Annotated in this window: 49 protein-coding genes and 1 pseudogene (2 of these 50 running past the window's edge); 25 read left to right on the plus strand and 25 right to left on the minus strand. The window is 62.8% G+C overall.

Features of this window, described 5'->3' with window-relative positions:
- The 3 genes from OSW16_RS14490 to OSW16_RS14500 all read left to right on the plus strand — a co-directional run.
- Positions 1-75, plus strand: partial view of a DUF1272 domain-containing protein gene (locus OSW16_RS14490; RefSeq protein WP_267816172.1) — the final stretch only. Its footprint begins 168 nt before the window's first position; 75 of the gene's 243 nt are visible here — the last part of the coding sequence; the start codon falls outside the window, past its left edge; its stop codon occupies positions 73-75.
- A gap of 225 nt (positions 76-300) precedes the next feature.
- Positions 301-915, plus strand: a complete 615-nt coding sequence (locus OSW16_RS14495; RefSeq protein ID WP_241803542.1) for a response regulator transcription factor — start codon at positions 301-303, stop codon at positions 913-915.
- Positions 916-928: 13 nt separating this feature from the next.
- The gene (locus OSW16_RS14500; protein ID WP_267816175.1) at positions 929-4,204 is read left to right on the plus strand and encodes a transporter substrate-binding domain-containing protein; all 3,276 of its coding nucleotides are present in this window, start codon (positions 929-931) and stop codon (positions 4,202-4,204) included.
- On the opposite strand, the gene OSW16_RS27120 is transcribed toward OSW16_RS14500, so the two are convergent.
- The 3 genes and pseudogenes from OSW16_RS27120 to OSW16_RS14510 form a co-directional block, all read right to left on the minus strand.
- Positions 4,179-4,751 carry a methyl-accepting chemotaxis protein gene (locus OSW16_RS27120; RefSeq protein WP_372490490.1) on the minus strand — a complete coding sequence of 191 codons (573 nt, stop codon included), beginning with the start codon at positions 4,749-4,751 and terminating at the stop codon, positions 4,179-4,181. The two genes, OSW16_RS14500 and OSW16_RS27120, sit on opposite strands and share 26 nt — an antisense overlap.
- Positions 4,752-4,763: 12 nt before the next feature.
- A pseudogene (locus OSW16_RS27125) lies at positions 4,764-5,498 on the minus strand (PAS domain-containing protein); the annotation flags it as partial.
- A 125-nt stretch (positions 5,499-5,623) separates the two neighbouring features.
- Positions 5,624-6,643 (minus strand): LacI family DNA-binding transcriptional regulator, encoded by a 1,020-nt coding sequence (locus tag OSW16_RS14510; protein WP_267816179.1) that lies wholly within the window; start codon positions 6,641-6,643, stop codon positions 5,624-5,626.
- 207 nt (positions 6,644-6,850) lie between these two features.
- Between OSW16_RS14510 and OSW16_RS14515 the strand changes: the two genes are divergently transcribed.
- From OSW16_RS14515 to OSW16_RS14525, 3 genes are all read left to right on the plus strand, one after another.
- Entirely contained in the window at positions 6,851-7,390 is a 540-nt protein-coding gene (locus OSW16_RS14515; RefSeq protein ID WP_267816181.1) for a gluconokinase, read from the plus strand.
- Between the two features lie 113 nt (positions 7,391-7,503).
- Entirely contained in the window at positions 7,504-8,856 is a 1,353-nt protein-coding gene (locus OSW16_RS14520; RefSeq protein WP_241803547.1) for a GntP family permease, read from the plus strand.
- An 84-nt stretch (positions 8,857-8,940) separates the two neighbouring features.
- Positions 8,941-9,243 (plus strand): hypothetical protein, encoded by a 303-nt coding sequence (locus OSW16_RS14525; protein ID WP_267816184.1) that lies wholly within the window; start codon positions 8,941-8,943, stop codon positions 9,241-9,243.
- Between the two features lie 74 nt (positions 9,244-9,317).
- Here the strand turns inward: OSW16_RS14525 and OSW16_RS14530 are convergent, their stop codons facing one another.
- From OSW16_RS14530 to OSW16_RS14545, 4 genes are all read right to left on the minus strand, one after another.
- Positions 9,318-10,742: a sigma-54-dependent transcriptional regulator gene (locus tag OSW16_RS14530; RefSeq protein WP_267816186.1), complete on the minus strand. Its 1,425-nt coding sequence runs from the start codon at positions 10,740-10,742 to the stop codon at positions 9,318-9,320.
- Positions 10,711-12,207 carry a sensor histidine kinase gene (locus OSW16_RS14535; protein WP_267816189.1) on the minus strand — a complete coding sequence of 499 codons (1,497 nt, stop codon included), beginning with the start codon at positions 12,205-12,207 and terminating at the stop codon, positions 10,711-10,713. Before OSW16_RS14535 ends, OSW16_RS14530 begins: the two co-directional genes overlap by 32 nt.
- A 293-nt stretch (positions 12,208-12,500) precedes the next feature.
- Positions 12,501-13,958: an ATP-binding protein gene (locus OSW16_RS14540; protein WP_267816191.1), complete on the minus strand. Its 1,458-nt coding sequence runs from the start codon at positions 13,956-13,958 to the stop codon at positions 12,501-12,503.
- Between the two features lie 109 nt (positions 13,959-14,067).
- Positions 14,068-14,661: a lytic transglycosylase domain-containing protein gene (locus tag OSW16_RS14545; protein WP_241803552.1), complete on the minus strand. Its 594-nt coding sequence runs from the start codon at positions 14,659-14,661 to the stop codon at positions 14,068-14,070.
- Between the two features lie 191 nt (positions 14,662-14,852).
- Between OSW16_RS14545 and gspG the strand changes: the two genes are divergently transcribed.
- Positions 14,853-15,278 carry a type II secretion system major pseudopilin GspG gene (gspG, locus tag OSW16_RS14550; RefSeq protein ID WP_267816193.1) on the plus strand — a complete coding sequence of 142 codons (426 nt, stop codon included), beginning with the start codon at positions 14,853-14,855 and terminating at the stop codon, positions 15,276-15,278.
- An 11-nt stretch (positions 15,279-15,289) separates the two neighbouring features.
- Complete coding sequence (locus OSW16_RS14555) at positions 15,290-16,480, plus strand: type II secretion system F family protein (protein ID WP_267816195.1); 1,191 nt, start codon at positions 15,290-15,292, stop codon at positions 16,478-16,480.
- Between the two features lie 94 nt (positions 16,481-16,574).
- Here OSW16_RS14555 and OSW16_RS14560 read toward each other — a convergent pair whose 3' ends face one another.
- Positions 16,575-17,489 (minus strand): site-specific integrase, encoded by a 915-nt coding sequence (locus OSW16_RS14560; RefSeq protein ID WP_267816197.1) that lies wholly within the window; start codon positions 17,487-17,489, stop codon positions 16,575-16,577.
- A 161-nt stretch (positions 17,490-17,650) separates the two neighbouring features.
- Here OSW16_RS14560 and OSW16_RS14565 point away from each other — a divergent pair, with 161 nt between their 5' ends.
- Positions 17,651-18,298, plus strand: a complete 648-nt coding sequence (locus OSW16_RS14565; protein WP_267816199.1) for a DUF1345 domain-containing protein — start codon at positions 17,651-17,653, stop codon at positions 18,296-18,298.
- Here the strand turns inward: OSW16_RS14565 and OSW16_RS14570 are convergent.
- Entirely contained in the window at positions 18,224-19,453 is a 1,230-nt protein-coding gene (locus OSW16_RS14570; RefSeq protein WP_267816201.1) for a pyridoxal phosphate-dependent aminotransferase, read from the minus strand. The genes OSW16_RS14565 and OSW16_RS14570 overlap by 75 nt on opposite strands.
- 292 nt (positions 19,454-19,745) lie before the next feature.
- On the opposite strand from OSW16_RS14570, the gene OSW16_RS14575 reads away from it, so the two are divergent.
- Complete coding sequence (locus tag OSW16_RS14575; RefSeq protein WP_267816204.1) at positions 19,746-20,006, plus strand: DUF1652 domain-containing protein; 261 nt, start codon at positions 19,746-19,748, stop codon at positions 20,004-20,006.
- Here OSW16_RS14575 and OSW16_RS14580 read toward each other — a convergent pair.
- From OSW16_RS14580 to OSW16_RS14620, 9 genes are all read right to left on the minus strand, one after another.
- Positions 20,003-22,090, minus strand: coding sequence for a putative bifunctional diguanylate cyclase/phosphodiesterase (locus OSW16_RS14580; RefSeq protein WP_267816206.1), 2,088 nt, complete (start codon positions 22,088-22,090; stop codon positions 20,003-20,005). The genes OSW16_RS14575 and OSW16_RS14580 overlap by 4 nt on opposite strands.
- Before the next feature lie 238 nt (positions 22,091-22,328).
- Entirely contained in the window at positions 22,329-23,816 is a 1,488-nt protein-coding gene (locus tag OSW16_RS14585; RefSeq protein WP_267816208.1) for an efflux transporter outer membrane subunit, read from the minus strand.
- Positions 23,813-26,920 carry an efflux RND transporter permease subunit gene (locus OSW16_RS14590; protein ID WP_267816210.1) on the minus strand — a complete coding sequence of 1,036 codons (3,108 nt, stop codon included), beginning with the start codon at positions 26,918-26,920 and terminating at the stop codon, positions 23,813-23,815. Before OSW16_RS14590 ends, OSW16_RS14585 begins: the two co-directional genes overlap by 4 nt.
- Positions 26,917-30,015 carry an MdtB/MuxB family multidrug efflux RND transporter permease subunit gene (locus tag OSW16_RS14595; protein WP_267816212.1) on the minus strand — a complete coding sequence of 1,033 codons (3,099 nt, stop codon included), beginning with the start codon at positions 30,013-30,015 and terminating at the stop codon, positions 26,917-26,919. The genes OSW16_RS14590 and OSW16_RS14595 overlap by 4 nt, the downstream gene beginning before the upstream one ends.
- Entirely contained in the window at positions 30,012-31,304 is a 1,293-nt protein-coding gene (locus OSW16_RS14600; RefSeq protein ID WP_267816214.1) for an MdtA/MuxA family multidrug efflux RND transporter periplasmic adaptor subunit, read from the minus strand. The genes OSW16_RS14595 and OSW16_RS14600 overlap by 4 nt, the downstream gene beginning before the upstream one ends.
- A gap of 309 nt (positions 31,305-31,613) precedes the next feature.
- Positions 31,614-32,114 (minus strand): thiol peroxidase, encoded by a 501-nt coding sequence (gene tpx, locus OSW16_RS14605; RefSeq protein WP_267816216.1) that lies wholly within the window; start codon positions 32,112-32,114, stop codon positions 31,614-31,616.
- A gap of 168 nt (positions 32,115-32,282) precedes the next feature.
- A complete protein-coding gene (locus OSW16_RS14610) occupies positions 32,283-33,560 on the minus strand; it encodes a serine/threonine transporter (RefSeq protein WP_267816218.1) in 1,278 nt (425 codons plus the stop codon).
- A 252-nt stretch (positions 33,561-33,812) separates the two neighbouring features.
- Complete coding sequence (locus OSW16_RS14615; RefSeq protein WP_267816220.1) at positions 33,813-35,009, minus strand: aromatic amino acid transaminase; 1,197 nt, start codon at positions 35,007-35,009, stop codon at positions 33,813-33,815.
- 130 nt (positions 35,010-35,139) lie between these two features.
- On the minus strand, positions 35,140-36,165 hold the full coding sequence (locus OSW16_RS14620; RefSeq protein ID WP_267816222.1) for an Ldh family oxidoreductase: 1,026 nt from the start codon (positions 36,163-36,165) through the stop codon (positions 35,140-35,142).
- Positions 36,166-36,307: 142 nt separating this feature from the next.
- On the opposite strand from OSW16_RS14620, the gene OSW16_RS14625 reads away from it, so the two are divergent.
- The 11 genes from OSW16_RS14625 to OSW16_RS14675 all read left to right on the plus strand — a co-directional run bounded on the left by OSW16_RS14625 (position 36,308) and on the right by OSW16_RS14675 (position 49,015).
- Entirely contained in the window at positions 36,308-37,171 is an 864-nt protein-coding gene (locus tag OSW16_RS14625; RefSeq protein ID WP_241803567.1) for a MurR/RpiR family transcriptional regulator, read from the plus strand.
- 21 nt (positions 37,172-37,192) lie between these two features.
- On the plus strand, positions 37,193-37,945 hold the full coding sequence (locus tag OSW16_RS14630; RefSeq protein WP_267816224.1) for a transporter substrate-binding domain-containing protein: 753 nt from the start codon (positions 37,193-37,195) through the stop codon (positions 37,943-37,945).
- A gap of 198 nt (positions 37,946-38,143) precedes the next feature.
- Positions 38,144-38,863, plus strand: coding sequence for an ABC transporter permease (locus tag OSW16_RS14635; RefSeq protein WP_267816226.1), 720 nt, complete (start codon positions 38,144-38,146; stop codon positions 38,861-38,863).
- The gene (locus OSW16_RS14640; RefSeq protein ID WP_267816228.1) at positions 38,860-39,570 is read left to right on the plus strand and encodes an ABC transporter permease; all 711 of its coding nucleotides are present in this window, start codon (positions 38,860-38,862) and stop codon (positions 39,568-39,570) included. Before OSW16_RS14635 ends, OSW16_RS14640 begins: the two co-directional genes overlap by 4 nt.
- 15 nt (positions 39,571-39,585) lie before the next feature.
- A complete protein-coding gene (locus OSW16_RS14645; RefSeq protein WP_267816230.1) occupies positions 39,586-40,830 on the plus strand; it encodes an NAD(P)/FAD-dependent oxidoreductase in 1,245 nt (414 codons plus the stop codon).
- Positions 40,831-40,852: 22 nt separating this feature from the next.
- Entirely contained in the window at positions 40,853-41,635 is a 783-nt protein-coding gene (locus tag OSW16_RS14650) for an amino acid ABC transporter ATP-binding protein (RefSeq protein ID WP_324288779.1), read from the plus strand.
- Between the two features lie 414 nt (positions 41,636-42,049).
- Positions 42,050-42,859: a gamma-glutamyl-gamma-aminobutyrate hydrolase family protein gene (locus OSW16_RS14655; RefSeq protein WP_267816232.1), complete on the plus strand. Its 810-nt coding sequence runs from the start codon at positions 42,050-42,052 to the stop codon at positions 42,857-42,859.
- 393 nt (positions 42,860-43,252) lie between these two features.
- Positions 43,253-44,164 carry a 5-dehydro-4-deoxyglucarate dehydratase gene (gene kdgD / locus OSW16_RS14660; RefSeq protein ID WP_241803573.1) on the plus strand — a complete coding sequence of 304 codons (912 nt, stop codon included), beginning with the start codon at positions 43,253-43,255 and terminating at the stop codon, positions 44,162-44,164.
- 103 nt (positions 44,165-44,267) lie between these two features.
- The gene (locus OSW16_RS14665; protein WP_241803574.1) at positions 44,268-45,629 is read left to right on the plus strand and encodes an MFS transporter; all 1,362 of its coding nucleotides are present in this window, start codon (positions 44,268-44,270) and stop codon (positions 45,627-45,629) included.
- 77 nt (positions 45,630-45,706) lie between these two features.
- Entirely contained in the window at positions 45,707-47,260 is a 1,554-nt protein-coding gene (garD, locus tag OSW16_RS14670; RefSeq protein ID WP_267816236.1) for a galactarate dehydratase, read from the plus strand.
- Between the two features lie 174 nt (positions 47,261-47,434).
- Positions 47,435-49,015, plus strand: coding sequence for an aldehyde dehydrogenase (NADP(+)) (locus tag OSW16_RS14675; RefSeq protein WP_267816238.1), 1,581 nt, complete (start codon positions 47,435-47,437; stop codon positions 49,013-49,015).
- A gap of 332 nt (positions 49,016-49,347) precedes the next feature.
- On the opposite strand, the gene OSW16_RS14680 is transcribed toward OSW16_RS14675, so the two are convergent.
- Complete coding sequence (locus OSW16_RS14680) at positions 49,348-50,097, minus strand: FadR/GntR family transcriptional regulator (RefSeq protein ID WP_267816240.1); 750 nt, start codon at positions 50,095-50,097, stop codon at positions 49,348-49,350.
- 222 nt (positions 50,098-50,319) lie between these two features.
- Here OSW16_RS14680 and OSW16_RS14685 point away from each other — a divergent pair, with 222 nt between their 5' ends.
- Positions 50,320-50,970, plus strand: coding sequence for a DUF998 domain-containing protein (locus OSW16_RS14685; protein WP_267816242.1), 651 nt, complete (start codon positions 50,320-50,322; stop codon positions 50,968-50,970).
- 75 nt (positions 50,971-51,045) lie between these two features.
- The gene (locus OSW16_RS14690; RefSeq protein WP_267816244.1) at positions 51,046-51,375 is read left to right on the plus strand and encodes a hypothetical protein; all 330 of its coding nucleotides are present in this window, start codon (positions 51,046-51,048) and stop codon (positions 51,373-51,375) included.
- Between the two features lie 169 nt (positions 51,376-51,544).
- Here the strand turns inward: OSW16_RS14690 and OSW16_RS14695 are convergent, their stop codons facing one another.
- The gene (locus OSW16_RS14695) at positions 51,545-52,759 is read right to left on the minus strand and encodes a YeeE/YedE family protein (protein WP_267816246.1); all 1,215 of its coding nucleotides are present in this window, start codon (positions 52,757-52,759) and stop codon (positions 51,545-51,547) included.
- Between the two features lie 167 nt (positions 52,760-52,926).
- Here OSW16_RS14695 and OSW16_RS14700 point away from each other — a divergent pair, with 167 nt between their 5' ends.
- Complete coding sequence (locus OSW16_RS14700; RefSeq protein WP_267816248.1) at positions 52,927-53,835, plus strand: LysR family transcriptional regulator; 909 nt, start codon at positions 52,927-52,929, stop codon at positions 53,833-53,835.
- Here OSW16_RS14700 and OSW16_RS14705 read toward each other — a convergent pair whose 3' ends face one another.
- The 4 genes from OSW16_RS14705 to OSW16_RS14720 all read right to left on the minus strand — a co-directional run bounded on the left by OSW16_RS14705 (position 53,836) and on the right by OSW16_RS14720 (position 56,887).
- Positions 53,836-54,354, minus strand: coding sequence for a DMT family transporter (locus OSW16_RS14705; RefSeq protein WP_267816250.1), 519 nt, complete (start codon positions 54,352-54,354; stop codon positions 53,836-53,838).
- A gap of 161 nt (positions 54,355-54,515) precedes the next feature.
- Positions 54,516-55,094: a hypothetical protein gene (locus tag OSW16_RS14710; protein ID WP_267816252.1), complete on the minus strand. Its 579-nt coding sequence runs from the start codon at positions 55,092-55,094 to the stop codon at positions 54,516-54,518.
- 75 nt (positions 55,095-55,169) lie between these two features.
- Positions 55,170-56,462 carry a PQQ-dependent sugar dehydrogenase gene (locus OSW16_RS14715; RefSeq protein ID WP_267816254.1) on the minus strand — a complete coding sequence of 431 codons (1,293 nt, stop codon included), beginning with the start codon at positions 56,460-56,462 and terminating at the stop codon, positions 55,170-55,172.
- Positions 56,459-56,887 (minus strand): DUF2231 domain-containing protein, encoded by a 429-nt coding sequence (locus OSW16_RS14720; protein ID WP_174141128.1) that lies wholly within the window; start codon positions 56,885-56,887, stop codon positions 56,459-56,461. Before OSW16_RS14720 ends, OSW16_RS14715 begins: the two co-directional genes overlap by 4 nt.
- A gap of 176 nt (positions 56,888-57,063) precedes the next feature.
- Here OSW16_RS14720 and OSW16_RS14725 point away from each other — a divergent pair, with 176 nt between their 5' ends.
- Positions 57,064-57,363, plus strand: a complete 300-nt coding sequence (locus tag OSW16_RS14725; protein ID WP_267816258.1) for a hypothetical protein — start codon at positions 57,064-57,066, stop codon at positions 57,361-57,363.
- Positions 57,364-57,402: 39 nt separating this feature from the next.
- Here the strand turns inward: OSW16_RS14725 and OSW16_RS14730 are convergent, their stop codons facing one another.
- Positions 57,403-57,671: the end of an OsmC domain/YcaO domain-containing protein gene (locus tag OSW16_RS14730; protein ID WP_267816260.1), read on the minus strand. It continues 1,918 nt past the right edge of the window; 269 of the gene's 2,187 nt are visible here — the last part of the coding sequence; the start codon falls outside the window, past its right edge; it ends in the stop codon at positions 57,403-57,405.

The raw sequence follows: 57,671 nt of genomic DNA on the forward strand, positions 1-57,671 counted from the left end.
CGGGTCGGCACCGCCTTGCGCAACAACCCGCCTGCCACAGCGCGCGTGCTCAAGCCCCACGCCCGCTGTGCCTGAGCAACCTGCAGCCCCAAGCATCGTCGAAACATACCCCGGCGATGCTTGTTCTCAGCCGATTTTGTAGGACTTTTCAACAAAGTCGTCCCCCTTACTCAACACATCTATACTCGCCATTACCAAGGAACCGGAATGGACGTATCGTGCTGCGCTGCAGAAAGATCTTGCAGACGTATTCCTGATTAGCCTTAGGAAACGGACCACATTCCGACAGGAGTTAGCCTCATGACAACCGTGCTGATCGTTGACGATCACTCTACCGTTCGATTTGCCCTGCGCATGCTGCTTGAGCGCGAGCGCTTCAAAGTTGTGGGTGAAGTCGACAACGGTAGCGAAGTGGCGCAGGTAGCACGCAACCTGCGCCCCGATGTGGTAGTGCTGGACATCGGGCTTCCCGGCCTCGACGGTATGGAAGTCATCAAACGCCTGCAGCAGCTTGAACACGCCCCCAGGATCATGGTCCTGACCGGGCAGGCCTCGGAACTGTACGTACGCCGCTGCCTGGACGCCGGTATCGGCGCTTTCGTAACCAAAGATGAAGATCTCGATGCCGTCGTCTTTGCCATGAAAGCCCTGGTCAAAGGGTACTCGACCTTCCCGCAGATGTCGGTGAACAGCAACACGCTGGATAGCGAGCAAGGGCGCCTGAGCAGCCTGTCGAATCGGGAGATGGAAGTGCTTCGGCGCCTGGCCCGTGGCGAGAACAACAAGAACATCGGCCATTGCATGAACCTCAGCGCCAAGACCATCAGCACTTACCGTGGGCGCATCATGGACAAGCTCAAGACAGAATCATTGGTAGAAATGGTCGACCTGGCCAAACGCAACAACGTCAACTAGGCGCATGATCGGCATGAGGTGCGTACTGCTGGCACTTTTGCTGGCCATTGGCATGGGTGGCTCGGTGCTCGCCACACCGGCAGAAGTGGAAACGCGGCAGTTGTTGGCGCGTTCTGTCAGCACCGCTTCACCACTGCAACTCGATAGCCAGGACCGCCACTGGTTGCAGCAGCGCAAAGTCCTGCTGCTGGGCAGCTCGCGTCCCGATTACGCACCGTTCGAGATCAATATCAGCCCGACCGACTATGAGGGCTTGAGCGCAGATTATGCCGGGCTCATCTCCGAACTTCTGGGAATACCGGTCGAGGTCAGGCGCTTTCCCAGCCGCCATGCCGCGATCGCAGCCTTGCGCGACGGCAAAATCGATTTGCTGGGCAGCTCCAACGGTTTCGAAGCGGCCGATGCCCAGTTGAGCCTGAGCCAGCCCTATGCAGACGATTTGCCAGTCATCGTGACCCGCGAAGGGCGCACCCTTAAAAACGACATGGACCTGAAAGACCTGCGCCTGGGCATGGTCGATCACTACCTGCCGAGTGAAACGGTCCGTGCGCTCTACCCCAACGCACAGTTGAGCCTCTATCGCTCGACCCTGGCTGGGCTGGCGGCGGTGGAAACGGGCGAGGTGGACGCCTATCTCGGGGATGCCATCAGCACCGACTTTCTGATTGGCAAAAGTTACCAGGGTACGGTGAAGATCGACCATTTCTGCCGTGGGCCAGCGGGCACCTTTTCCTTCGCCCTCGCCGATGACAACCCGCGCCTGCGCCGGCTGATCGACATGGCACTGGCAAGAATCACAGAAAGCGAACGCTTGAACATCCTGCGCCGCTGGACCAGTGGCAACACCAGCCTGTTGCTCGAACGCCATCTGTCAGCACTTACCGATGAGGAACAGGCGTGGATAGAGCAGAACCCCACCGTCAGCGTACTGGTCGACACCGCACTTGCGCCGCTGACCTTCAACGATGCCAAACAGCAACCCAGCGGGATTACCATCGACCTGCTCAAGCAGATCACCCTGCGCACCGGGCTGACATTCAAGCTCATCGAGCGCAACGCCGTGCAGACCATGATCGAGCAAGTGGCACGGGGCGAGGCGCAAATGATCGGGGCGCTGGGCTATGGTGGGCAGCGCCAGACGCAACTGCGCTACACCCGCCCCTATCTGGTCAGCCCGAGAGTTCTGGTCACACGCAGCCAGGCGCCCTGGCCGCCACAGTCACGAACTCTGGAAGGCCAACGTATCGCCCTGCTGCGTGGCTCACCTCTGCGAGCAGAAGTGCAACGCCAGCACCCCAAGGCGGTAGTGGTGGAAGTGAACAACCCGCTGGGCTTGATGGAAGCCGTTGCCAACGGCGATGCTGACGTCGCCTACAGTAGCCATATCAACGCCAAGTACTACATTACCCATGTGTTCAAAGACCAGCTACGCATAGCCACTGTGCTGGGTGATGACCCGGCGACGGCGGCGTTCGCCGTCGCCCCTGGCCAGCCGCAGTTGCAGGCCATTCTCGACAAAGCCCTGTTGAGCATCCCTCCCGAAGAACTCGACCAACTGATCAATCGCTGGCGAATCAGCACGGTGGTCAGCGACAGCCCATGGCGCAACTACCGGACACTGGCATTGCAGGTGCTGGTGCTCTCTGCACTGCTGCTGGCCGGCGTGGTGTTCTGGAACAGTTACCTGCGCAAGCTGATAAATCAGCGTACTGAGGCACAACGCGCGTTACAGGCGCAATTGACCCTGAGCCGCGGCCTGCTCGAACAATTGCGCCAGGCCAAGGACGATGCCGAGCGGGCCAGCCATACCAAAAGCACGTTCCTGGCGACCATGAGCCACGAGATCCGCACCCCGATGAACGCAGTCATCGGCTTGCTCGAGCTCGCGCTGGAAGATAGTCGCAAAGGCCACTGCGATGCTCAGGCCCTGCAGACCGCGCACGATTCGGCCGTGGGCCTGCTGGGTTTGATTGGCGACATCCTGGATATTTCCCGCATCGAATCTGGCCACATGACCCTGCAGCCTGAGGCCACCGACCTGGTCGAACTGGTGCGCAGCACCGTGAGGGTCTTTGATGGCAATGCCCGCGTCAAGGGGCTGAGCCTGCACTGCTCGCTACCAGAAGGGCCCGCCTGGGTGTTGGCAGACGCGCTGAGGATCAAGCAGATTTTCTCCAACCTGTTGAGCAATGCGATCAAATTCACCGACCGCGGGGAGGTTCACGTAAGCCTGGCCCTCGAGCGGCTAACCGCCTGCAACAGCGCGCGCATCCAGTTGTGCGTGCGTGACACCGGGATAGGCATTGGCTCGGCAGACCAGGCGCGCCTGTTCAGCGCCTTTGTCCAGGCTGAGGGCCCACGGGCGCGGCAGGGTGCCGGGCTGGGGCTGGTGATCAGCCGCACGCTTGCCAACCTGATGGGCGGTACCCTTGAGCTGCAAAGCGTCGAAGGCGTAGGCACCAAAGTAGCGGTCGAGCTGCAACTGCCGACGTGCGAAGCACCCGCACCGGTGGAGCCCGCGGCACCTGGCCAAGGCGCTGAAAGCGGGCCTCTGAACATTCTGGTGGTGGATGACTACCCGGCCAACCTGCTGCTGCTGGAGAAGCAGCTCAATACATTGGGCCATCGAGTGACGGTGGCCGAAAATGGCCAAACGGCCCTGGCCCTCTGGCAGGCTGAACGCTTCGACCTGGTCATCACCGACTGCAGCATGCCGATCATGGACGGCCATCAATTGGCACGCAGCATTCGCGCGCAGGAGCACGAACGGGGCCTGCCTGCCTGCACCATCCTTGGGGTCACCGCCAACGCCCAGACCCAAGAGCATGAGCGTTGCCTGGCCAGCGGCATGGACGACTGCCTGTTCAAACCGGTTGGGCTCAGTGCCCTGAAAGCCCATTTGCCGCAAGGCCAGGCCACTTCGACTGCACCACAGCCGAAGGCAAGCAGCCTCAACCTGGACGAGTTGCACCACCTGACGCAGAACGATGATCAGCTTGTCCGGCGCCTGCTTCAACAGCTTACGCAAAGCGCCAGCGAGGACCTCGCCGCGCTGCGCGGCCTGGGTAGTGAAGCGGACGGTGATGCGGTGCGCGCTGTCGTACACCGTATCAAAGGCGGCGCCAAGATGGTCAAGGTGCGCGGCGTGGTCAAGGATTGCGAAGCGATCGAACAAGCCTTGGCGCAGGGCGTGCCCACCGAGGCCCTGTGCCTGCAACTGGAAACCAGCCTGCAAACCCTGCAGCGCGAACTGTCCGACGCGCTCAGTGCAATTGCAACGTCGAATTGATCTGGCTGATTGCATCGACCACGTGGCGCGACCCCTGCTGGATCTCCATGATCACGGTGCCTGCCTCGTTAGCCAGGGCAACCCCTCGTCCCGTGCGAGTCAGGCTCGATTGCATACTGGCCACAGCCGTGAGCGAAAGGTCATGGTTCTGCCGCACCACGTCGACGATCTCCAGGGTCGCCTTGCTGGTCCGGGCCGCCAGGCTGCGCACTTCGTCCGCCACCACGGCGAAACCCCGCCCATGTTCACCGGCACGGGCCGCCTCGATTGCAGCATTCAACGCCAGCAAGTTGGTCTGATCGGCAATGCCGCGAATGGTCAGCACAATCTGCCCGATGACGTCCGATTGCTTGCTGACGGCATCGATGCTGCGCGCCGCGTCGTTGAGCTCCGCAGAAATCTGCTCGATCACTTGCACGGTTTGCTGTACCACCTCGGTACCCTTGCGCGCGCACGCGTCAGTCTGCACGGAACTGGCATGGGCCGCCTCAGCGGCGCTTTGCTGGGTGCTGACCTGCGCGGTGATGTCGCTGGCGAACTTGACCACCTTGTACAACCGCCCTTTGCTGTCGAAGATCGGGTTGTATGAGGCCTCCAGGTACACCGTCTGGCCCTGCTTGTCGACCCGCTCGAAACGATGGGAGTGATACTCACCACGGTTCAGCGACGCCCAGAAGTCGCGGTAGGCGGAGGACTCCCGTTCATGCGCCAGGCAGAACAGACCGTGATGGCGCCCCACCACCTCTTCCAGGCGGTAGCCCATCGTCTTCAGGAAATTCTCGTTAGCCTTGATCACCCGGCCCTGCGGCGTGAATTCCACCACCGCCATGGACCGACCGATGGCCTTGAGCAGGCTTTCGCTCTCGTGTTCATCCTTTATACGCTGGCTGATATCGGAAGCCACCTTGATCACACTGACCACCTGCTGACGCTCATCGAGCACCGGCATGTAGCTGGCCTCCAGCCAGACTTCACGGCCGGCCTTGTCGATACGCTCGAAGGTACCGCTGATGGGCTTGCCCTCACCCAACTCGCGCCACAGTTGCTGGTATTCGGCACTTTTGCTGTAGTCAGGGTCGCAGAACAAGCGGTGGTGCTTGCCGCGCAACTCGTCGACGCTGTAACCCATAGCCAGGCAGAACTGGGCATTGGCATCGAGAATGGTGCCATCGGGGCCAAACTCGATCATCGCCATTGAGCGGCTGATCGCCGCAAGTTTGGCCTGGGCTTGTGCCCAAGCCTGGCGAGCGCGCTGAATCTCGAGCAGATCTGACTTGCGATGAAAATCGAACATGGCGCCGGGTCCTTTATGCGCAGGGTTTTCTGAGCATAGATCGGCGCCCAACACGTGCAAGCAGACTGCTATCACTTAGTGATTAGTGTATTCGTTCAGCCCATGAACGACCGGCGCTCGTCCGCTCAGGAACTTTCCCGCACCATCAGTTCAAACCCCAGGTCCTGTTGCTCGGTAGCTACCCGCTTGCCATCGAGCAACGCCAGCAGTGCCTGTGCCGCGCCCCGACCAACGGCGGCCCGCGGTGTGCGGATGGAGGTCAGGCGCGGGACCATGTGCGCCGAGGCCGGCAGGTCATTGAACCCAACCATCGCCACGCGCCCTGGAACGTCGATACCTTGGCGCAAGGCCTGCAGCACAGCCCCTTGGGCGAGGTCGTCGTTGCAGAAGAAAATGCCATCCACATCCGGTGCCTGCGCCAGCAACTGGCTGAACAGTTCGCTGCCCAGTGCAATGGAGGAAGGCTGCGGCGACAGCACCTCCAGTTCGGTTGCGTGCACGCCCGCTTCAGTCAGCGCCTGGCGGAACCCTTCGGCACGCTGCATCACCCGTGGGTCAAGTTGCGCGGCGATGAATGCCAGGCGCCGCCGGCCCCGCTCGAGCAGGTGCCTGGCAGCAGCCCGGCCAGCCTGTTGCTGCGAGAACCCTACCGACAACATGCCTGACGGCCCCCCCAGCTCCATCATGTGTACGCAAGGCACGCCGCTGGCAGCCAACATCTGCCGGGAAGCCTCGCTACGCTCGAAACCGGTGAGCAGGATGCCGCATGGCTGGTACGCCAGGTAATTGCGAATCAGGTTCTCTTCTTCGTCGATATCGTAGTGATAGTTGCCGATCAGCACCTCGAGCCCGCGAGGGCGCATCACTTCGTGAATGGCCTCCAGCGTGTCGATGAACAGCTGGTTGGACAGCGACGGAATGAGCACGACCACCGACTGGCTGCGTGCAGAGGCCAACGCCCGGGCAGCGGGGTTGGCGATGTAGCCCAGGCTCGCTGCCGCGGCCACCACTTTTTCCACCAAAGCCGGAGCCACGGTGCTGACACCGCGCAAGGCGCGGGAAGCTGTGATAGGGGAAACCCCGGAAAGCCTGGCTACTTCTGCCAGAGTGGGTCGACCGGTAGTGCGGGAGCCTGATCGCGACATGAGTGTTGTAATTTTACTACTTGCAAGGGAGGGGAACGGCCACTAAGGTAGCGCTGTCTCAGGACGCAGGCAACGTAATCTTTGGTGGTGGCCACTACACGCCTTCTGCCAAGCGTCCATACTGCGTAACGACAAGATCAACAACATCGGGGAGCTAGTGTTTCGTCATCGACGAGACAGCGCTATCTCACCCCGCAGGAGGTACTGATGAATTCTCCCCTGTCCGCCATCGTGGTGATGGGCGTGGCCGGTTGCGGCAAAAGCTGCGTCGGCGCTGCCATTGCCGCCAGAAGTGGCGGCCGCCTGATCGAAGGCGACGCGTTCCATCCTGCCGAAAACATCCGCAAGATGAGCGCGGGCACGCCATTGAACGACGACGACCGCGCCGGTTGGCTGGTGCGCCTGGGCCAAGAGTTGCAAACCACGGTCCAGGCGGGCGAACGTCCGATCCTGACCTGCTCGGCACTCAAGCGCCGTTACCGCGACACCTTGCGCCAGGCCATGCCGGAGCTGGTCTTCGTGTTTCTCGAACTCACCCCTGCAGAAGCCGAGAAGCGCGTGCTCGCTCGCCCCGGCCATTTCATGCCGGCGAGCTTGATCGATAGCCAGTTCGCTGCCCTTGAGCCCCCCCATGGCGAGCCCCTGACCCTTCCCCTTGATGCCACGCAGCCAATCGATGCGCTGGCCGAGACGGTAGACACTTGGCTAAAGCCCTGCGGTGAGCGGGACCTGGCGCGGACCGCTTGATCCTGGCGGTTTTCCCGGCTCACCAAAGACAGCGCTGTCCCGACGCCTGAAAGCGTCGAGCGTTCAATTTCAAGCAACGCCAAAAACAACGATAAGACCGAGGCATTAAAACCATGTTCGGACTGGCTACAGATACCTTCCTGCTGCTCGACGCTCTGGTAACCATCGTCGGGCTGATCCTGCTGATCACCCATTTCAAAGTCCACCCCTTCGTCGCCCTGACCATCGCCGCCGGCTTCCTCGGCCTGACCTCCGGTATGCCGGTGGCCAAGGTCATGAAGTCGTTCCAGGATGGATTCGGTGGCGTACTGGGCTTTGTCGGCATTGTCCTCGCCTTGGGCACCATGCTCGGCAAGCTGATGGCCGACTCCGGTGGCGCCGACCAGATCGCACAAACCCTCATTCGCGCCTTCGGCAAGAAGAACGTGCATTGGGCCATGATGTTTGCCGCATTCTTGGTCGGCATCCCGCTGTTCTTCGAAATCGGCTTCGTGCTGCTGATTCCCCTGGTGTTCATCGTTGCCAGGCGCTCCGGCGTATCGCTGATCAAGATCGGCATCCCGCTGCTGGCCGGGCTTTCGGTGGTGCACGGCCTGGTGCCGCCGCACCCGGGCCCACTGTTGGCGATCGGCATTTTCAACGCCGACATCGGCAAGACCATCTTCTATGGCTTGTTGGTAGCACTGCCCACGGCGATCATCGCGGGCCCGCTGTACGGCAACTTCATCTCCCGCTACATCCCCGGCAATCCGTCACAGGAACTGATGGATCAGATCGCCAAGGAGTCGGACCAGGGTAACCTGCCGAGCTTCAGCGTCACCCTGATCACCGTGCTGCTGCCGGTTGTGCTGATGCTGCTCAAGACGTTCGCTGACGTCGTGCTGCCGGCCGAGCACATCGTGCGCCAGTGGATGGACCTGATCGGTCACCCGATCACCGCCCTGCTCGCTGCGCTGCTGCTGGCCTTCTACACCTTCGGCTCGGCCCGCGGCTTCAACCGCCAGCAGATCATGAAAATGCTCGACCAGAGCCTGGCGCCCACAGCTGCCATCGTGCTGATCGTCGGTGCAGGCGGCGGTTTCAAGCAGATGCTGGTCGATACCGGTGTCGGCAACGTGATCGGCCAGATGGCGGTACAGGCAGAAATTTCCCCGATCATGCTGGCATGGCTGGTTGCTGCGGTCATCCGTATCGCCACGGGTTCGGCGACGGTCGCCACCATCACCGGCGCAGGCATCGTTGCCCCGGTCATCGACCTGGTGCCCGGCGTCAACCGTGAACTGCTGGTGCTGGCCACCGGTGCCGGTTCGCTCATTCTGTCCCATGTCAACGACGCAGGCTTCTGGCTGGTCAAACAGTACTTCAACATGACCGTGGCTGAGACCTTCAAGACCTGGAGCATGATGGAGACCATCCTGTCGGTGGTCGGCATCATCTTCATCATGATGCTTTCAACGGTGGTGTGACCGCTTATCGGGGCAATGGCACCTTGGCGTTTTGTGTAGGGCCCAACAGAAGTACGTGCCCTACCTTCGCAAAGGAGCCTGCCCATGATGCGCACTAGCCTGTTACTCGCTGCCCTGCTCGCCTCCCCCCTGGCCCTGGCGGTCGGCGCCGGGCCGACCCATCCTGATGATCCGCACACCCCGGCACCCCAGCCGGGCGTGGACAGCACCCTCAACCCGATCGAGAACCCCGTGCCGCGCGATACCGATCCGCGAATACAGGGCAGCGACCCTGAAAGCCCGCCTGCCATGCAGAATGAAAACCGCGATTTGCCTGGTATGGAGGGCAGTGGGTCGGAAGGCACAGGTGGCCAAGGTAGCAATGGATCGGACGGCGGTCAGCGCTGATCAGTACCGTGCTCTTCGCGGGTTTCCCGCGACGAGGGCGGAATCCGCAACCCGCGATCGCCGCTCCAAATCCCCTACCACTGACGCTTTTCAGGCCGTGTCAGCCCCAGTTTTTCGATCTTGTAACGCAGCATGTCCCGCGACAGCCCCAGCAACCGCGCCGATTTGGTCACGTTCCAATCGGTGCGGTCCAGCGTCCTGCACACCAAATCCCGTTCCATGTCCGGCAAGCTGGTTCCAGGCTCAGGCTCATGGCGCGGCATCTCGTATACGGTGGCAGTCGGCTGTGTGAGCGGCTCATCGACCAAGCTCAGGCACAGGTTCAACTGGTGCGCTTGCACCACTTCATTGGGTGCCAGCAACACCGTCTGCTCCAGCATGTTGCGCAACTCGCGCACGTTGCCCGGCCAGCTGTAACTGAGCATCAAATTCTCAGCCTCGGGGCTGAAGCGCAGATTGGGTTTGCCGTAACGACGCCCGTGATGGGCGAGGAAATGCCGCGCCAACAGCAGGATGTCCTGCCCCCGCGCGTGCAGCCGCGGTACTTTCAGGGCGATGATGCGCAGCCGGAAGAACAGGTCCCGGCGAAACTTGCCCTGCTGCACCATCTGTTCGAGGTTGCAGTTGGTGGCACTGATCACCCGCAGGTCAACCTTGCGTTCCTTGACCGCACCTATGCGGCGAATGCTGCGATCCTCCAGCAGTTTCAGCAGCTTGGCCTGTAGCACCAGGTCCATCTCGCCGATCTCATCGAGAAACAGCGTGCCGCCATCTGCGGCCTCCACCAGCCCTACACGACGTTCCTTGGCGTCAGTGAAGGCGCCCTTCTCATGACCGAACAACTCCGCCTCAAGCAGGTTGGCCGGGATCGAGGCACAGTTGAATTCGATGAACGGCCCCTTGCTGCGTGAGCCATCGAAATGCAGGGCACGCGCAACCAGTTCCTTACCGGTACCGGTCTCGCCTTCGACCAGCACCGGCGGCAGGTCGTCATTAGCCATGCGCCGTTCCGCATCGAGCACCTGGCGCAGCGTGTGCTTGAGGGTGAGCATCACCGGCGAGTCACCAATCAGCGCCTGCAGCCCGGACTTCTGCGCCTCGCGCTCCTGGTAGAACGACAGCGTGCGCTCCATGCGCTCGGTGGCCAAGGCCTTTTCCAGCGTCAGCTTGAGCTCGGCGAGCACCACAGGCTTGGTCAGGTAATGGAACGCCCCCTCTTTCATCGCCTGCACGGCGTCCTCGACGTTACCGTAGCCCGTCATCATGATGACCTTGAGTTCCGGCATCTGCGCCACCAACGTGCGCAGCAGGTCATGCCCATTCATACCGGGCAGCGAGTTGTCGGTGAGTACCGCGTCGGGCTGAAACCGCTTGAGCTGCTCCAGCGCGAGCTCCGCACTGTTACACACCGTCACCTCGAAGCCCTTCAGGTTCAAATAGGTGCGAATGTTGTTGGCAAGGATTTCATCATCCTCGACTACCAGGATGCTGTGCTCCATGTTCCCCTCCCGCTGCGATATTGAAAGTGAGGCTGACGCGGGTTCCTTCCTCTTCACGGCTGCTCAGGCTGACCGAGCCGCCAAAACGCTCCATGATGCGCTGAACCAGTGCCAGGCCTACACCGAGGCCGCCCTGCTTGGTGGTGAAAAACGGTTTGAAGACCATGCGTTGCTGCTGCGTGCTCATGCCCTTGCCCGTGTCACTGAGCAGCAACGCTGCACGCCGCCCGTCCTGGGTGCAGACGCTGGCCCGCAACTCGCCGCCCATTGGCATGGCTTCGATGGCATTGGAAAACAAACTGTTGAGGATCTGCGTCAATTGCAGAGGCTGGCTGGCCACCCACAGTGCCTGGGGCCCGTCGAAGGAAAAGTGGATGCCGTTACGCTCGATCTGCTGGGCGAACGCCAGGCGGGTATCCTTGATGGCGGCTACCAGGTCCACGGCCTCGGGCATATCGCTGGTCGGGCGCAGTGACACCAGCAGCTCGCGCACCCAGCGCGACATGCGATCCACCTGGCTGATGATGTCGACGATGTTCTGCTGCGCCTGCGGATTGGCGATTTCCTGTGCCAGCTCGGCACTGGAGCGGATATTGGCCAATGGGTTGCGCAGGCTGTGGGCCACCGCCGAGGACATTTCGCCAAGGGCGACATAGGTTTCACTCGCCACCAGCCGATCCTGTTGCTGATGCAGCATTGAGGCTGCGCGACGCACGATCCAGAACAGGCCAAAGTAGATCAAGGCCCCGCCCACCAGGGTCGAGGCCCAGATCAGCACATAACCGCGCTGAATACGTCGAATCAGGTCCTGTGGCTCTTTGTAGATCTCGACCATAGACAGCACCTGCTGACCCTGGCTGTCGAACAAGGGGATGTAGTTTTCGATGAACAGGTAGTTGGGCTCACGCTCGAACTTCTGCTCCTCGCGGTGATCCTCCACTTTGTGGTAGCTGGCAGAGACCGCCTTGCGCGAGCGGAAGGCGTGGTCCAGGTCGCCATCAGCCTCGATGCGCTTGCCCACCAGTTCAGGGTTGGTGGACCAGACGATGGTGCGATCACGGGCATAGACATTGGCCAGCAGCGTATCCGGAAGGTGCTCGACATGATCGAGAAACTCGACCCGGGTCGCCATGGCCAGCTGCGGGCTGACTTGCAGATGCTGGTGGTCCAGGCGCGGATCGAGCAGTTCACCCAGGGTGGTGCCGGGTGGCAATTGCGAATGGCGCACTTCGGCCTGGGCCATGGCCTGGATGAACTGGGCGGTGAGCATGGCATCGCGCTCCACGCTATCGCGGACCACGAAGCGGGTCGAGACATAGCCCAGGCCAACTGCCACCGAGGTGATGATCAGCAGGCTGATCACGGAAAACCAGCGCAGCAGGTTGAATTCGCGGAGCGGCGCAGCCAGGCCACTGCCGGGCTGGGCGACGGGTTTGTCGGGAACATCGGTTTCCAGCGTCTGCATCGCGTCGTTCCCGAGCAAGGATTCCGTTCAGAAGGCTGTCACCAGCATCTCTACCGTGCGTAGCTAATTGATATCACTTCGCCACACCTGCAGCAGCCACCATTTATCGCGTAGGTCTTCCTGCAAAAAATCAGCCACAGGCAAAAGATAAATAAAAACCCTTGATAGTCAGGCACTTAGATACGGTACTTGATTTGGCTTCTAGAATGATTCCCCACTTTTGGGTGATCTTACCCAAAAGACATAAATAGCTTACAGATCATGAACTTAACATTAGTTACTGATGTTATTTATTAGGTCTTGGCAAGCCGAAAGTGAAGTGAAACCTGAGTGCCATGGCCTTCGCGGCTACTCAACCGAACCGACCCACCGAACCGCTCCATGATCCGTCTGACCAGTACCAGCCCGACCCCGAGCCCGCCTTGTTTGGTTGTGAAGAAGGGCTTGAACGCCATGCGCTGCTGCTTTTCATTCATGCCTTTTCCGGTGTCGGCCAGGCGCAGGGTAACGCTGCGCCTGTCCTGCTTCACCACCTCGACACGCAGCTGTCCGCCCTGCTCCATCGACTCCAGAGCGTTGGCGATCAGGCTGTTGAAAATCTGCCCGAGCAATTCCGGCTGCCCCAGCACCTGTACTGCCGGAAGCGGCTTCAAGTCCAGGGTCACACCACTGCGTGCCAGCGGCAGGGCGAAGGTTTGCAAGCTGTCTTGCAGAACTGCAGGCAGGTCCACCGGTATGGTCTTGTCATCCAGCGGTCGCAGCGACTGCAGCAACTGGCGGATCCACTGGGACATGCGGTCGACCTGGCTGATGATCTCGTTGATGTTGCGCTGCGCCGGCCCCTCGTCGAACACCTGAGCCAGCTCGGCGCTGGAGCGGATACTGGCCAGCGGGTTACGAAGGCTGTGGGCCACGGCCGAGGACACCTCGCCAAGCGCAACGTAGGTTTCATTGCTAATCAGCCGTTTCTGCTGTACCGCCATCAACCGGGCGGCGCGGCGCATGATGCCGTACAGGCCGATGTAGACCACCCCGGCGCCCACGGTGATGGCCAGCCAGATGAGCACAAGGCCATGTTCGATGCGCACGATCAGGTCATGGGGTTCCTTGTATATCTCCACCATCGCCACCACGTGCTCGCCTTCTGCATCGAACAGTGGAATGTAGTTCTCGATGAACAACTGCTCAGGCGGGGTGACGAACTTCTGTTCGGAGCGGGCCTCTTCGAAGCCGTGGTAACTGGCCGAAACCCGCATTTTGTGCTCGAACGCCCGATCCAGGTCGTCATCGCCCTGAATCAGCTTGCCGGTCAGCGCCGGATTGCTCGACCAGATCACGGTGCGGTCCGGGGCGTAGATGTTGGCCAGCAGCATGTCTGGCAAGTGCGCGATGTGGTCGAGGAATTCGCCGCGGGCCTTACGCCGCGCCACGGGGTCTACGCCTGGCAAAGGATCCAGGTCTGTACGCGGGTCCAGCAGCTCACCCATGGTGCGCACATTGGGGATCGCCACATGTCGCACTTCAGCGTCAGCGATCGAAGTAATGAACTGTGCGGTGAGCAGCGCGTCACGCTCGACGCTTTCGTGGATGATGAAACGGCTGGAGATCAACCCCAGGCCTGCGGCCACGGAGAGGATGATGGCCAAGCTGACCCAGGCGTACCAACGCAAAAGGTTGAACGGCTTGCGCGGTGTGCCGGCGTCAGGGCTGGCGGGTGACTCGAGTGGGTCGGAACGGGAGGCGATGTCCATGGCGGCTACCACTGCTGAGCACCTTTGAAAGGTTATAGCCCAGAGTTGGGGAATCCATGACATTGATTTGCGCAAGGCCGATGCAAGGCTGCCTGCCAGCAGGTGCCCATCACAACGGCGAGTCCACTGCCAGCCCCTGTAACTTGCGGTATTCGCGCAGCACATTGGGCACATACCGCCGGGTTTCGGCGAAGGGCGGCACCGCTCCACGTCGGCGCACAGCATCCGGGCCAGCATTGTAGGCGGCGACGGCCAGGGTGATGTCGTTGTCGAACAGGTTCAGCATGCGTTTGAGGTAGCGGGCCCCACCCTGCACGTTGTCCTCCGGGTCAAGCACATCCTCGACCCCCATTTCCTTCGCCGTACCCGGCATCAACTGCATGAGCCCTACTGCCCCGGCCGCCGAGCGGGCCTTCGGGTTGTACCCTGATTCTGCCTTGATCAACGCATGCAGCAGTGCCTGTGGAACGTTGTGCATGCGCGCCGCCGCCGCCACCAAGTCAGCGTAGGGGCGCCCGGTGATCAATTGCGCATTGGCCGGGCCAGCCTGAGCAACGGGTTCGCGAATCACCCGTTCATAGTTGCGCCCGGGCCGGTGGACGTTGGTCAGCACGTAACCGCCCTTGCCATCGATGGCAATGTACACATCAGCCTGTGCGCTGGCCCCTGCCAGCCAGATCAATCCCAGGATAATCCCACGCATGTCGGTCGCCTCCCCGCCGTGCCCCCCGATATGGGGGAAATACCCCGGAAAACCCGGGCTTTTCTGCTACGACGCAAGCAATGTGCCGCTTGCCATGGCGCATGGCGCAAGGCCCCGAGGCAGACGTGCACGGCTGTTGCATGGCGCATGAAAACCCGAAAGGGCATGTCCCCATGCAGGAGGGCTTCACCATGCAGCGCAAACCCAAACGCCAATGTGGCTTCACCCTGCTCGAACTGCTGGTAGTGCTGGTGGTGCTGGGCTTGTTGGCCGGTATCGTCGCGCCCAAATACTTCAGCCAGTTGGGCCGTTCCGAGGCCAAGGTGGCACGGGCGCAGATCGAAGGGCTGGGCAAGGCCCTGGACCTGTATCGCCTGGAAGTCGGCCACTACCCCAACAGTGAGCAAGGCCTGCAGGCGCTGGTTGCCGCCCCCAGTGGCGAGGCCCGCTGGTCAGGCCCTTACCTGCAGAAAGCGATTCCACAGGACCCGTGGGGCCGTGCCTACATCTACCGCCAGCCAGGCGAAAACGGCGGCGAGTACGACTTGCTGTCCATGGGCAAGGATGGCCAGCCCGGTGGCGACGGTGAAAACGCCGAAATTACCAGTTGGCAATGAGGAGCAAGGCCATGCGCTATAGCCTGAAGGCCCTGGGTAGAGAGGGCGTGGTTCAATTGAACATCGATGCCGAGGATGCCGAACAGGCTCGGCGCAAGGTGCAAGACCAGGGGCTGCGTGTGGTCAGCGTGCGCAGCCAGGGTAGCGTGCTGGGGCACCTGCCATGGCGCCGCCAGGCCGCATTCGACCTGTTACTCTTCAGTCAGGAGCTGACCACGCTGCTACATGCCGGCCTGCCCTTGATCGATGCCCTGGAAAGCCTTGCGGAAAAAGCCCCCACCGCGGCAAGCCGTAAAGTGCTGGCGGCGCTGGTTGGCCAGCTGTACGAAGGCCGCTCGCTGTCCCAGGCCCTGGGCCAGCAGCCGCGGGTATTCCCGCCGTTGTACGTGGCGTTGGTCCAGTCCAGCGAGCGCACCGGGGCGCTGGGTGACGCCCTGCACCGTTATATCGGATACCGACAGCGCCTGGATCTGGTCCGGCAAAAACTGGTTGGGGCTTCGGTCTACCCGCTGCTGCTGCTGCTGGTGGGCGGTGGCGTGGTGCTGTTCCTGCTCGGCTACGTGGTGCCACGCTTCAGCCTGGTGTTCGAGGGCATGGGCAGCGAACTGCCCTGGCTCTCGCGCATGCTGATGCAGATCGGCCTGTTCCTGCATGCTCAGCAGCTGCCCCTGGCCCTGGCCACAGCAAGTGGCATCGGCGCGCTGGTGCTGCTGCGCAATAACCCCCTGCTGCGGCGTTGGACGTCACGCCAGGTTCGGCGAATGCCAGCCCTGCATCAGCGCCTGATGATGTATGAATTGGCGCGCTTCTATCGCTCGCTGGGCATTCTGCTGCAAGGCGGCATACCCATCCTGACGGCCATGGGCATGGCCCGTGGGCTGTTGGGCAGCGCTGCAGCGCAAGGTTTGGAGCGGGCCTGCTGCGGGGTGGGTGAAGGGCTGCCGTTGTCGCAAGCGCTGGAAGCCGGGCAGTTGGTCACGCCTGTGTCACTACGCCTGCTGCGAGCGGGCGAGCAATCCGGCAATCTGGGCGAGATGCTTGAACGCTGCGCAGATTTCCATGACCAGGAGATAGGCCGCTGGGTGGAGTGGTTCGTGAAGCTGTTCGAACCGCTGCTGATGACCTTCATCGGGTTGCTTATCGGGGTGATCGTTATTCTGATGTACATGCCAATCTTCGAGCTGGCGTCGAGCATCCACTAGCCGGCACCGCCTGCCACGACACCGGCTTGCCGACGCACCAGGGCAAGGCCGGTGCCCTCTGGCACGGTGCGGGCCTGAGGGGTGGCCCGGGCGCTCAATAGTCGAACCGGTCCACCGCCCGCCGCCGCTCGTTGTCATCGCGCCGGTCATAGCTGGCAGTGGTCTGGATGTTGGCGTGATGCGCCAGCTTCTGCGCAATCGACAGGTCGTGTTCTTCGATCACCCGGGTGATGAACGCCCGGCGAAAATCATGCGGCATGATCTTCACCCCCACCTGCGCCCCGCGCTGACGGGCAATGTAGTAGATCGCATGCTTGGTGATGCGCGCGCGGGTAATGTGGTTGCCACGGCGGATGCGATTGAACAGGAAGGGATCGTCCGACGCGCCCTCTGGCAGCGACTGCCGGCGCAGTTCAAGCCAAGCCTGCAATTTTGCGAAAGCCCAGGGCGGCGCATACTTGATCAGTTGGCGGTTGCCTTTGCCCAACACCTGCAGGCTGCGTGCCTCGAAGTCCACCTGTTCCAGGTCGATGTCCACCGACTCCGACTTGCGCATGCCGGTGCCATACAGCAGTGCAATGATCGCCGCATCACGAACGCCCTGCGGGCGCGGGTCGGCGTCGCACACCTCCATCAGCTCGCGGATCAGGCTACGGCGAAGGTTGCGCCCCGGCGGCAGGCGGCTACCGGTGGCCGGCTTGACCTCACGGATGCGCAGCAACTGCTCATGATCGATCAGGCCCTGGCGCCAGGCTTCATTCATCACGCCACGTATTGCATTGACATAAAGCGACGAACTGTTGGGCGCATAGCCATCGGTGCGCAGCGCTGCGACCAGGCCGATCACGTGCCCTGGCTCAAGCTTGTGCCAGGGAATATCGACGAGGTTGCAGTCAGCGAAGCCCAGCCGGTCAGCAGCGTCCTGTAGGATGTAGCGCATGGTTTGCTGGCTGGAAGGCGCCAACCGGGCCAGGTACTGCAAGAGTGGATTTTGCGAGAGGTCGGACAAAACTTGAATCCTGTAGCGAAGCCCGGAGCGCCATCGAGCGCTCCAGGCGTAAAGCGGCCTGCGTCATTTCCTTGAAGTTCAGGGGCTTGGACACTGGCATGAGCTGAAATGGTATCCCATGGACTATCGTGGTAGCCATGACTCCCTGTCGATGAGGCACCATGGCACTGCACCGACTGACCCGTACCCACCCCCGCCTGAGCTTCGCTGCGCTGATCGGCATCCTTGGTGCGTGGCTGATTCCTGCCAGCGACATCGTGCAACGCATCCTCGCTGGCTGGAACCTGGGGGTCTGGCTTTACTTGCTGCTGGTGCTTTGGCTGACCTGGCGAGCCACGCCCGAGAAGGTTCGCGAGGTGGCTCAGGTCGAGGACGAAAACGCCGGGGTGGTGCTGTTCACCGTGTGCATTGCCGCCATCGCCAGCCTGGCGGCGGTCACCCTGCAACTGGTCTCAAGCCGCGGTCTGCAGGGCAGTGAGCAAGCCCTGCACTACCTCTACACCGGTTTGACCGTGGCGGGCTCCTGGCTGCTCATCGGGTGTATCTTCACGCTGCACTATGCCCGGCTGTTCTACAACAGCGCGCCGCAGGCACCCGCGTTGCGTTTCGCCGACGGTGAACGCAACCCCGACTACTGGGACTTCCACTACTTCTCGTTCACCATCAGCGTCGCCGTACAAACCTCCGACATCGGCGTAGCCAGCCGGGGTATGCGCAGGGTGGTGCTGGCACATTCACTGGTAGGCTTCGTGTTCAACACGGCAATCCTCGGCTTTACCATCAATATCGCTGCCGGCCTGCTCGGCTAGTATGCGCCGGGCGCAAGCGCCGATCCGGCCACACACCATTTGCAGTTGCTCGGCCGCCAGCACCAGCCCCATGCGCACATGCCCCGCCGCGCTGGGCCCGAAAGCATCGCCCGGCAGCAGTGAAACGCCCTCCTCTATCAAAAGCCGCTGGGCGAAGGCCTGGGCACTCAGCCCGGTTTCGCGGATATCAAGCATCACGAACATGCCCCCCGCCGGCCGGTGGGCACGTACCCCAGGGCAATCGGCCAAGGCCTTGCACACCAGGTCGCGCCGCTCGCGGTAGGCCTTGCGCATCTGTTGTACCGCGAGCAAGTCATGCTCCAACGCCACGCAAGCCCCCTGCATGACAAACTCTGGCAAGCCAAACAACATGGCCATGGCCAGGTTGGTCAGGTGGGTGGTCAGCGCCGGGGGGCCGACCACCCACCCCACGCGCCAGCCGCTCATCGCGTGCGACTTGGACACGCTGTCAATGATCACGCAGCGCTCGCGCATGCCGGGCAGTTGCGCAGGGGCAACCGCTTCGCCGTCGTACAGCAGGCCACTGTAGACCTGATCGCACACCAGCCACAGATCATGGTCGCGACACAGCTGCGCAAGCTGCAGCATGTCCTGCGGGGAGATGGCGCAGCCGGTGGGGTTGTGCGGCGTGTTCAGCAGCAGCCCGCGGGTACGCGGGGTTATCGCTTGCGCCACGGCGCGCGGGTCGAGCCGAAAGCCCTGCTCCGGGCTTACGGCCACCTGCACCGGCCGCGCCCCGCAAGCGCCAAATACACCGTGGTAGGTAACATACATGGGCTCAGCGACGATCACCTCATCCCCCGGCCCGAACAGGCATTGGCAGACGGCATACAGGGCACATTGCGCGCCAGCGAGCACCATCACTTGCTCGACACTGACCTCAGGGCCGGTGCGGCGTGCAATCGCCTGGCGCAGGGCCAGGCTGCCACGCACATCGCTGTAGTGAGTGTCGCCGCGGCGCAAGCTGCTGACCGCAGCGTCCACGATGGCCTTCGGCGTGTCGAAGTCAGGATCGCCCACCGACAGCAGGAAAATCTCGCGCCCTTCGCGACGCAGGGCCTGTGCCTGATAGTGGATGTCCCAGGCAGCAGCGGTTTCACCGGCGATGCGTTGAGTGAGCCTGGAATAGCGCATGACTGTCTCCTTGTCTGCCCAGCTCGCACCGCTCGTCCGAAAACGAAGTGTGCCGAATGGAGTTAAAAGTAGCAGAACCCTTCGCCACCTCTGGCACCGCCTGCCAACGAAAACGTTTGCCTGGCCATTTGCTGCCAAACGGCGAACACCCGCTGTTTGTGACGAGGGTCAAGGGTCAGTGCATTTGGCGTACTTTCGGCAGAACAGCGGGCCGTGGGGTGCTATCTTTAGTTTCCCGGCGGCCGCGCGCGGCTCCCCGATCACCCGCCCAGAAAAGGACAAGGAGGCTGGCATGAACAAGATGACGTTCCCCAACGCCTGCCAGGTGATGCGCTGGCACTTCCACCCCCTGGGTTTCGAGGCCAACATGGATGCGCCGCGCAGCATGATCGCGCGCCTGTTCGACCGTGCCACGGGCGAAACGCTGCTGGCGATTGCCGGCATCCCCTGCACGGCGATCATGGCGGCAGCCGATGTCGAACGCATCATTGAGGCCGTAGAAGCCGAAATGGATGCCTTCGTACCGGTTTTCGCCCTGCGTGACGCCGGCTAGGCGACCGCCTCCGGGGTTTGCTGCAATACCTGCAATGTCCCCATGAACTGCTCGGCCGGCACCGGCTGCCCCAGCAGGTAACCCTGTAGCGAATCACAGCCCAGGCGCGTCAGGAAATCCTGCTGGCCACCGGTTTCCACACCTTCGGCAACGATACGCAAGCCCAACGCCTGGCCCAACGCCACGATGGCCGAGACAATGGCTGCGTCGTCGCTGTCCTGCTCCAGGTCGCGGACAAAGCCGCGGTCAATCTTCAGCTCGTTGGCGGGTAAGCGCTTGAGGTACATCAGGCTCGAGTAGCCGGTACCAAAGTCGTCGATGGACAGGTCCACCCCCATGTCGGACAGCCGCTGCAGCACCGCCAGGCTGGCATCGGCATCATGCATGGCAGTGGTTTCGGTGATCTCGAGGGTCAGGCTGTTGGCTGGCAGGTCATTGTCGCGCAGGGCGCGGGCAACGCTGTCAACCAGGCCGGCATGACAAAACTGGATCGCGGACAGGTTGACTGCCATGCGCCAGTTTTCATGCCCTTGGTCAAGCCATTGGCGCATCTGCCGGCACGCCTCGTCCAGTACCCATTCGCCAATCGGGATGATCAGGCCGGTTTTTTCCGCCAGGCCAATGAAACGATCCGGCAGCAACAGACCGTGCTGCGGGTGCTGCCAGCGCAACAGGGCCTCTGCGCCGATCGCCTGGCAAGCCCGCGCAGCGAACTTAGGCTGGTAGTGCAGGCGGAACTGGCGTTGCTCCAAAGCCATGCGCAAGTCCTGCAGCAGCTGCAACTGTTGGCGGGCATTGCTGTTCATGGAAATGTCGAAGAAGCTGTAGCCATTCTTGCCGGCGCTCTTGGCGTGATACATGGCAGCATCCGCGTTGCGCAGCAACTCCAGCTGGTCTTGGCCATTACCCGGATACAGGGCAATGCCCACGCTCGCCGTCAATTGCAAGTCATGCTCGGCCACGCGGAACGCCCGTGATATCAGGTTGACCTGTTTGACCGCCACATCCATGGCATCTGCAGGCTCCTGCAGTGCCACCAGCAACACGAATTCATCGCCGCCAATGCGCGCCAGCGTATCCTGGCTGTGCAAGTGGCCGCGCAAGCGTGCGGCCACTGCCTTGAGCAGCAGGTCGCCCACATGGTGACCAAATGCATCATTGACCGGCTTGAAGCCGTCCAGGTCGATGAACATCAGTGCAAAACAACCGCCCTGCTCCGCCACCTTGCCGATCGCCTGCTCGATACGGTCGGAAAGCAGCGTGCGGTTGGGCAGGCCGGTCAGCGTGTCATGCAGCGCCAACTGGGTCAGTTCCTGGTTGGCGAGGGTCAGCGACCGCGCAAGCTCTGCTGTGCGTGCCTCCAGGCGCGCATCGAGTACCGAAGTCAGCAACGCCACTGCGAGCACCGCCAAGGTAGTGATGAGCACCAGATAGACCAGCCCGTCCCCTTGCAACCCGTCTGCCAGGGCGCCGCAGAAACTGCCCTTCTGGAAGTTGGCTGCGGCCATGCCGGTGTAGTGCATGCCAACGATGGCAATGCCCATCAGCACAGCCGCCAGCCCTCGGATCTGGCGCACGTAAGGGGTATGCTGGCGCAGCCGGAAAGCGATCCACAGTGCTGCCGCCGATGCGCCCACAGCGATCGCCAGCGAGGCGCCGAACAGCGTCGGGTCATAGTCGATGCCCGGTAACATGCGCAGCGCTGCCATCCCGGTGTAATGCATGCAGCTGATGCCGGCGCCCATGATAAGCGCGCCAAACCCCAGTTGCAGCCACGGCAGGCTCGGTTGGCTCACCAGCCACAAGGCAAACCCCGAGGAGAGCACGGCGATCAACAATGACAATGCTGTCAGGCCAACGTCATAGCCCAGATCGATCGGCAGGCTGAAGGCGAGCATGCCGATAAAGTGCATCGACCAGACGCCGATCCCCATCGCCAACGCCCCACCGCCCATCCAGATGAGCACCGCCCTGCCTCGGGCAGTAGCGATGCGGCCGGTAAGGTCCAGGGCGGTATAGGAGGCCAGGATGGCCACGCACAGTGAGATCAGCACCAGCGAAGAAGAGTAACTACCGGTCAGCATCGAGAGTTCCAGCGGCGGGACAAGGGGGGCCCGAAAAAGCTGACGATTGTACTCAAGCTTTGGCGAAACGCACGGGATTTCTGGACACGAAAATGGATCCAAAAATTACCCGAACAGGCCGTTAGGCCTGCCGTAGAGCGCTCGGATGAGCGAATGACATTAAAGTGCCATCTGTCGGCTTCCCACTCTCCACACGGCGCACATAAAAACAGACCAAAGGCTTGGCTCAGGCCTGCCTTCACTCCTGCTCGGCAAACGCTTGCTCGGCATCCCAGCCACCGCCCAGCGCAGCGATCAGCTGCACGCTGGCCACCAGCCGCCCCTGCAACAGGTTCAACACGCTGCGCTCGTTGCTCAGTGCCGTAGTCTGGACATTGACGACATCCAGATAACCGATCAGCCCGGCCCTGTACTGGTTGTCGGTCAGGCGCAACGATTCACGCGCAGCATCCAGAGCTTCCTGGCGCACGACCGCCTCGTCGCCGTAAACCTTTAGCTGTACCAGGTAATTCTCGACTTCCTTGAAGCCGTCGAGCACGGTCTGGCGGTACTGCGCCACGGTCTGGTCGTATACCGCGACCGTGCGATCAACCTCCGCGCTGCGCTTGCCGGCATCAAAGAGTGTCAGTGCCAGTTGCGGCCCTACCGACCAGTAACGGTTGGGCAACTGTATCCAGTCATTGAAGGTACTGCTGGAATAGCCACCACTCATGCTCAGGCTCAAGTCCGGGAAATACGCGGCCCGTGCCACGCCGATGCTGGCGTTGGCGGCCATCACATTGCGTTCGGCCGAAGCGATGTCCGGGCGACGTTCCAGCAGTTGTGACGGCAGGCTCACCGGAATCTGCGGCAACGCCGGGATGCTGTTGCTGTCGGCGAGGGCAAACTCCGCTGGGGCCTTGCCCAGCAACACGGCAATGGCGTTTTCGAACTGTGCACGTTGCCAGGCCAGGTCTATCAGGTCAGCTTGGGTGGTCTTGAGCTGGGTGCGGGCCTGGGCCACGGCGTCAGGGCCGGAGACGCCTGCGCGGTACTGGTTTTCAGTCATGCGCAACGACCGCTCATACGTCGCGACGGTGGCTTCCAGGAGGCGCTTTTGCTCATCGATCACGCGCAACTGCAGGTAGTTCTGTACCAGTTCAGACTGCTGGCTTAGGCGGATTGCGGCAAGGTCGGCGAAGCTTGCTTGGGCACTGGCTTCGTTGGCGTTCATGGTCTCACGCAACTTGCCCCACAGGTCGATTTCCCAGCTCACGCCAAGCTGCGCGTTGTAAGTGTTGCGAATTCCGCTGCTGTTGTTGGACAGGCTGGAGCTCGAACTGCCGGTACCCTGGGCCGAGCGATTCTTGCTGGTTGTCAGGTCCAGGCTTGGGAACAACGACGCACGGCTGCTGCGCACCAGCGCTTGGGCCTGGCGATACTGGGCTTCGGCCTGAGCCACACTCTGGTTGCTGCGGTTGAGCTCCTCGACCAAGGCGTTGAGCCCGGGGTCACCATAGATTTCCCACCACGCGCCACGGGCGATGGCATCGGACGGGTTGGCCTGGGTCCAGCCCTCGGCCTGCTTGAACTGCGCCGGCGTGCTCAGCTCTGGGCGATGGTAGTCCGGGCTCAGGGTACAGGCGCTCAGCAGCGCCACGCACAAACCGGCACCGACCAGGCGCGAACCACGCCCGCAGGTCAGCAGTTGCAGGGCACGGTGGAGTGGAGAATGGGCAAAGTTCATAGCGGGGTATCCAGAGCGGCATCGGTGCGCACGCCGCGCCAATGGTTGAATCGGTGGCGCAGGCGGTCGAGGTACAGGTACACCACCGGCGTCGTATACAGGGTCAAGACTTGGCTGAAGACCAGGCCGCCGATGATCGTAAGCCCCAGCGGCTGGCGCATTTCCGCGCCCTCGGCGCGGCTGAGCAGCAAGGGCAAGGCGCCCAGCATGGCCGCCAGCGTGGTCATCAGGATCGGCCGCAGGCGCAGCAGGCAGGCGCGGCGGATCGACTCTTCAGGCGTCAGGCCCTGTTGGCGTTCCAGTTGCAGCGCCAGGTCGATCATCAGAATGGCGTTCTTCTTCACCACGCCAATCAGCAGGAACAGCCCCAGCAGCGAGATCAGGCTGAACTCGCCCCCGGTGACGTAAAGCGCGAGCAAGGCCCCCACGCCAGCGGAGGGCAAGGTGGAGAGGATGGTCAGCGGGTGAATGTAGCTCTCATAGAGTATGCCCAGTACCAGATACACCAGCACCAATGCGCCAAGGATCATGAACGGCTGGCCTTGCTGGGTCTTGGCGAAGGCATCTGCGGTGCCACCCAGCTTGGCAATCACCTCTTCGGGCAGACCGAGCTTGGCCACCGCCCGCTCCACCGCGGCCATTGCCTGGTCGGCGCTGTAGCCTTCGGCAATGTCGAAGGCGATGTCTTCGGCAGCGAACTGGCCCTCATGGCTGACCCGGTCGTTCGCCAGGCTGTTCTCGTAATGGGCGATGGTCGACAATGGCACGCGCGCCCCGTCGCTGGTGATCACCTGCACCTGCTCCAGGCTGCTCGGGTCCCAGGCGTATTTCGGGTTGATCTCAAGCACCACCTGGTACTGGTTGAGGCTGTCGTAGATGGTCGAGATCTGCCGTTGACTGTAGGCGTTGTTCAGTACGGTGGTGACCATGTCCATGTCGATGCCCAGGCGCTTGGCCTGGTCGCGATCGACTACCAGGGTCACCTGCTGGGTACCAGAACCGTCGCGGGCGTCGATGGCGGTCAGTTCGGGCAGCGCGCGCATGGCTGCCACCACCTTGGGGAACCACTGGCGCAACGCTGTCAGGTCGCCGCTCTGCAAGGTGTACAGGTACTGCGACGAAGTCTGGTCACGGCCACCGCCGCCCAGCTGCAGGTCCTGATCAGCCATCAGGAACAGCCGACCGCCAGGTACCTTGGGCATTTCCTTGCGCAAACGCTCGATGACCTGCTGCGCATCGATCTTGCGCTCGCTGATCGGTTTCAGGCGCACCAGGACCATGGCGTTGTTGGTACCACTGTTGCCGCCAATGAACCCGGCAACACTCTGCACGGCCGGGTCGGCCAGCAAGGCACGGCGGTAGATTTCCATCTTCGGCTGCATCACGGTGAACGACAGCCCGTCGTCACCGCGGATGAAGCCCATCAGCTGCCCGGTGTCCTGCTGCGGGATCAACGTTTTCGGCACCACCACATACAGCACGATGTTCAGGCCGATGGTCGCCAGCAGGCTGATCAAGGTCAGGCGCTTGTGGCGAAGGGCCCAACCCAGGCTGCGATCGTAGCCTTCGACCATGCGCTTGTGCAGGTTATCGCTCCAGCGCTGCAAACGCGACTGGTCCGCGCGGTGGGGCTTGAGCCAGCGGGCACAGAGCATCGGGGTCAAGGTCAGCGACACCACCAGCGAGACGATGATCGCCGCCGCCAGCGTAATCGAGAACTCCTGGAACAGGCTGCGCACGATGCCGCCCATGAACAGGATCGAAACGAACACCGCCACCAGCGAGACGTTCATCGACAGCAAGGTAAAGCCGACTTCCTTGGCGCCGAGGAACGCCGCACGCATCGGCGGCTGGCCGTCCTCGATATGCCGCGAAATGTTCTCCAGCACCACGATGGCATCGTCCACCACCAGGCCTGTGGCGAGGATCAACGCCATCAGCGACAGGTTGTTCAGCGAAAAACCGCACAGGTACATCACCGCGAAGGTACCCACCAGCGATACCGGGACCGCCAGGCTGGGGATCAACGAGGCGCGCAGACTGCCAAGGAACAAGTAGACCACGAGGATGACCAGCCCCACGGCGATCAGCAGCGTGTGCTCGGCTTCCTTGAGGGTGGCCTTGATGACCGGCGAACGGTCCATGGCCACGTTCAACTGCACGCTGGCCGGCAGCAGCGACTGCAGGGCCGGCAACTGCGCGTGGATCTGGTCGACGGTCTCGATGATGTTGGCGCCGATCTGACGGTTGATTACCAACAGCACGGCACTCTGATCGTTGAAAAAGCCGCTGTTGTAGCGGTTCTCGACGCCGTCGGTGATGGTCGCCACGTCGGACAGGCGCAGTATCGTACCGTTCTCCTGCCGGATCACGACCGGTTCGTAATCCTTGGCTTTTTCCAGCTGATCATTGGCCCGTACCTGCCAGCTGCGCTCGCTGTCTTCGACGTAACCCATCGGCCGGCGCTGGTTGGCGTTGGCTACCGCAGTGCGCACGTCGTCCAGGGCCAGGCTGTACTGGTTGAGCAGTTGCGGCTCGACGGAAATGCGCACAGCCGGCAACGAACTGCCGCCGATCTGTACCTCCCCTACCCCACTGACCTGAGCCAGGCTCTGCGACAGTATGGTGTCAGCCAGATCGTAAAGCTGGCCCTTCTGCAACACGTCCGAGGTCAGCGACAGCACCATGATCGGCGCCTGCGACGGGTTGAGTTTCTTGTAGGTCGGCATGCTGCGCATGCCGCTGGGTAGCAGGTTGCGCGTGGCATTGATCGCCGCTTGAACCTCGCGCGCGGCACCGTCGATGTCCCGCCCTTGCTCGAAGCCGATGATCACCCGGGTCGAGCCCTGGTTGGAGCTGCTGGTCAGGGTGGTGACACCGGCGATACTGCCAAGCTTGCGCTCCAGCGGCGTGGCGACTGTTGAAGCCATCACCTCAGGGCTGGCGCCAGCCAGGTTGGCCTGCACCACGATCACCGGGAAGTCGATCTGTGGCAACGGCGAAACCGGCAGCAGGCCGAAACTGACGCCACCGAGCAGCATGATCGCCAGGCTCAGCAGCATGGTTGCCACGGGCCGGCGAATGAACGGGCCGGACAGGTTCATGCTTCGGCCTGCTTCGCGTCGGTGGCCGGGCGCCAGCGGCGTGCCAGGCGGTCGAAGTACAGGTAGATGACCGGCGTTGTGAACAGGGTCAGCACCTGGCTGACCAGCAAGCCGCCGACCATGACCAGGCCCAGCGGCTGGCGCAGCTCGGCGCCCGAACCTGTGGCCAGCATCAGCGGTATTGCGCCGAACAGCGCGGCCAGGGTGGTCATCAGGATCGGCCTGAAGCGCAGCAGCGCCGCCTGGTAGATGGCGTCATGCGGGCTCATGCCTTGGTTGCGCTCGGCCTCGAGGGCGAAGTCGATCATCATGATCGCGTTCTTCTTGACGATGCCGATGAGCAGGATGATGCCAATGATGGCGATCATGCCCAGGTCGTTGCCGCTGAGGATCAACGCCAGCAAGGCGCCGACCGCCGCCGACGGCAAGGTCGAAAGGATGGTGATCGGGTGAATGTAGCTCTCGTACAGCACGCCGAGCACGATATACATGGTCACCACGGCGGCAAGGATCAGCAGCAAGGTGCTCGACAGCGACGCCTGGAAGGCCTCGGCAGCCCCCTGGAAGCGGGTCTGCACCCCGATAGGCATGCCGATTTCCTGCTGTACCTGCTCGATCACCTTGACCGCTTCGCCCAGAGAAGCGCCGTGGGCCAGGTTGAACGACATCATCACAGCCGGGAACTGGCCGATGTGTGAAATCGCCAGTTGCGCCTGGCGCTGCTCGATGCGTGCCAGGGCCGACAGGCGCACCTGCCCCCCGTCACTGGCTTTGACATGGATCGACTCCAACGCCTGCGGCCCGATGCTTGCTGCATCACGCGACTGCAGCACCACCCGGTACTGGCTGGCCTGGGTATAGATGGTCGAGATCTGCCGTTGACCGAAGGCGTCATACAGGGCGTTGGTGATTTGCGACACATCGATGCCCAGGCGGCTGGCCATGTCACGGTCGATCACCAGGTACACCTGCAGCCCCTTGTCCTGCAGGTCGCTGGCCACGTCCTGCAGTTCCGGGCGCTGTTGCAGCGCAGTGACCAGCTTGGCGCTCCACTGCGCGAGCAGGTCAGCATCGGGCGAAGACAAGCTGAACTGGTACTGGGTGCGGCTGACACGATCCTCGATGCTCAAGTCTTGCACCGGCTGCATGAACAGGCGGATGCCGACCAGCTTGTCGAGCTGAGGCTGCAAGCGGCTGATCACCTCGCCGGCCGTCACGTCGCGTTCGCCATGGGGCTTGAGGTTGATCAGCAGACGCCCACTGTTGAGGGTGGCATTGTCACCGTCCACACCGATGTAGGACGACAGGCTCTGCACCGCCGGGTCCTGCAGGATGATCGCGCTCAGCGACTGTTGGCGTTCACTCATGGCGGTGAACGAGGTGGACTCCGGCGCTTCGGAGATACCCTGGATCACCCCGGTGTCCTGGACCGGGAAGAAGCCCTTGGGCACCACCATGTACAGGAAAACGGTCAGCGCCAGGCTGGCGACCGCCACCAGCAAGGTCAGCGGCTGGTGCCGGAGCACCCATTGCAGGCCACGGCCATAGTGTTCGATCAGCCAGTCGATCCACGCACCACTGGCGCGGTAGAAGCGGCCTTGCTCTTCTTCCTTGGGTTCACGCTTGAGCAGCCGTGCGCACATCATGGGTGTCAGGGTCAGCGAGACCACCAGGGAAATCAGGATAGCCACCGCCAGCGTGATGGCGAATTCGCGGAACAGCCGGCCCACTACATCGGCCATGAACAGCAGCGGGATGAGCACGGCAATCAGCGAAAAGGTCAGGGAGATCAGGGTGAAACCGATCTGCCGCGCGCCCTTGAGCGCAGCCTGCATGGGCGTCTCGCCCTCCTCGATGTGCCGCGAGATGTTCTCCAGCATGACGATGGCGTCATCGACCACGAAACCGGTGGCGATGGTCAAGGCCATCAGGGTCAGGTTGTTGATCGAGAAGCCGGCCAGGTACATCACGCCGAAGGTGCCGATCAATGACAGCGGCACGGCAATCGACGGGATGATGGTGGCACTGACGCGGCGCAGGAAGACAAACGTCACCATCACCACCAGGACGATGGCGATCAGCAGTTCATGCTGCACATCCTTGACCGCGGCGCGGATGGTCTGGGTGCGGTCGGTCAGCACCGCCACCTCGAGGCCGGCTGGCAGGTTGTCGGTGATCGACGGCAGCAGGTCCTTGATGCGATCGACCACCTCGATGACATTCGCACCGGGCTGGCGCTGGATGTTCAGCAGTACCGCCTGGCTCTGGTTGGCCCATGCTGCGAGGCGTTCGTTCTCGGCCCCGTCGACGATTTCGGCGACGTCCTTGAGGCGCAGCGGCGCACCGTTGTTGTACGCCAGGATCAGGTTGGCGTACTCCTCGGGCGAGCGCAGCTGGTCATTGGCATCGAGCATCGACACCCGGGTCGGGCCATCGAAGTTGCCTTTGGGCTGATTGACGTTGGAGGCACCGACCAGGGTACGCACGTCTTCAAGGTTCAGGCCATTGGCGGCCAACGCATCGACGTTGACCTTGATGCGCACGGCCTGGCGCTGGCCACCGGCGATGCTGACCATGCCCACGCCGCTGATCTGCGCCAGCTTCTGCGCTACACGGGTATCGACCAGGTCGTTGAGCTTGGGCAACGGCATGGTCTTGCTGGAAATGGCCAGGGTCAACACCGGAGTATCGGCAGGGTTGACCTTGTTGTACACCGGAGGGGCCGGCAGGTCGCTGGGCAACAGGTTGCTGGCGGCGTTGATCGCAGCCTGTACCTGTTGCTCGGCGACGTCCATGTTCATGTCCAGGCTGAAGCGCAGGGTCAGCACCGAGGCACCGCCAGAACTGGTCGATGCCATCTGGGTCAGGCCCGGCATCTGGCCGAACTGGCGCTCGAGCGGCGCCGTGACGGCACTGGTCATCACCTGCGGGCTGGCGCCCGGATACAGGGTCATGACCCGGATGGTCGGGTAATCGACCTGCGGCAAAGCCGAAACCGGCAGCAGCGTGTACGCGATCAGGCCGGCCAGCACGATGGCCAGCATGCTCAGCGTGGTGGCGACCGGGCGAAGGATGAACAGACGCGACAGGTTCATGCGCCCGCCTTGCCTGCCGCTTCGCTGGTCTGGGCCGAGCCTTTGCTGTCCTGCCCCTGCAGGTGCTGGCCAGGCGTGGCCGGTACCTGCGAGCTGTCCTCAACCACGTCGACCTTGGAGCCCTCGCGCAGACGGTCGGTGCCCTCGAGCACCAGGCGGTCACCCGCCTTCAGGCCTTCGAGGATGACACTGTTCTCACCGTCACTGGGGCCAACCTTGAGCTTGCGCACATTCACCGTGTTGTCGGCAGTGACGACATAGGCGAAGGTGCCGTCGTTGCCGAACTGGATGGCCGCCGCCGGGGCCATGACGACCTGCTTGAGGGTGTCGGCCAACAGGCGCACGTTGACGAACTGGTTGGGGAACAGCGCCATGTCCTTGTTCTCGAAGCGGCCTTTGAACTTCAGGGTACCGGTGGTGATGTCTATCTGGTTGTCGATGCTGGCCAGCACACCCGTGGACTGCAGTTTGCTGTCGCCACGGTCCCAGGCCTCGACCGGCAGGCTTGCACCGCTGCGATAGCGCTCCAGAACCGTGGTCAGCTCGGTTTCCGGCAAGGTGAACGCGACGCTGATCGGTTCGGTCTGGGTGATGACCACCAGTGCGGTGGTGTCATTGGCCGCCACCAGGTTGCCCAGGTCGAGCTGACGCAGGCCCACCCGGCCACTGATCGGCGAGCGGATCTGGGTGAATTCGAGGTTCAGGCGGGCATCGTTGACCTGAGCCTGGTTGGTTTTGACAAGCCCCTGGAACTGCGCCACCTGAGCTTGGGCCGTATCGAGTGTCTGCTTGGCGATGCTGTCCTCGGCGTACAGGCCTTTATACCGCGCCAGGTCGACCTGGGCGTTCTTGAGCTGTGCCTGGTTCTGCGCCAGCGTACCTTCGGCCTGCTGCAGCGCGATGCGGTAGGAGCGCGGGTCGATCTCGGCGAGCAAGTCGCCAGCCTTGACCTGCTGGCCCTCCTTGAAGTGGATTTTCACCAGCTCACCGGCAACGCGGCTACGTACGTTGACGGTGTTGGTGGCGGTGACCGTGCCAAGCGCCTTGTAGTAGAGCGGGAAGTCGCCCAGCCGTGCGGGTTCTACGCGCACGGGCACTGCCTCTGTGGAGCCCCCGAAACCGGGGCGCCCCATGCCGATGCCCATCCCTTTGCCCGGCCGCCCGCCGCCCGGTTCATGTTGGCCAGGCGTTGCAGCGGGCCACAACCACCAGGCCAGCAAGGCCACCAGCAGCAGGATCAGCAGGCCAACCAGCCAGCGACGAGGGGATCGGGAGACGGAAACTTGCATGGGTTGAACGAACCTTGTTCGGAATGACGACTGGGGAAGGTGAACGATAAGCACTGGCACTCTTTTAGCAAAGGCCCTTTACCAGAGGTTTACCTTTGCCTGACGTTGCCAAGAGTTTGAACTTTAAATGAAAACGGCCCGGAGTGTGTTCCGGGCCGTTACAGGGTGTTGCTTGGAAAGGCAAGGCGCTGGAGAGTTCCGCAGCCGGAGCCGGGAACATAGCCTGCCCCAGGCTCAATGCCAGGCAGCGACGGGCCGCGTCAGCATCCCTGACTAGCCCCGCTGACTGGCATCAGCCCTATACGCTCCTTACTTCAATACCGCCAGGGCCGCGTCGTAGTTCGGCTCGTCAGCGATTTCGCCAACCAGCTCGCTGTGCAGCACCTTGTCGTTTTCGTCCAGCACCACCACGGCACGGGCAGCCAGGCCAGCCAGCGGGCCGTCAGCGATGGCCACACCGTAGTTTTCGAGGAACTCGCGACCACGCAGGGTCGACAGGTTCTTCACGTTCTCCAGGCCTTCAGCGCCGCAGAAGCGCGCCTGGGCGAACGGCAGGTCGGCGGAAATGCACAGCACCACGGTGTTGGCCACATCGTTGGCCTGGGCGTTGAACTTGCGCACCGAGGTGGCGCAGGTCGGGGTGTCGACGCTTGGGAAGATGTTCAGCACCTTGCGCTTGCCGGCGAAGTCCTTCAGCGACTTGTCGGCCAGGCCTTCACCTACCAAGGAAAAGGCGGGAGCCTGGGCACCGGCCTGCGGCAGCTCGCCGTTGACCTGAACCGGGTTGCCTTTGAGAGTCACTTGAGCCATGGACGAAATCCTTATGCGGGGTTTGAAAAGGACACTGAGTTAAGCATGAAGGCGCCCGGGTGCCTATGGGGTTAAATGAAATTGTTCTATTGCCTGACAGTTTTTGTGGACAAAAAAATGTCCGGGTTGCACCAGGCAGCCCGGACATTGATCAGCGCGAAGGACGGGTCAGCCCAGCAGGCCGTACACCACGGACGTCAGCGCGACCAGGCCAACCACCACAACGAAAACGTTGGACAGCGCGCCACTGTACTTGCGCATCGATGGCACGCGGCGGATCGCGTACATCGGCATCAGGAACAGCAACACGGCGATGATCGGGCCACCCAGCGACTCGATCATGCCCAGGATGCTCGGGTTCAGGGTGGCGACGATCCAGCACACCACCAGCATCAGCGCGGCGACCACACGGTCCAGCGCCTTGGCGCCCGGGCGTGCGCCGGTCTTGGCGATGATGCCCTTCAGGCCCTCGCTGGCACCGATGTAGTGCCCCAGGAACGACTTGGCGATGGCGACGAAGGCGATCAGCGGCGCGGCGAAAGCGATCGTCGGGTTACTGAAGTGGTTGGCCAGGTAAGACAGGATCGACAGGTTCTGCGCCTTGGCTTCAGCCAATTGAGCGCTGTCGAGGGTCAGTACGCAGCTGAACACGAAGAACAGCACCATGGCCACCATCAGCAGGTGCGCGCGGGCCAGGATCTGGCCGCTGCGCTCGTCAGCGTGGTCGCCATACCGGCGCTTCTGGTCCACGGCAAAGGCCGAGATGATCGGCGAGTGGTTGAACGAGAACACCATCACCGGGATCGCCAGCCACACGGTGTGCAGGAAAGCCGAGCCCGATGGCAACTGAGAAGCGCTATCGAGGATCCCCCCGGTCCAGTGCGGAACCAGGTAAAGGCCCAGCAGCGCCAGGGCGACGATGAACGGGTACACCAGCAGGCTCATGACTTTCACCGTGGCCTGCTCACCGCAGCGTACGATGGCCAGAAGACCGAGGATCAGCACGAACGACAATAACGCCCGCGGCGGCGGGGTCATGTGCAACTGATGCTCCATGAAGCTGGCGACGGTGTTGGTCAGCGCCACGCTGTAGATGAGCAGGATCGGGAAGATGGCGAAAAAGTACAGCACGGTGATCAATGCACCGGCCTTGATGCCGAAATGCTCTTGCACCACGTCCGTGATGTCGCCGTCACCACGCCCGGACAGTACGAACCGGGTCAGGCCGCGGTGGGCGAAATAGGTCATCGGGAACGCCAGTGCGGCGAGAATCAGCAGCGGCCAGAAACCACCGAGGCCCGCATTGATCGGCAGGAACAAGGTGCCTGCGCCGATGGCGGTGCCAAACAGCCCCAGCATCCAGGTAGTGTCATGACGGGACCAGCTGCCAAGGGCAGCCGGGGTCGATTCGAAGCGTTGATCAACGCTTGGGGCCTGCTCGTTCATTCCGGGTGCAACTCCACTCGCAAGACTGCAACAGGGCTGGGAATGGCGAAACAGAGGCCTCGCACACCCCAACCAGAAAAGAGGGGCGCGATTGTGCACTGAAACCGTGCGGATGCGAAGCCCCGCCCGAGGGACGGTTGCACTTGTCTTTACAAGCGGGTTGCACTATGAGGTCACCTTGGGGCGCTGTCGCGCCACAAGGCCGCTCCTGCGGGCGCTCGCGAGGCCTTGCAGGAGCGGTATGGCGCAGTGTTACTTCTGGACGGCAGCGAACGCTTCGGCCACCCGTTGCAGGTTGGCAGGGCGCAGGCCGGACATGCACACCCGGCCGCTGTCGATCAGGTACACCCCGAACTCGTCGCGCAGGCGACGGACCTGCTCGACGCTGAAACCGGTGTAGCTGAACATGCCACGTTGGCGCAGGAAGAACTGGAAGTCCTGGCCTGGCAGCAGCACGGCCAGCGCATCGACCAGGGCCTGGCGCATATCGAGGATACGCTTGCGCATCACCTCGACTTCAGCGGCCCACTTCGCATTCAGCGCTGCATCGCCGAGCACGCCAGCCACCAGCTGAGCGCCGAAGTTGGGCGGGCTGGAGTAGTTGCGCCGTACAGTCGCCTTGAGCTGGCCAAGCACGCTTTGGGTGGTGTCTTCATCGTCGCAGACGACCGACAGGCCCCCTACCCGCTCACCGTACAGCGAGAAGATCTTCGAGAACGAGTTGCTGACCAGGCAAGGTACGCCGGCCCGGGCCATTTCGCGGATGGCGTACGCGTCTTCCACCAACCCCTCGCCGAAGCCCTGGTAGGCGATGTCGAGGAACGGGATCAACTGGCGCGCCTTGACCACTTCCACCACTTGCTGCCACTGGTGCTGGGTAAGATCGGCACCGGTGGGGTTATGGCAGCACGGATGCAGCAGCACGACACTGTTGCCTGGCAATGTCTGCAAAGTCGCCAGCATGCCATCGAAGTCCACGCCACGGCTGGCCTGGTCGAAGTACGGATAGCTGTGCACCTTGAACCCTGCACCTTCGAAGATGGCGCGGTGGTTGTCCCAGGTCGGGTTGCTGACCCAGACTTCGGAGGCCGGGAAGTAACGCTTGAGGAAATCGGCGCCGACCTTGAGCGCGCCGGAGCCGCCGACGGTCTGCACGGTCGCCACGCGCTTGCCGGTCACGGCTGGGTGGTCGGCACCGAACAGCAGCGCCTGGATCGCCTGGCGGTAACTGGCCAGGCCTTCCATCGGCAGGTACAGCGAGGCCTCGTGGGCCACGCCGGCGATGCGTTTTTCAACGGCATCCACTGCTTCGAGCTGCGGCACCACGCCGGCCTCATCGTAATAAAGGCCGATACTCAGGTTGACCTTGTCGGCGCGCGGGTCGGCCTTGAAGGTTTCCATCAACGAGAGGATCGGGTCGCCGGCATAGGCATCGACATGTTTGAACACAGCGTGCAGCTCCTTGGATCAGGACAGTTCGGAAAGGCTCAGGTGAGGATACCCGGAGTCGGCGGGCAGGAACATCACCTATTGTGCAAGGTTGTCTATGCAAGATTGCACAGCGCTCATTTGCGGCATGTCAGCCCGCCAGCGTCTTGAGCGCCTGCAGCTCAAGCTCAGTCACCGCCACCCCTTCACGCTGGGCAATTTCCCGCTCCCGGTAGCGCCGCTCGCCCGGCATGCGCGACACCCCCACGGCCTGCATCTGCTCGACCAGCGCCCGGCTGCGTTGCGCAAACCGCTCGCCTTCGGCCTTGCTCGGGTCGATGACGATGATCAGCTGCCCGGTCCACGGTGTTTTCGCCCCAGGGTGGCTCGCCCAGTCGAATTCCCAGGAGAAATGCCCCCCAGTCAGCGCCGCCGCCAGTAGCTCGACCATCATCGACAATGCAGAGCCCTTGTGCCCGCCGAAGGGCAGCAGCGCACCGCCCTCCAGAATGGCCGTGGGGTCGGTGGTCGGCTGGCCGTCGGCGTCCACGCCCATGCCCTCCGGCAACGGCTGGCCGGCCCGCGCAGCGATCTGCACGTCCCCGTGGGCCATGGCGCTGGTGGCCATGTCAAAGACGATAGGGTCATGCCCCGCGCACGGCGCGGCAAAGGCAATCGGGTTGGTGCCGAACAACGGCTTGTGGGCACCGTGTGGCACCACACAGGTCATGCTGTTGACCACGCTCAGTGCCACCAGCCCCTCATCGGCAAACGGCTCCACATCGGGCCACAGCGCTGCGAAATGGTGTGAGTTGTGAATCGCCAGTACCGCGATACCGGCGCTGCGAGCCTTTTCGACCAGCAGTGCACGCGCCGCGGCCAGGGCCGGCTGGGCAAAACCACCGCCAGCGTCGACCCGAACGAAACCTGCCGCAACGTCGACCACCTGGGGTATCGCACCGCCATTCACCCAGCCGCTGGCCAGGGTCGAGACATAGCCAGGCACACGAAACACCCCGTGACTGTGGGCACCATCGCGCTGTGCGCTGGCGCAATTGTGGGCAAGGACGTCGGCCACTGCCGCACTGCAGCCGTGACGCTGGAAGATCGCTTGCAACAACCCCCGCAGTTCGGCGAATGGCATGCGCACGGCGGGGTGGGTGGAAGGTGCAGACATCTGAAGCTCCTTTCTTGGAATTGGAATGGCGACAGCGTGGGCAGCGACAAAAACTTTCCGGCATGTGACAGCTATCTGTCAAATGTTGACGGCATGACAGAAAACATCCATCTTCTGCTCACGCCTCGCCGGGAGCAACAGCATGAGCCAACCGATCAGACAACGCCTGGAACACAGCCTGCAAGCCGCGACTGCTTCTGGCCACAAGATCGCCAGCTACATGCTCGCCAATCTCCATGAGCTGCCGTTCCAGACCTCGGCCAGCATTGCCGCCAAGCTCGGCGTCAGCGAATCCAGTGTCGGGCGTTTCTGCCGCTCCCTCGGTTATGCCCATCTCAAGGCGCTCAAGCAAGACCTTCAGAGCGACCTGGGTGATGGCCCATGGCTGGTGGGCGACCGCCTGCAGGAATACCGCCAGCAGCACGACGACAACACCCGCGCAGGCAGCCTTGAACTGGAAATTGCCGCGCTGGTACGGGTGCATGAATACAGCCGCAGCGAACCCTGGCACACAGCCGCGCAGCGCTTGGCAGACAGGCCGCGGGTATTCATCGCCGGTTTCCAGACCGAGCGTGGTGTGGCCCAGTGCATGGCCCACCTGCTGCACTACCTGCGCGACGGCGTTCAGGTGGTCGACGGCAGCGCCGGGCACTTTGGCGAGGTGCTGCTCGGGCGCCCGGAAAACAGCGCGTTGGTGGTGTTCGAGGCGCGCCGCTATTCCCGCCATGCCCTGCTGTTGTGCCAGAAGGCCCGCCAGGCGGGCATACCGGTCACGCTGGTGACCGACACCTTCTGCGACTGGGCCGACGCCAATGCCGACGAGGTCTTCCGCATCCCCACCGAATTCAACCTGTTCTGGGAGTCCACCTCGGCCATGCTGTCGTGGGTGCACCTCATGGTCAACGAGGTCTGCAAGAAGCTCGGGCCTGATGTTGAAAAACGCTTGGAAGCAACTGCCGCTCTACATAACGAATTCGTCGGCTACACGACGGGAAAACAACAATAGCAAGAGTGCAAGAGGTGCGAGATGAACAAGACCATGGCTATGGTGGGTGCATGTGCCCTACTGCTGGCGGCTAACGCCAGCGCCGAAACCCTGCGCTTCGCCACCGAGGGGGCCTACCCGCCCTTCAACTATGTGGATGCCGACAACCAATTGCATGGTTTCGACATCGACATCACCCACGCCCTGTGCGAGCAGATGAAAGTCGAATGCACCCTGGTGGCTCAGGACTGGGAAGGCATCATCCCGGCCTTGATGGCACGCAAGTACGATGCGGTGGTGGCCTCGATGATCGATACCCAGGAGCGGCGCAAGAAAATCGCCTTCACCGACCACTACTACCGTACCCCGCTGACCGTTGCCGTGGCCAAGGACAGCAAGATCAGTGATGCGCAGACCACCTTCGAAGGCTACACCGTGGGTGCCCAGTCGTCCTCGACCCAGGCGATCTACGCCGAAGATGTGTATGGCAAGGCGGGGGCTGACGTGAAGCTCTACCCCACCATGGACGAGGCCAATGCCGACCTCGCCGCCGGCCGCCTGGACGGGGTGATCGCCGACAAGTTTCCGCTGCATGAGTGGATGAACAAGAACGGTCAGGATTGCTGCAAGGTGTTGGGTGACGTAGCCGGGACCAAGGCCGATGCCGCCATCGCCGTGCGCAAGGACGATGAAGCACTGCGCCAGCGCCTGAATACCGCATTGGCGCAAATCGTCGCCAACGGTACCTACCAGAAAATCGCCAGCAAGTACTTCGACTTCGATATCTACAACTGACTGTCAGGGCCCCATCGCTGGCAAGCCGCCGCAGATTTTCCAGGCTGTGGACCATCGCTGGCACCCGGCTTACCACCGCCTCAAGGCCTGCAAGGTATCGGTGAGGCAGGCTTGCCAGCAGCCCCAAGGGCGATGCGGTATCGGTGGGAGCCGGCTTGCCGGCGATGGGGCCCGGCTAGTGAACACAAGGGATATGCCATGCTCGAACAATTGTCCTTGCTGTCCTTCGCCAGTGGTGGCTGGGGCCAGGCGCTGCTGGCCGGCGCTCTGGTGACCGTGTCACTGGCCCTCGCCTGCCTGCCCATCGGCTTGCCTCTAGGGCTTGCCGTAGCCCTGGCGGCGCGCTCACGCAAGCGCCTGGTGCGCGCCTGGTCCACCACGTTCTCCACCGTGTTCCGCGGCCTGCCCGAACTGCTGACCCTGCTGATCATCTATTACGGTTGCCAGATCGCCGCCCAACAACTGCTGGCCGCCATGGGCTATCAAGGTGAGTTCCTGATCAATACCTTCCTGGCAGCGATGATCGCTTTCAGCCTGGTGTTCGCCGCCTTTTCCAGCGAAATCTGGCTGGCCGCTTTCAAGACCCTGCCCAAGGGCCAGCTTGAAGCCTGTGCGGCCCTGGGCCTGGGCAAGCGCACCGCATTCTTCAAGGTGGTACTGCCACAACTGACGCGCATTGCCCTGCCGGGGCTCTCCAACAACTGGCTGTCGTTGCTCAAGGATACCTCGCTGGTCTCGACCATCTCGCTGGTCGACCTGATGCGCCAGACCAACCTTGCGGTCAGCGTGACCAAAGAACCGATGTTCTTCTACGGGGTCGCCTGCCTGGGTTACCTGCTGTTCTCGGCGCTGTCGGGACGGGTATTCGCCTACATCGAACGGCGCAGCAACCGCCACCTGCAAGGAGCACGCGCATGAGTGCCGAACAATGGCTGAGCCTGGTACTGGACCCTGACCTGCTGGAGCGCTACGGCCCACGGTTCATCGACGGGCTGCTGGTAACGGCCAAACTGGTGGCGATTTCCTTTACCCTCGGCGCCGTGCTCGGCCTGCTGCTGGCCTTGGCCCGGATGTCGCGCAAACTGCTGCTGCAACGCCTGGCGGCCGGCTACATCTATTTCTTCCGTGGCTCCCCCCTGCTGGCCCAGCTGTTTCTGCTGTACTACGGGCTTGGTTCGCTGAAGGGCTTCTGGCAGGACCTTGGCCTCTGGTGGTTCTTCCGCGAAGCCTGGTTCTGCACCCTGCTGGCCTTCACCCTGAACACTGCCGCCTACCAGGCCGAAATCTTCCGCGGCAGCCTGATGGCAGTGGCCCCGGGGCAGTACGAAGCGGCCAGGGCTTTGAACCTCAAACGCGCCACCACCTTCTTCAAGGTCATCTTGCCGCAATCCTTGCTGGTGGCCATCGGCCCGCTGGGCAACGAACTGATTCTGATGATCAAGGCCAGCGCCATCGCCTCGCTGGTGACTATCTACGACCTGATGGGCGTGACCAAATTGGCGTTTTCGCGCAGCTTCGACTTCCAGATCTACCTGTGGGCCGCCGTCCTCTATCTGGTGATCGTCGAACTGGTGCGGCGCCTGCTCAAACACCTGGAGGCCCGCCTGGGCCGCCACCTGAATTGACCGAAGGATACAATCATGCATTGCCAGACCCTTGTCCTGGGCGCCGGTATCGTCGGCGTCAGCACCGCGCTGCACCTGCAGGCCCGCGGGCGCCAGGTGGTCCTGATCGACCGCGATGAACCCGGATGCGGCACCAGCCATGGCAACGCCGGGCTGATCGAACGCTCCAGCGTCATCCCCTATGCCTTCCCCCGCCAATTCGCAGCCCTGCTGCGCTATGGCCTGAACCGCCAGCCGGACGTGCGCTACAGCCTGCTGCACCTGCCCGAAGCCGCGCCCTGGTTGCTGCGCTATTGGCGGCAGTCGGCACCGGGGCGGCTGGCCGAGGCCGCAGCCGACATGCTGCCGCTGGTCCAACGCTGCGTCGAAGAACATGACGCCCTGATTGCCGCCGCGGGGCTCGAAAGCCTGGTTCAGACCAAGGGCTGGATCGAGGTGTACCGCGACCCGGCACTGTTCGAGCAGGCCAAGGCCGAGGTCAAGGGCCTTGCACGCTACGGCCTGCATTATGAACTGCTTGAACGTGATCAACTGCAGGCACGCGAGCACCAGCTCGACAGCGCCGTCGTTGGCGGCATCCATTGGCTCGACCCAAAGACCGTGAACAACCCCGGCGCCCTCACCCGTGGTTATGCTGCGCTATTCGTTCAGCGTGGCGGGCAGTTCTTGCATGGCGATGCGCGCAGCCTGCGCCAGGTCGGCAGCCAATGGCGGGTCGAAAGCCAGCGTGGGCCGGTCACGGCCGACGAAGTGGTGGCGTGCCTTGGGCCACAGTCGGCAGACCTTTATGAGCGCCTGGGCTATACGATCCCGATGGGTATCAAGCGCGGCTACCACATGCATTACAGCACCCGTAACGGCGCCCAGTTGCACCACGCGATCTGCGACACCCAGGGCGGCTACGTGCTGGCACCGATGGCCGCCGGCATACGCCTGACCACCGGCATCGAGTTCGCTGCCAGCAGCGCCCCGGGAAACGAAATTCAGCTCAAGCGCTGCGAAGCGCTCGCGCGCGCGTTGTTCCCGGCACTGGGTGAGCGTCTGGATGACACCCCGTGGCTGGGCCGTCGGCCCTGCCTGCCGGACATGCGCCCGGTGATCGGCCCGGCGCCGCGGCACAAGGGCCTGTGGTTCAACTTCGGCCACGCCCACCACGGCCTGACGCTGGGCCCCGTCACTGGCCGCTTGGTGGCTGAACTACTCACGGGCGAGCGCCCTTTCACCGACCCTGCGCCTTACAGCGCGGCACGTTTCGACTGACACCACGCGGGAGAACAACAACATGACCGCCCCTTTGAGCGTTGCCAGCCTTGCCCCTGAACACGACCCACGCCCGGTGCTGATCCGCATAGAGGGCCTGAACAAGCACTATGGCGCGTTCCATGTGCTGCGCGACATCGACCTGCAGGTGCGCGAAGGTGAGCGCATCGTGCTGTGCGGCCCTTCCGGCTCCGGCAAGTCCACCTTGATCCGGTGCATCAACCGCCTGGAGATTGCCGAACAAGGCAGCATTCAGGTAGCCGGCACCGATCTGGCCGCCAACACGCGCCAGGCCGCCCAGGTACGCAGCGACATCGGCATGGTGTTCCAGCACTTCAACCTGTTTGCGCACATGAGCGTGCTCGACAACTGGCTGCTGGCCCCCACCAGCGTGCGCGGCCTGTCCCGCAAGGACGCCGAGGAGCGTGCACGGATGTATCTGCGCAAGGTCGGCATCGAAAACCAGGCACACAAATACCCCAGCCAACTGTCCGGCGGCCAGCAGCAACGAGTGGCCATCGCCCGTGCCTTGTGCATGAAACCGCGGATCATGCTGTTCGACGAGCCAACCTCGGCGCTGGACCCGGAAATGGTCGCTGAAGTGCTGGATGTGTTGGTACAACTGGCGGGTACCGGCATGACCATGCTCTGTGTCACCCATGAAATGGGCTTTGCCAGGCAGGTTGCCGAGCGGGTGCTGTTCCTTGAAGGGGGGCAGATCATCGAAGACAGCCCGCCTCAGGTCTTCTTCAACCAGCCGCGCACGGCACGGGCCAACAGTTTTCTGGCACAGATCCTTCATTGAGGCCACTGGCCCTTTCGCCGGCAAGCCGGCCCCCACTGTGGAAATGAGCGCTTTCAAGATCAGCGCCCTACCTGTGGGAGTCGGCTTGCCGGCGATTAGGCCAGCAAACCCGGCACAAAGCCCCTTTATTGCACGGCTGCAATGACCCAACTGCGTCGTTAAATATAATTGACCTAACCCCCTGTCAAACCCTTGCCGCCTGAGGCTCGCAAGGCTTTTAGCCCCCGAATTCAGGCGCTTTAGCCCATTTCAGTCGTTTGACATATCGAACGGCTCTGGCAAGCTATCTACAAGCCCCGACCGGCATCGTCGCCTCTGACGAGCCGGCAGTGCTCGGGGCTTCAGGTAGCACACCAGGCCCCGCGCCGTGCACCTGCAAAACAACGGCAGGTCGAACCTGTCATAAGGTGACATATGTCCAACAGCAACATTGGCAACAAGCAACCTTCCCTGCGCAAACCCGTCGTCCTGATGACCATGGGCAGCCAAGAGCGCAAAGGCCATGACTACCAGGTCATGACCCACAAATACATCACCCCGCTGGTCGATTTCGCCGATTGCGTCCCGGTGTTGGTGCCCACCTGCTGTGGCGTCGATGACCTGGAGACCTATCTGGACATGGTCGACGGCGTCTACCTGACCGGTGCCGGCAGCAACATCGAGCCGAGCCTGTATGGCCAGGAAAACCAGACCCCAGGCAAAGGCCAGGACGTCAACCGCGACCTGTTCGATATTCCGCTGGTCAAGGCAGCGCTCAAGCGCGGCCTGCCCATCTTCGGTATCTGCCGTGGCATGCAGGAAATCAACGTCGCCCTGGGCGGCGACATTTACCAGAAGGTTTACGCTGAACCCGGCTTCAACGACCACCGGGAAAACCCGGAAGACCCGGTCGAGGTGCAATACGCTCAGGTGCATGGTGTGAAGATCAAGGCGGGCAGCTGGCTGCACGACGCCCTTGGCACCGACGAGATCCGCGTCAACTCGCTGCACGGCCAAGGCCTGCGTAACCTGGGTACCGGCATCGAGCCGATCGCCCATGCCGAAGATGGCCTGGTCGAAGCGATTCACGGTCCGAGCATTTCGCCCTTCCTGTTCGCCGTCCAGTGGCACCCGGAGTGGCAAGCGGCGAAGAATCCTGATTCGATCAAGATCTTCCAGGCCTTCGGCGACGCCTGCCGCGCACAGGTGCGCAAGTCCCAGATCAAGCGCCAACAGGCCGCCTGACCCTCAGCTTCGTTAGTTTTGATCGCGGGGCGGCGCAAGGCCGCCCCCGCTTCCCCGGTCACCCTCTGCTGGTCCCAGAACACTTCCCGTGGCTGCGGGCGGCGGGCTTGCGCCTGTCTCCGCGATCCTTTTTACCCCGCCAACCTAGAGATACGATGACTGTTTAGATAGTCGTCGTCAGACTTCCCGCACCCTCGCCTCCAGTGCAGCCCGCGTGGCGGGACTCGCAACGCCCCACACGGACCTCCGTCTCTATACCTACCATCCCTCCAGCGCCCCTCATGCTCGGAAAAATTTTGTGCAGAGGGACTAGTCATCGAACAGGTTGTACGATAACTTACCTCCAACGCAAAACAACACCCTTCACCCAAGCGCCACAGGATGCCAATAACAATGACTCCACAAGAACTGAAATCCATCCTCTCCCACGGCCTGCTGTCTTTCCCGGTCACCGATTTCAATGCCCAGGGCGACTTCAACCAGGCGGGTTACATCAAGCGCCTGGAATGGCTTGCCCCGTACGGCGCCAGTGCCCTGTTCGCCGCCGGTGGCACCGGTGAGTTCTTCTCCCTGGCCGCCAGCGAGTACAGCCAGGTGATCAAGACCGCCGTCGACACCTGCGCCACCTCTGTACCGATCCTCGCCGGCGTCGGTGGCTCTACCCGCCAGGCCATCGAGTATGCACAGGAAGCCGAGCGCTTGGGGGCCAAGGGCCTGCTGCTGCTGCCGCACTACCTGACCGAAGCCAGCCAGGACGGTGTCGCTGCCCACGTCGAAGCGGTGTGCAAGTCGGTCAACATCGGCGTGGTGGTGTACAACCGCAACGTCTGCCGCCTGAACGCCGACCTGCTGGAAAAGCTTGCCGAACGCTGCCCGAACCTGATCGGTTACAAAGACGGCCTGGGTGACATCGAGCTGATGGTGTCGATCCGTCGTCGCCTGGGTGACCGGTTCAGCTACCTGGGTGGCCTGCCGACCGCCGAGGTGTATGCTGCCGCTTACAAAGCCCTGGGCGTGCCGGTGTACTCCTCGGCGGTGTTCAACTTCATCCCGAAGACCGCGATGGACTTCTACCACGCCATCGCCCGCGACGATCACGCCACCGTTGGCAAGCTGATCGACGACTTCTTCCTGCCGTACCTGGACATCCGCAACCGCAAGGCTGGCTATGCCGTGAGCATCGTCAAGGCAGGCGCGAAGATCGCCGGTTACGACGCAGGCCCGGTGCGCACGCCGCTGACCGACCTGACCGCTGAAGAATACGAAATGCTCGCAGCTCTGATGGACAAGATGGGTCCGCAATAAGCGCACCCCGCGGCCTGCCAATGCCGCACCCGGAGTGGGCTACCCCCACTCCGACTAAAACTTGTGAGCCCGCACAAAAATAACTAGTGGGAGTATTGCCAGCATGCAAGCGACTAAAAAGACGCATGTGCGCTACCTGATCCTGTTCATGCTGTTTCTGGTGACCACGATCAACTATGCCGACCGAGCCACCATCGCCATTGCAGGCTCCAGCCTGCAGAAAGACCTCGGCATTGACGCCGTAACCCTTGGTTATATCTTCTCCGCCTTCGGATGGGCTTACGTTGCCGGCCAGATTCCTGGTGGCTGGTTGCTGGACCGCTTCGGCTCCAAGAATGTCTATGCCTTCAGCATCTTCACCTGGTCACTGTTCACCCTGTTGCAGGGTTTTGTCGGTGGTCTGCCGGTCGCCTGGGCAGTGGTCACCCTGTTCACCCTGCGCTTTCTGGTCGGCTTCGCCGAAGCGCCGTCGTTCCCGGGCAACGCCCGTATCGTCGCGGCTTGGTTCCCCACCGCAGAACGCGGCACGGCGTCGGCGATCTTCAACTCAGCGCAATACTTCGCCACCGCGCTGTTCGCCCCGATCATGGGCTGGATCGTGTTCAGCTTCGGCTGGGAGCACGTGTTCGTGGTGATGGGTGCACTGGGCATCGTGTTCTCCGCCGTTTGGCTGAAAACCATCTACAACCCGCGCCAACACCCGCGCATCAGCCCGCAAGAACTCGAGCACATCGAGCAGAACGGCGGCCTGGTGGACATGGACCAGAAGCGTGGCAACGACGGCCCGAAATGGGGCTACATCAAGCAATTGCTGACCAGCCGCATGCTGCTGGGTGTGTACCTGGGCCAGTACTGCATCAATGCCATCACCTACTTCTTCCTGACCTGGTTCCCGGTGTACCTGGTGCAGGAGCGTGGCATGACCATCCTCAAGGCGGGCATCATCGCCTCGCTGCCGGCAATCTGTGGCTTCATCGGCGGCGTGCTCGGTGGTGTGCTGTCTGACTGGCTGCTGCGCCGCGGCAACTCACTGACCTTCTCGCGCAAGCTGCCGATCGTCTGTGGCCTGCTGCTGTCGACCACCATGGTCTTCTGCAACTATGTCGAAGCGGAATGGATGGTGGTCGGCTTCATGACCCTGGCCTTCTTCGGCAAAGGCATCGGCGCACTGGGCTGGGCCGTGGTCGCCGATACCTCGCCCAAGCAGATCGCAGGGCTGTCCGGCGGCCTGTTCAACACCTTCGGCAACATTGCGTCCATCACCACCCCGATCGTCATTGGCTACATCATCAGCGCCACCGGCTCGTTCAAGTGGGCGCTGGTGTATGTTGGCGCCAACGCCCTGGTAGCGATCTTCAGCTACCTGGTCATCGTCGGGCCGATCAAGCGTATCGAGTTGCGTGAAGGTGCAAAGCCAGACGCTGAGCCTGCCGCCCCGGGCGAACTGGCTGACGCACGTCACTGAGTGAGCACGCCTGCGGCCGGCAATGCCGGTGCGGGCGGATGTACAAAGCCTGAGAACATCACGAACAGGGCCCGAACATGCAGTTGATCGAACATTCCGACTCGCCCCGCTACGTCCGGCTGCACGACGACGATAACGTCGTGGTAGTGGTCAACGACGGTGGCTTGGGTGAAGGCGCGCGCTTCCCCGATGGCCTGACCCTTGTAGAAGCCGTCCCGCAGAGCCACAAAGTGGCCACCGTGCTGATCGCCAAAGGCGAGCCAGTCAAGCGCTATGGGCAGATCATTGGTTACGCCCTGGAAGACCTGCGCCAAGGCAGTTGGGTGCAGGAAAGCCAACTGGCCATGCCGTCCGCCCCCGAACTGGACAGCCTGCCGCGCTGCGATGCAGTACCGGCGCCTCTGCCTGCGCTGGATGGCTTTACCTTCGAAGGCTACCGCAACGCTGACGGCACCGTCGGCACCCGCAACATCCTGGGCATCACCACCACCGTGCAATGTGTGACCGGTGTGCTGGAGCATGCGGTCAAGCGCATCCGCAGTGAATTGCTGCCCAAATACCCCAATGTCGATGACGTGGTCGCCCTCACCCACAGCTATGGCTGCGGCGTGGCGATCAACGCCCGTGATGCCTACATCCCGATCCGCACCGTGCGCAACCTGGCACGCAACCCCAACCTGGGTGGCGAAGCGCTGGTCATCAGCCTGGGCTGCGAGAAGCTGCAGGCCGGCCAGGTGATGCACGACAACGACCCCTCGGTGGACCTCAGCGAGCCGTGGCTGTATCGCCTGCAGGACGCCAGCCTTGGCTTTAGCGAAATGATCGAACAGATCATGGGCCTGGCCGAGACGCGCTTGCAAAAGCTCGACAAGCGCCGCCGCCAGACCGTGCCGGCCAGTGAGCTGATCCTGGGCATGCAGTGCGGCGGCAGCGATGCATTCTCCGGCATCACCGCCAACCCGGCGCTGGGCTATGCCGCCGACCTGCTGGTGCGGGCCGGCGCCACCGTACTGTTCTCGGAGGTTACCGAGGTGCGCGACGCCATCTACATGCTCACCTCCCGCGCGGAAAACCAGGCGGTCGCCGACGCACTGGTGCGCGAGATGGACTGGTACGACCGTTACCTGCAGCAAGGTGCTGCCGACCGCAGCGCCAACACGACGCCAGGCAACAAGAAAGGCGGCCTGTCCAATATCGTCGAAAAATCCCTGGGCTCGATCGTCAAGTCCGGCAGCGGCGCCATTCAGGGCGTGCTCGGCCCAGGCGAGCGGGTGAACCGCAAAGGCCTGATCTTCTGCGCAACGCCCGCCAGCGACTTTGTCTGCGGCACGCTGCAGTTGGCGGCCGGGATGAACCTGCACGTATTCACTACGGGTCGCGGTACCCCCTACGGCCTGGCCATGGCGCCGGTGGTCAAGGTGTGCACCCGCACCGAACTGGCCCAACGCTGGCCGGACCTGATCGACATTGACGCCGGGCGCATTGCCAGTGGTCGTTCAAGCATCGAGGAACTGGGCTGGGAGTTGTTCCACTACTACCTGGACGTGGCCAGTGGCCGCAAGCAGACCTGGGCAGAACAACACCGGCTGCACAACGACATCACCCTGTTCAACCCGGCGCCAATCACCTGATGGTTCGGCCTTGCCCGGTATGCAAATGGCGCGCGCTCGCCTGTGGGAGCCGGCTTGCCGGCGATGCAGGCTGTGCGGTGCAGGGCACGGGCTTGGCCAGTGATCACCGGTACGCCGGCTCGCACAGGTCAGGCGCCCTTTACTGATCAACCCTTCCAAACACAGGAGCACACCATGCCTGAGATTCTTGGCCACAACTTCATCGCCGGCCAGCGCAGCGCCGCTGGCGCGCAACGCCTGCAGAGCCTGGACGCCACCACGGGCGAGGCCCTGCCCTACAGCTTCGCCCAAGCCACCGAGGCCGAGGTGGACCAGGCGGCCCAAGCGGCGGCAGCGGCCTTTGCCGAATTCCGCCAGCTGGCCCCGGCACGTCGTGCCGAGTTCCTCGATGCCATCGCTGCCGAACTGGACGAGCTGGACGACGCATTCGTCGCCGTAGTCTGCCGTGAAACCGCCCTGCCCGCCGGGCGCATCCAAGGTGAGCGAGGCCGCACCAGCGGCCAGATGCGCCTGTTCGCCCAGGTACTGCGCCGTGGCGACTACCTTGGTGCACGCATTGACCTGGCCCTGCCTGAACGCCAGCCGCTGCCCCGCGTAGACCTGCGCCAGATGCGCATCGGCGTCGGCCCGGTCGCCGTGTTCGGCGCCAGCAACTTCCCACTGGCCTTCTCCACCGCGGGCGGTGATACCGCTGCAGCCTTCGCCGCCGGTTGCCCGGTGGTGTTCAAGGCACACAGCGGCCACATGGCCACTGCCGACCTGGTCGCGGCGGCCATCGTTCGCGCTGCCGAACGCACCGGCATGCCCAAGGGTGTATTCAACATGGTGTTTGGCGGTGGCGTGGGTGAGTGGCTGGTCAAGCACCCGGCCATCCAGGCGGTCGGCTTCACCGGTTCGCTCAAGGGCGGGGACGCACTGTGCCGCATGGCCGCAGAGCGCCCGCAACCCATCCCGGTATTCGCCGAAATGTCGAGCATCAACCCGGTGATCATCCTCCCGGGCGCGCTGGCCAAACGTGGCGACGCCATTGCCCGCGAGCTGGCCGGCTCCGTGTGCCTGGGTGCTGGCCAGTTCTGCACCAACCCGGGCCTGGTCATCGGCCTGCAATCGCCACAGTTCAGCCAGTTGCTCACCGACCTCGGCCAGCACCTGGACCAGCAAGCCGGCCAGACCCTGCTCAATGCCGGTGGCTTGCGCAGCTACGTGAGCGGCCTGGAGCACCTGCAGGCCCACGCCGGCATCGAACACCTGGCAGGCCAGCCTCAGGAAGGCAGCCAGGCGCGTGCACAGCTGTTCAAGGCTGACGCCCGCTTGCTGGTGGACGCCGACCCGCTGCTGCAGGAAGAAGTGTTTGGCCCGACCACCGTTGCCGTTGAAGCCCAGGACACCGCGCAGTTGCGCGCCGCCCTGCTCGGCTTGCGTGGTCAGCTGACCGCTACGCTGATCGGTGAGCCTGAAGACTTCGAAGCATTTGCCTGGCTGGTACCGCTGCTGGAAGAAAAGGTTGGCCGCATCCTGATCAATGGCTACCCGACCGGCGTGGAAGTGTGCGATGCCATGGTCCACGGCGGGCCGTACCCAGCCACCTCCGATGCCCGCGGTACGTCAGTCGGCACCCTGGCCATCGACCGCTTCCTGCGCCCGGTGTGCTACCAGAACTATCCGCAGTCGCTACTGCCCGAGGCACTGCGTGACAACAACCCGCTGGGCCTGCGCCGCCTGGTGAATGGGCAATGGAGTGACGGCGCGCTCTGAATGCTCTGATGCGATTAAAAGCCCCGTATTTACGGGGCTTTCTTTTAACGCTTGCATTGGATTTACCGGCCCTATCGCCGGCAAGCCGGCTCCCACCGCGACCGCGCAGATCTTCAGGCCTGCGCTTACCCGTGGAAGCATCTGGCTTGCTCAACTGCTAAAAGCTGACGCAAATCCCTGTGAGCTGGCTTGCCGGCCCACCGCGACCGCGTCGCTCTTCAGGTCTGTGCTTTACCTGTGGAAGTACCTGCCTTGCTCAACTGCTAAAAGCTGACGCAATCCCTGTGGGAGCCGGCTTGCCGGCGATGGGGCCCGCACAGCCAGCCGCGCTATCAAACCCCTTGCGCTTCAGCTTCCGCATGCGCCTGACGCAACCGCTCCCGGCTGTTGCTCAGGTGCATGCGCATGGCCATCTTGGCCCCTTCACTGTCGCTTCGGGCGATAGCTTCGTAGATCGCCTCATGCTCGTGCATCAACCGGCTCATGTAGTGGGCCTGGTCATCATGCGCCAGTCGCGCCGAGTTGAGCCGGGTGCGCGGGATGATGCTGGTACCGAGGTGGTTGATGATATCGGCGAAGTAGTGGTTGCCGCTGGCCTGGGCGATACGCAGATGGAACTGGAAGTCCGCCGACACGGCATCCGTGGCATGGGCCGCGCCCTCGTTGAGTTCGTCCAGCGCCGCGCGCATACTTGCCAGCTCTTCTTCGCTGCGCCGTTGCGCCGCCAGGCCTGCCGACTCGATCTCCAGGGCGATGCGCAGCTCCAGTACCGCCAGCACCTCACGCAGCGTGACCACGGTGGCCGGGTCGATGCGGAAGCCGCCCGTGGCAGGCGTATCCAGCACGAAGGTGCCGATGCCATGGCGGGTCTCGACCTGCCCGGCCGCCTGCAGCCGCGAGATCGCCTCACGCACCACGGTGCGGCTCACGCCCTCCTCGGCCATGATCTGCGACTCGGTCGGCAGCTTGTCGCCACGCTTTAGCTGGCCGCTACGGATACGCTCGGTCAGCACCGTGACCAGTTCCTGAGCCAGACTGCGCGGCTTGCGCCGGGTCTTTGCCTGTACCTGTTGCTCTGTCATGCCCTGTTTTTCACCTTGAAAGACAGCCGCCATGATAGCGCAAGCAGTTGTACGATCACATCCATCCGACGCGGTATTTATGGACGCAATGCCCCCTGCACAAAGGGCGTCGGAATTTAGCAGCGCAGCAACGGACCTAACCGCGAAGGAGCCAGGACAGACGGCACACATCCCGGTACTGTATAGGCATCGATTGGTCACTCCATGGAAGGAAAACCGCTGATGAAAACCTTCGATCGCTGCCTGCTCTGCTGCGGGCTGATCATTCCGTCCTGGCTGCTGCTTGGCGTTTGGTTCACCGCCCAGGCCTACCCCGGCTACGACCATCTGCAGCAGGCCATGAGCCAGCTGGGCGCAGTGGGCGCCCCAACCCAACGCTGGTCACCCCTGCTCAACAACTTCCCCCTCGCGGTGCTGTTTACCCTGTTCGCCTGGGGCCTGGCGCGGCGCTGGCGTGGCTCGAAGCTCGCCCTGGCCAGCGCTGCACTGGTACTGCTGCATGGGCTCGCTAGCGCCGGCACCGGTTGGTTTGCATGCGATCAGGGTTGTGCGCCTGCGCAACCTTCCCTGTCGCAGCAACTGCACAACCTCTTCGGCTTGATCATGTTTCTCTCGTTGACCCTGGCCAGTGCGCTGTGGGCATGGGCCGGGAAACGCGTGGCCGGCTCACCCGCGCTGGGGGTCTTTTCACTGGTTTGTGTGGTAATTGCGATCGCCACTGCCGCCCTGATGGCCAAAGCGGCGCAGGACGGGCAGTTGTTCGGCCTGTACCAAAGGCTGAACTATGGCGCCTCGGTGATCTGGGTCGCCGGGCTTGCGCTGTATAGCCTGCGGCCCACACTGGCAAATCGCCTGCGCATCGCCACCACTTGACCCTAAACGTACTGGCCCCCAGGCATTTGAAGCGAGGGCAAACTCCGTTCTTCTTCAGATGCTTAGGACAGCAACATGCGAGTATTTCTAGCAACGGTAGCCGGCTGCCTGCTGGCCACCACTGCCTTCGGCGCCCAGGCCAGAGCGCTGAGCCAGAACGACCGCCATGTGTGTAGCTGGGGCTCGCAGATCGCCGCCGAGGCCCAGCGGGCCAAGCTTTCCGGCGTGACCTTGTATGCCACGCGCAAGAAACTGCAGGTACGCCGGTTCGCCAAGCCGTGGATGCGCATGACCGCCTTTGGCATCACCGAACAGACCTACAACAGCCGCTCGCGGTTAAAGCCGGCAGCCATCAAGCAAACCTACTACGAACAATGCGTACACCACGCAGTCGCAAAACGTTAAAGGTTTATTAATCAGATAGTTGAACAATTAATCTCATAAAGAACCTGAGACAATTCAAGCTCAGGCGGCCCCACCTTGCACGCCTCTTGACTGCAGTGTTCCCACACGATGAAGGTCGAACCAGACAGATCCCGGCCGCCAAATGCCGGCGACCAGGGCCACACTGTTTTCAACAACCCGTCAGCGCCGCTGGCCGGCGCTCACCGGCAAAGAAGAACGGGCGCAGGCGCACGCCAATCATGTTCCCGGTGTAGGCCGCGACCAGCCACAGCCAGCCATGCACGCTACCCGAGGCGATGCCGCTGAAGTACGCGCCAATGTTGCAGCCGTAGGCCAGACGCGAACCGTAGCCGAGCAGCAGGCCACCGAGCACTGCGGCGATCAGCGAGCGCAGCGGGATGTTCAGGCTCGGCGCAAAACGCCCTGCCAGGCCAGCCGCCAGCAGCGCACCCAACACGATGCCAAGGTCCATGACGGTGGTCACGTCTTGCCACAGCGGCGCTGCCAGCGCCTTGGCGTTGGCCGGGGCCTGCCAGAACACCCAACTGCCGACGTCCACCCCAAGGCTGGAAAGGGTCTTGGCGCCCCACAAGGCAAAAGCGGAGGTAATGCCCCACGGGCGGCCTGCCAGGGCCAGCGTGGCGTAGTTCAGCAAGGCCAGGGCCACAGCACCCCACAGCAACGGCCACGGGCCACGCAGGAAGCGGCGCAGGCCTTGGTGCTCACTGCTTACAGGTGCTTCGAGGGCGCCATGGCGGCGTTTTTCCAGTACCACCGTCGCCCAGGCGATCAGCGCGAATACCGCCACGCTGACCAGTAGCGCCGGCGCGACGCCCCAGGCCTGGACGATCGAGGTGGCCGGCAACGATGGCAAGGCGAACCACCAGTCGGCATGGTGCGTGGCCGTGACCGAGCCAATGATGAAGAACAGCAGCGTCACCAGCATTCTGGCGTTGCCGCCACCAACGGTGAACAGCGTGCCCGAGGCACACCCGCCGCCCAGTTGCATGCCGATGCCGAAGATGAAAGCGCCAAACACCACAGACACCCCGGCTGGCGCCACCAGCCCGGTGACCGGGTTGCCAAACAGGCTGCCAGCCGCCAATGCCGGGAAGAACAACAGTACGGCCAGGGCCAACATGACCATCTGCGCACGCAGGCCGGCACCTCGTCGTTCGGTGATGAATACGCGCCAGGCCGACGTGAAGCCGAACGCTGCGTGGTAAAGCGTCAGCCCCAGGGCGGCGCCAAGGATCAGCAGCAAGACCTGCTTGAAACCGGCATTGAGGTTGAGGAACCAGGCACCGGCCAGCAGCAGGGCCAAGGCAATCAGGGGGGCGCGCAGACGGCGCGGTTCGGGTGTGACGGTTGCGGAAAGACCCATTGGAATGCTCGGATTACTGTAAAACGGGCGGCGATTATAGCGCCGGAGATTGCTCGATGCTGCTTTGGCTGGCGTTTATCGCTGCCAGCGGGGCCTAACCGCTCAGGCCTGTGCACATCTGTTAGGCTGATACGAAGCCCCCAAATACCCCACTGGCCATTCGCACCATGGATGAACTGCGCAAGATCGACCTTAACCTGCTGCTGGCCCTGCACGCACTGCTGAGCGAAAAACACGTGACACGCGCTGCCATCCGCCTGCACCGTAGCCAACCGGCAGTCAGCCATGCACTGGCACAACTGCGCGCGCATTTCGACGACCCACTGCTGATCCGCCAGAACGGTCACATGGCCCTGACCGCACGCGCCCAGTCCCTCATCAAACCCTTGCAGGACGCGTTGGGCAGCCTCAACAGCCTGCTGGCCACACCACGCTTCGACCCCGCTCAGGCCCAGCGCAGGTTCCGCCTGTCGTTGTCCGATTACGCCTCACGGCTCATCCTGCCGCCCTTGGTCCGCCACCTGCGTCAGGCAGCACCGGGCGTGGACCTGGCCATCAGCCAGGCCAGCCGCGAGGCGATGATGGCGCAGTTGCTTGATGGCGAACTCGACCTCGCCTTGGGCATCTTCCCCGAACTGCCCCAAGGCATTACCGCGCAAACACTGTTCGAGGACAGCTTCGTCAGCATTGCCGACCGGCAGGTATTGCCGGGCAAAGGCGGCCTTGCGCTGGAGGACTGGCTGGCACGGCCGCACGTGCTCATGGCCATGCGCCCGGACGCCCACGACGAGATCGAGCGCGCACTGGGTGAACGGGGCCTGCGCCGGCGCATCGCCTTGGCGCTGCCGCACTGGAGCGCCGCCGTCGACGTGCTCGCCGGCACTGACCTGATCCTCACCGTGGCCAAGCGCGCAGTGGGCCCGATGCGGCCACACAAGGCCCTGCGCCAGTTCGCCCCCCCCTTGCCAATCCCGAACCTGGCCTATCAACAGGCCTGGCACACTCGAAAAGACAGCGATCCAGGGCATCGCTGGTTGCGGGAGACGGTCTGGACCTGTTGCCAGCCCGGCCGCTGATCATCCTTCGGGCTGTTTGACGCTGGCCGTTGCGGCAGACGCAGGGCTGGCGGCCCAGGTGCTCTGCACCAGGAACACCCCAACCAGGATCAGCACCACCCCCGCAAGCCTAGGCAGGCTCACCGGTTTGCTGGCAACGCCCATCAGGCCGAAATGGTCGACAATCACCGACGTGAGGATCTGCCCGGCCACCACCAGCACCAGAAAGCCTGCGGCGCCGAGCTTGGGGGTCAAGGCGGCGGCAGCGGCGACGTACAGGGCGCCAAGCACGCCGCCGATCCACAGCCACCATGGGCCTTGCACTGCCTTGCCCAGGTCGGGCAGCGGTACCCGCAGGATCAGCAAGGCCGCGATGACCACCACCGAACTGACCGTCAATGACGTGAAGGCGCCCCAAAGCCAGTGCCCGAGCGCACGGCCGACGGCAGCGTTGCTGGCGGCCTGGTAGGGCAGCACGACCCCGGCGAGCAGCGCCAACAGCAAGGGAAGGAAAGCGATAAGCAGGGCCTTGTTAGGCATGGATGTACTCTTCTGAAGACAGGGTTGGTACATCATCTGCAAATCGACCGGCGTTATGGAAATCGAAATCCTGCACTCAGGTTATTCGCCACATGGATGATGGATACCGATCAATGATGCCGGCCCGGTGCTAGGCTCGCCCTGCCTGGGCCGGCGATAGGTCAGCGGGATGTCTCGACCCGAAGTACTTCGGTGTAGATCGCATCGACCGTCTGGTCGACCTTGAGGTTTTTCATGCGTGCCTGCAGTTCAGGGTCCTCGACCTTGACCACCTGCAACTTGCCTTGCGGCGGTAGCAGGCTCACCTCATGGGTCTTGAGGTCGATCTTCTTGATCTGCGACGTTACCCGCACCTGGCGGAATGCCTCACCGCCCGGGTTGGGGTTGGCCATGGTGGCGCGGATGGTTCCCGACTCATCGCTGGCTTTGGGCGCCCCGCCCACCTCAGTGTTCAGCACATAGGCCACTGCACGGGTCACGTAGATATCGACCTGGTCACCGACTTTGAGGTTGGGCAGCGCCTTGGCGTTTTCGCTGAGCTGGAACGTCACGTCCTTGTCGTCCGGGCCTTTGACGGTCACCTGCCGGTTGGCCTGGTCTATGGCCGTGACCTGTGTGGTCACATGGCTTTCCAGTGCTTCACTGGCGATCGGTATATCGGCAGCCTGCACCGTTAAACTGGCGGTACCCACGAGCGTGGCAAGCGCAACGGCGCGAGCGAGTGTGCAAAGAGCATTCATAGGCCTGCTTCCTTGTAGTCGACACAAGATTGGCGCGTGAACGCTTCACGCGCCGCTCCTACACCATAGCTGGACTTACCGATTGCGCGTGACCCGCCAGACGGTATTGGCCAGGTCGTCCGCGATGATCAGCGCACCCCGTGGATCGACCGTCACCCCGACCGGCCGGCCGCGGGTCTTGCCGTCCTCGGCCCGGAAGCCGGTGGCGAAGTCGATCGGTTCGCCGGCAGGCTTGCCATTGCTGAACGGGACGAAGATCACTTTGTAGCCCACAGGGTTTGGCCGGTTCCAACTGCCGTGCTCGCCCACGAACACCCCGTCGGCAAAGCGCTCGCCCATGGCCGGTATGGAAAAGTCCACGCCCAGCGCGGCCACATGCGAACCGAGGCTGTAATCGGGCTTGATCGCGGCGGCCACCTTGTCGGGGTTCTGCGGTTTGACCCGCTCATCGACATTCTGCCCCCAGTAGCTGTAGGGCCAGCCATAGAAGCCACCTTCACGCACCGAGGTGAGATAGTCCGGCACCAGGTCCGGGCCGAGTTCATCGCGCTCGTTGACCACGGTCCACAGCTGCCCGCTGCCAGGCTGGATGGCCAGCGCCGTTGGGTTGCGCAAGCCGGTGGCGTAGGGTTTGTGGGCGCCGGTGGCTGCGTCGACCTGCCAGACCATGGCGCGGTCGATCTCCGCTTCCATGCCCCGCTCGGTGATATTGCTGTTCGACCCGATACCGACATACAGATAACGGCCATCGGGGCTGATGGTCAGCGCCTTGGTCCAGTGGTGATTGATCTCGGCCGGCAGGTCGGTGACCTTGGTCGGCGGGCTAGCGGCCTTGGTCTGGCCGTCCTGGTAGTCGAAACGCACCAGAGCGTCCTGGTTGGCCACGTACAGCTTGCCGTCGGCAAACGCTAGGCCATACGGCGCGTTGAGGTTCTCGGCAAATACTGTCTGCACCTCGTAGGTGCCATCGCCGTCGGCGTCCCGCAGCAGTGTCAGGCGGTTGCCACCCTTGACCTGCGTATTGCCCTTGGCCTTGATCTGGCTGGCGATGACGTCCTTGGGCTTGAGCTTGGCTGCACTGCCGCCACGGCCTTCGGCCACCAGGATGTCACCATTGGGCAGTACCAGGCTCTGGCGCGGGATTTTCAGGTCAGTGGCGATGGCGGTGATGCTGTAACCCTCAGGCACGGTCGGCTTCTGCTCGCCCCAGTGTGCCGGCTCGGCGATCTTCATGCTCGGCAGCAGGCCACGCTCAGGCGCTGGCAGTTTCGGGTCGGGGCCCAGGGCCTGGGTCGCCTCGCCGTCGCCACCGCAGGCGCTCAACAGCAGCGCTACACTTAAAACAGGCAATGCATGCAAAGGTTTCATGCCGCACCTCCCGAACGCAGGTTGCTCATGCCCAGCCAGGCCGCCACGCAGGCCAGCACGGTGACGATCAGAGACAACACCAGGCCCGCAGGCATCACTGCCCAGGCATCCTTGGCGTGCTCGAACGCATTGATCAGGCCCAGTACCCAAGTCACCAGCAACAGCAGAAAGTACAGCGTCGGCCGCCCGCCCTTGCGCTCGGCGCGCACCAGGTTGGCCAGCGCGAACAGCAACGTCAGGCCACAGAACAGCAGGCCGCCGGCAATCAACCAGGAGGCGAAGTTACTCCACTGGATCTGGTAGCTCTTGAAATAGGCTATGTCACTCAGCAATGCGCCAAGAAACAACGGCACCGTGCCGGCCAGCAGGATTGCATGCAACGGGCTGGGCGTGCAGCGGTAGAGGGTTTGCTCGGTAGCGGTCACGGCGCCTCCTTACTCAGTCAGTGACCAGGGCTGGCGGACAGGCGCGAGGGCCCGGTCCGTCAGGCGTGCGCGGGGTGCGCTTAGCAAAGGATCACCTTGACGTCCGGTTAGTTCACCGCTTGGCTTGATAGAAACATCCTGAAAGATTTCACCCCTTACCACATGAGGCAAATGGCATGAGCGCTGATACAGCACGACCGTATGCGTTGTGGGCCGCACATGCCCTGCTTGGCCTGAGCCTTACGCTGGCGGGCGGATGTTCGAACAAACAGAGCCAGGCTCGCTACCCGACAGCGGCCTTGGGCTCGAACTGTTTCGCCAAGGCCGTGCCCACCCTGGGAGAAGGCGGCCTGGCGTGGGGCGATACCTTGAGCATGGCCCGACACAAGTCGATGAACAATTGCATCCGCTACGCCGGCAGGTCCGGCGGAACGCCCAAGACCTGCCAGGTGGTCATGGCCAAGTGCAAGAACTAGCACAGGCGCAACGCGGCAGGTCGCGCGGCTAGAGCCTTGTCACACCGCCTTGGCCCGGGCGGCATGCAGTTTCTTGTAGCTCTCGATCAGGCGCAGATGGCGGTCCAGCCCTTCCAGCTTCATGCTGGTGGGGGTCAAACCATGGAAGCGCACGCTACCGTCCACCGAACCCAGCACGGCATCCATGCGCGGGTTGCCGAACATCCGGCGGAAGTTGGCCTCGTAGTCCTCCATTTCCAGCTCGTCATCGAGCACCACTTCCAGCACCACATTCAGTGCCTGGTAGAACAAACCGCGCTCGACAGTGT

Source organism: Pseudomonas putida, assembly GCF_026625125.1.
Lineage (GTDB): Bacteria > Pseudomonadota > Gammaproteobacteria > Pseudomonadales > Pseudomonadaceae > Aquipseudomonas > Aquipseudomonas putida_X.

Coding starts and splice junctions, on each gene's coding strand:
- OSW16_RS14635 (WP_267816226.1), top strand. CDS start 38,144: ATGCTCGAACAATTGTCCTTGCTGTCCTTCGCCAGTGGTGGCTGGGGC.
- OSW16_RS14595 (WP_267816212.1), bottom strand. CDS start 30,015: ATGAACCTGTCGCGTCTGTTCATCCTTCGCCCGGTCGCCACCACGCTG.
- OSW16_RS14530 (WP_267816186.1), bottom strand. CDS start 10,742: ATGGAGCACAGCATCCTGGTAGTCGAGGATGATGAAATCCTTGCCAAC.
- OSW16_RS14675 (WP_267816238.1), top strand. CDS start 47,435: ATGCCTGAGATTCTTGGCCACAACTTCATCGCCGGCCAGCGCAGCGCC.
- OSW16_RS14515 (WP_267816181.1), top strand. CDS start 6,851: ATGAATTCTCCCCTGTCCGCCATCGTGGTGATGGGCGTGGCCGGTTGC.
- OSW16_RS14705 (WP_267816250.1), bottom strand. CDS start 54,354: ATGCCTAACAAGGCCCTGCTTATCGCTTTCCTTCCCTTGCTGTTGGCG.
- OSW16_RS14645 (WP_267816230.1), top strand. CDS start 39,586: ATGCATTGCCAGACCCTTGTCCTGGGCGCCGGTATCGTCGGCGTCAGC.
- OSW16_RS14520 (WP_241803547.1), top strand. CDS start 7,504: ATGTTCGGACTGGCTACAGATACCTTCCTGCTGCTCGACGCTCTGGTA.
- OSW16_RS14575 (WP_267816204.1), top strand. CDS start 19,746: ATGAACAAGATGACGTTCCCCAACGCCTGCCAGGTGATGCGCTGGCAC.
- OSW16_RS14570 (WP_267816201.1), bottom strand. CDS start 19,453: ATGCGCTATTCCAGGCTCACTCAACGCATCGCCGGTGAAACCGCTGCT.
- OSW16_RS14725 (WP_267816258.1), top strand. CDS start 57,064: ATGAGCGCTGATACAGCACGACCGTATGCGTTGTGGGCCGCACATGCC.
- OSW16_RS14495 (WP_241803542.1), top strand. CDS start 301: ATGACAACCGTGCTGATCGTTGACGATCACTCTACCGTTCGATTTGCC.
- OSW16_RS14695 (WP_267816246.1), bottom strand. CDS start 52,759: ATGGGTCTTTCCGCAACCGTCACACCCGAACCGCGCCGTCTGCGCGCC.
- OSW16_RS14580 (WP_267816206.1), bottom strand. CDS start 22,090: ATGCTGACCGGTAGTTACTCTTCTTCGCTGGTGCTGATCTCACTGTGC.
- OSW16_RS14600 (WP_267816214.1), bottom strand. CDS start 31,304: ATGCAAGTTTCCGTCTCCCGATCCCCTCGTCGCTGGCTGGTTGGCCTG.
- OSW16_RS14565 (WP_267816199.1), top strand. CDS start 17,651: ATGGCACTGCACCGACTGACCCGTACCCACCCCCGCCTGAGCTTCGCT.
- OSW16_RS14535 (WP_267816189.1), bottom strand. CDS start 12,207: ATGCAGACGCTGGAAACCGATGTTCCCGACAAACCCGTCGCCCAGCCC.
- OSW16_RS14640 (WP_267816228.1), top strand. CDS start 38,860: ATGAGTGCCGAACAATGGCTGAGCCTGGTACTGGACCCTGACCTGCTG.
- OSW16_RS14610 (WP_267816218.1), bottom strand. CDS start 33,560: ATGAACGAGCAGGCCCCAAGCGTTGATCAACGCTTCGAATCGACCCCG.
- OSW16_RS14715 (WP_267816254.1), bottom strand. CDS start 56,462: ATGAAACCTTTGCATGCATTGCCTGTTTTAAGTGTAGCGCTGCTGTTG.
- OSW16_RS14630 (WP_267816224.1), top strand. CDS start 37,193: ATGAACAAGACCATGGCTATGGTGGGTGCATGTGCCCTACTGCTGGCG.
- OSW16_RS14710 (WP_267816252.1), bottom strand. CDS start 55,094: ATGAATGCTCTTTGCACACTCGCTCGCGCCGTTGCGCTTGCCACGCTC.
- OSW16_RS14555 (WP_267816195.1), top strand. CDS start 15,290: ATGCGCTATAGCCTGAAGGCCCTGGGTAGAGAGGGCGTGGTTCAATTG.
- OSW16_RS14700 (WP_267816248.1), top strand. CDS start 52,927: ATGGATGAACTGCGCAAGATCGACCTTAACCTGCTGCTGGCCCTGCAC.
- tpx (WP_267816216.1), bottom strand. CDS start 32,114: ATGGCTCAAGTGACTCTCAAAGGCAACCCGGTTCAGGTCAACGGCGAG.
- OSW16_RS14680 (WP_267816240.1), bottom strand. CDS start 50,097: ATGACAGAGCAACAGGTACAGGCAAAGACCCGGCGCAAGCCGCGCAGT.
- OSW16_RS14525 (WP_267816184.1), top strand. CDS start 8,941: ATGATGCGCACTAGCCTGTTACTCGCTGCCCTGCTCGCCTCCCCCCTG.
- OSW16_RS14685 (WP_267816242.1), top strand. CDS start 50,320: ATGAAAACCTTCGATCGCTGCCTGCTCTGCTGCGGGCTGATCATTCCG.
- OSW16_RS14625 (WP_241803567.1), top strand. CDS start 36,308: ATGAGCCAACCGATCAGACAACGCCTGGAACACAGCCTGCAAGCCGCG.
- OSW16_RS14690 (WP_267816244.1), top strand. CDS start 51,046: ATGCGAGTATTTCTAGCAACGGTAGCCGGCTGCCTGCTGGCCACCACT.
- OSW16_RS14650 (WP_324288779.1), top strand. CDS start 40,853: ATGACCGCCCCTTTGAGCGTTGCCAGCCTTGCCCCTGAACACGACCCA.
- OSW16_RS14545 (WP_241803552.1), bottom strand. CDS start 14,661: ATGCGTGGGATTATCCTGGGATTGATCTGGCTGGCAGGGGCCAGCGCA.
- gspG (WP_267816193.1), top strand. CDS start 14,853: ATGCAGCGCAAACCCAAACGCCAATGTGGCTTCACCCTGCTCGAACTG.
- kdgD (WP_241803573.1), top strand. CDS start 43,253: ATGACTCCACAAGAACTGAAATCCATCCTCTCCCACGGCCTGCTGTCT.
- OSW16_RS14500 (WP_267816175.1), top strand. CDS start 929: ATGAGGTGCGTACTGCTGGCACTTTTGCTGGCCATTGGCATGGGTGGC.
- OSW16_RS14540 (WP_267816191.1), bottom strand. CDS start 13,958: ATGGACATCGCCTCCCGTTCCGACCCACTCGAGTCACCCGCCAGCCCT.
- OSW16_RS14655 (WP_267816232.1), top strand. CDS start 42,050: ATGTCCAACAGCAACATTGGCAACAAGCAACCTTCCCTGCGCAAACCC.
- OSW16_RS14620 (WP_267816222.1), bottom strand. CDS start 36,165: ATGTCTGCACCTTCCACCCACCCCGCCGTGCGCATGCCATTCGCCGAA.
- OSW16_RS14510 (WP_267816179.1), bottom strand. CDS start 6,643: ATGTCGCGATCAGGCTCCCGCACTACCGGTCGACCCACTCTGGCAGAA.
- garD (WP_267816236.1), top strand. CDS start 45,707: ATGCAGTTGATCGAACATTCCGACTCGCCCCGCTACGTCCGGCTGCAC.
- OSW16_RS14665 (WP_241803574.1), top strand. CDS start 44,268: ATGCAAGCGACTAAAAAGACGCATGTGCGCTACCTGATCCTGTTCATG.
- OSW16_RS14585 (WP_267816208.1), bottom strand. CDS start 23,816: ATGAACTTTGCCCATTCTCCACTCCACCGTGCCCTGCAACTGCTGACC.
- OSW16_RS14590 (WP_267816210.1), bottom strand. CDS start 26,920: ATGAACCTGTCCGGCCCGTTCATTCGCCGGCCCGTGGCAACCATGCTG.